The sequence below is a fragment of the Salinivibrio sp. IB282 genome (genome assembly GCF_001995685.1).
GTDB classification, from domain to species: Bacteria; Pseudomonadota; Gammaproteobacteria; order Enterobacterales; family Vibrionaceae; genus Salinivibrio; species Salinivibrio kushneri.
Genome location: NZ_MUET01000004.1, coordinates 57672 through 111558 on the forward strand (window position 1 = coordinate 57672; position 53887 = coordinate 111558).

The 53887-nt window shown below is 51.0% G+C and carries 43 protein-coding genes, 1 pseudogene, 2 CRISPR repeat arrays and 2 riboswitches (1 of these 48 running past the window's edge); of the genes and pseudogenes, 28 read left to right on the forward strand and 16 right to left on the reverse strand.

From position 1 onward, the window contains the following. From lpxK to kdsB, 3 genes and pseudogenes are all read left to right on the forward strand, one after another. Positions 1-362: pseudogene (gene lpxK, locus BZG14_RS01830) on the forward strand (tetraacyldisaccharide 4'-kinase) (it extends 663 nt beyond the left edge of the window). Further along, positions 343-525: a Trm112 family protein gene (locus BZG14_RS01835; RefSeq protein WP_046073143.1), complete on the forward strand. Its 183-nt coding sequence runs from the start codon at positions 343-345 to the stop codon at positions 523-525. The pseudogene lpxK and the gene BZG14_RS01835 overlap by 20 nt, the downstream one beginning before the upstream one ends. Then, positions 522-1289, forward strand: coding sequence for a 3-deoxy-manno-octulosonate cytidylyltransferase (kdsB, locus tag BZG14_RS01840; protein WP_077607819.1), 768 nt, complete (start codon positions 522-524; stop codon positions 1287-1289). The genes BZG14_RS01835 and kdsB overlap by 4 nt, the downstream gene beginning before the upstream one ends. A gap of 86 nt (positions 1290-1375) precedes the next feature. Here the strand turns inward: kdsB and elyC are convergent, their stop codons facing one another. Continuing rightward, positions 1376-2149: an envelope biogenesis factor ElyC gene (elyC, locus tag BZG14_RS01845; protein WP_077486085.1), complete on the reverse strand. Its 774-nt coding sequence runs from the start codon at positions 2147-2149 to the stop codon at positions 1376-1378. A 115-nt stretch (positions 2150-2264) separates the two neighbouring features. Here elyC and cmoM point away from each other — a divergent pair, with 115 nt between their 5' ends. From cmoM to mukB, 4 genes are read left to right on the forward strand one after another with little or no spacing between them, the layout of a single operon-like run. Further along, positions 2265-3074: a tRNA uridine 5-oxyacetic acid(34) methyltransferase CmoM gene (gene cmoM / locus BZG14_RS01850; protein WP_077607847.1), complete on the forward strand. Its 810-nt coding sequence runs from the start codon at positions 2265-2267 to the stop codon at positions 3072-3074. Further along, on the forward strand, positions 3071-4435 hold the full coding sequence (gene mukF / locus BZG14_RS01855) for a chromosome partition protein MukF (RefSeq protein WP_077458239.1): 1365 nt from the start codon (positions 3071-3073) through the stop codon (positions 4433-4435). Before cmoM ends, mukF begins: the two co-directional genes overlap by 4 nt. Then, the gene (gene mukE / locus BZG14_RS01860) at positions 4416-5147 is read left to right on the forward strand and encodes a chromosome partition protein MukE (RefSeq protein ID WP_077458237.1); all 732 of its coding nucleotides are present in this window, start codon (positions 4416-4418) and stop codon (positions 5145-5147) included. Before mukF ends, mukE begins: the two co-directional genes overlap by 20 nt. After that, a complete protein-coding gene (gene mukB, locus BZG14_RS01865; RefSeq protein ID WP_077607820.1) occupies positions 5144-9595 on the forward strand; it encodes a chromosome partition protein MukB in 4452 nt (1483 codons plus the stop codon). Before mukE ends, mukB begins: the two co-directional genes overlap by 4 nt. Before the next feature lie 54 nt (positions 9596-9649). Here the strand turns inward: mukB and BZG14_RS01870 are convergent, their stop codons facing one another. Next, entirely contained in the window at positions 9650-11965 is a 2316-nt protein-coding gene (locus BZG14_RS01870) for a methyl-accepting chemotaxis protein (protein ID WP_077607821.1), read from the reverse strand. A 100-nt stretch (positions 11966-12065) separates the two neighbouring features. Next, positions 12066-12563 (reverse strand): GNAT family N-acetyltransferase, encoded by a 498-nt coding sequence (locus tag BZG14_RS01875; RefSeq protein ID WP_077458229.1) that lies wholly within the window; start codon positions 12561-12563, stop codon positions 12066-12068. Between the two features lie 289 nt (positions 12564-12852). Here BZG14_RS01875 and BZG14_RS01880 point away from each other — a divergent pair, with 289 nt between their 5' ends. Beyond that, positions 12853-13671: an aldo/keto reductase gene (locus BZG14_RS01880; RefSeq protein WP_077607848.1), complete on the forward strand. Its 819-nt coding sequence runs from the start codon at positions 12853-12855 to the stop codon at positions 13669-13671. 109 nt (positions 13672-13780) lie between these two features. Here the strand turns inward: BZG14_RS01880 and BZG14_RS01885 are convergent, their stop codons facing one another. Further along, a complete protein-coding gene (locus BZG14_RS01885) occupies positions 13781-14278 on the reverse strand; it encodes a MarR family winged helix-turn-helix transcriptional regulator (protein ID WP_069362512.1) in 498 nt (165 codons plus the stop codon). A gap of 418 nt (positions 14279-14696) precedes the next feature. Here BZG14_RS01885 and BZG14_RS01890 point away from each other — a divergent pair, with 418 nt between their 5' ends. The 5 genes from BZG14_RS01890 to BZG14_RS01910 all read left to right on the forward strand — a co-directional run bounded on the left by BZG14_RS01890 (position 14697) and on the right by BZG14_RS01910 (position 21457). After that, the gene (locus BZG14_RS01890; protein WP_108743502.1) at positions 14697-15947 is read left to right on the forward strand and encodes an imelysin family protein; all 1251 of its coding nucleotides are present in this window, start codon (positions 14697-14699) and stop codon (positions 15945-15947) included. Between the two features lie 60 nt (positions 15948-16007). Continuing rightward, positions 16008-17405: a di-heme oxidoreductase family protein gene (locus tag BZG14_RS01895; RefSeq protein WP_077607823.1), complete on the forward strand. Its 1398-nt coding sequence runs from the start codon at positions 16008-16010 to the stop codon at positions 17403-17405. 25 nt (positions 17406-17430) lie between these two features. After that, positions 17431-18444: an imelysin family protein gene (locus BZG14_RS01900; protein ID WP_158011718.1), complete on the forward strand. Its 1014-nt coding sequence runs from the start codon at positions 17431-17433 to the stop codon at positions 18442-18444. After that, positions 18434-19531, forward strand: a complete 1098-nt coding sequence (locus BZG14_RS01905; protein ID WP_077607825.1) for a DUF1513 domain-containing protein — start codon at positions 18434-18436, stop codon at positions 19529-19531. The genes BZG14_RS01900 and BZG14_RS01905 overlap by 11 nt, the downstream gene beginning before the upstream one ends. A 150-nt stretch (positions 19532-19681) precedes the next feature. Beyond that, on the forward strand, positions 19682-21457 hold the full coding sequence (locus BZG14_RS01910) for a L,D-transpeptidase family protein (RefSeq protein WP_198531998.1): 1776 nt from the start codon (positions 19682-19684) through the stop codon (positions 21455-21457). A gap of 73 nt (positions 21458-21530) precedes the next feature. Here the strand turns inward: BZG14_RS01910 and BZG14_RS01915 are convergent, their stop codons facing one another. After that, positions 21531-23279, reverse strand: coding sequence for a GNAT family N-acyltransferase (locus BZG14_RS01915; protein ID WP_077607827.1), 1749 nt, complete (start codon positions 23277-23279; stop codon positions 21531-21533). A 210-nt stretch (positions 23280-23489) separates the two neighbouring features. Between BZG14_RS01915 and BZG14_RS01920 the strand changes: the two genes are divergently transcribed. Then, the gene (locus BZG14_RS01920) at positions 23490-24134 is read left to right on the forward strand and encodes an MBL fold metallo-hydrolase (RefSeq protein ID WP_077486063.1); all 645 of its coding nucleotides are present in this window, start codon (positions 23490-23492) and stop codon (positions 24132-24134) included. A gap of 55 nt (positions 24135-24189) precedes the next feature. Here BZG14_RS01920 and BZG14_RS01925 read toward each other — a convergent pair whose 3' ends face one another. Then, positions 24190-24876, reverse strand: a complete 687-nt coding sequence (locus tag BZG14_RS01925) for a DUF2982 domain-containing protein (protein ID WP_077607828.1) — start codon at positions 24874-24876, stop codon at positions 24190-24192. A 261-nt stretch (positions 24877-25137) separates the two neighbouring features. Here BZG14_RS01925 and BZG14_RS01930 point away from each other — a divergent pair, with 261 nt between their 5' ends. Both BZG14_RS01930 and BZG14_RS01935 read left to right on the forward strand, forming a co-directional pair. Then, positions 25138-25503, forward strand: coding sequence for a MarR family transcriptional regulator (locus BZG14_RS01930; protein WP_069362503.1), 366 nt, complete (start codon positions 25138-25140; stop codon positions 25501-25503). A gap of 302 nt (positions 25504-25805) precedes the next feature. Further along, entirely contained in the window at positions 25806-26237 is a 432-nt protein-coding gene (locus BZG14_RS01935; protein ID WP_077607829.1) for a hypothetical protein, read from the forward strand. Positions 26238-26272: 35 nt separating this feature from the next. On the opposite strand, the gene BZG14_RS01940 is transcribed toward BZG14_RS01935, so the two are convergent. Further along, positions 26273-26671: a hypothetical protein gene (locus BZG14_RS01940; RefSeq protein ID WP_198531999.1), complete on the reverse strand. Its 399-nt coding sequence runs from the start codon at positions 26669-26671 to the stop codon at positions 26273-26275. Between the two features lie 207 nt (positions 26672-26878). On the opposite strand from BZG14_RS01940, the gene BZG14_RS01945 reads away from it, so the two are divergent. Continuing rightward, on the forward strand, positions 26879-27499 hold the full coding sequence (locus tag BZG14_RS01945) for a thiopurine S-methyltransferase (protein WP_077458207.1): 621 nt from the start codon (positions 26879-26881) through the stop codon (positions 27497-27499). A 100-nt stretch (positions 27500-27599) separates the two neighbouring features. Here BZG14_RS01945 and BZG14_RS01950 read toward each other — a convergent pair whose 3' ends face one another. From BZG14_RS01950 to BZG14_RS01970, 5 genes are all read right to left on the reverse strand, one after another. After that, positions 27600-28499, reverse strand: a complete 900-nt coding sequence (locus BZG14_RS01950; protein WP_198532000.1) for a DMT family transporter — start codon at positions 28497-28499, stop codon at positions 27600-27602. Between the two features lie 98 nt (positions 28500-28597). After that, entirely contained in the window at positions 28598-29488 is an 891-nt protein-coding gene (cdd, locus tag BZG14_RS01955) for a cytidine deaminase (RefSeq protein ID WP_077458203.1), read from the reverse strand. Between the two features lie 386 nt (positions 29489-29874). Then, a complete protein-coding gene (locus tag BZG14_RS01960) occupies positions 29875-30378 on the reverse strand; it encodes a hypothetical protein (protein ID WP_077458199.1) in 504 nt (167 codons plus the stop codon). Positions 30379-30646: 268 nt separating this feature from the next. Further along, on the reverse strand, positions 30647-32068 hold the full coding sequence (gene sbcB, locus BZG14_RS01965) for an exodeoxyribonuclease I (RefSeq protein WP_077607831.1): 1422 nt from the start codon (positions 32066-32068) through the stop codon (positions 30647-30649). A gap of 221 nt (positions 32069-32289) precedes the next feature. Beyond that, positions 32290-32874 carry an FMN-dependent NADH-azoreductase gene (locus tag BZG14_RS01970; protein WP_077607832.1) on the reverse strand — a complete coding sequence of 195 codons (585 nt, stop codon included), beginning with the start codon at positions 32872-32874 and terminating at the stop codon, positions 32290-32292. Positions 32875-33198: 324 nt separating this feature from the next. Between BZG14_RS01970 and BZG14_RS01975 the strand changes: the two genes are divergently transcribed. Next, positions 33199-33873, forward strand: a complete 675-nt coding sequence (locus BZG14_RS01975; RefSeq protein WP_235607524.1) for an HAD family hydrolase — start codon at positions 33199-33201, stop codon at positions 33871-33873. A gap of 117 nt (positions 33874-33990) precedes the next feature. Here the strand turns inward: BZG14_RS01975 and BZG14_RS01980 are convergent, their stop codons facing one another. Next, positions 33991-35409, reverse strand: a complete 1419-nt coding sequence (locus BZG14_RS01980) for an alanine/glycine:cation symporter family protein (protein WP_077458193.1) — start codon at positions 35407-35409, stop codon at positions 33991-33993. A gap of 81 nt (positions 35410-35490) precedes the next feature. Further along, positions 35491-35568, reverse strand: a riboswitch (glycine riboswitch). 3 nt (positions 35569-35571) lie between these two features. After that, positions 35572-35659: riboswitch (glycine riboswitch) on the reverse strand. 259 nt (positions 35660-35918) lie between these two features. Here BZG14_RS01980 and BZG14_RS01985 point away from each other — a divergent pair. Then, a complete protein-coding gene (locus BZG14_RS01985) occupies positions 35919-37085 on the forward strand; it encodes a J domain-containing protein (protein WP_077607833.1) in 1167 nt (388 codons plus the stop codon). Between the two features lie 200 nt (positions 37086-37285). Continuing rightward, entirely contained in the window at positions 37286-38464 is a 1179-nt protein-coding gene (locus BZG14_RS01990) for an amidase family protein (protein WP_077607834.1), read from the forward strand. Between the two features lie 325 nt (positions 38465-38789). On the opposite strand, the gene BZG14_RS01995 is transcribed toward BZG14_RS01990, so the two are convergent. After that, positions 38790-39059 carry a TIGR03643 family protein gene (locus tag BZG14_RS01995; protein ID WP_077458187.1) on the reverse strand — a complete coding sequence of 90 codons (270 nt, stop codon included), beginning with the start codon at positions 39057-39059 and terminating at the stop codon, positions 38790-38792. Between the two features lie 217 nt (positions 39060-39276). Beyond that, a CRISPR array of direct repeats spans positions 39277-39904; the repeat unit is 28 nt; unit sequence GTTCACTGCCGCACAGGCAGCTTAGAAA. 562 nt (positions 39905-40466) lie between these two features. Between BZG14_RS01995 and BZG14_RS02000 the strand changes: the two genes are divergently transcribed. Both BZG14_RS02000 and BZG14_RS02005 read left to right on the forward strand, forming a co-directional pair. Then, a complete protein-coding gene (locus BZG14_RS02000) occupies positions 40467-40715 on the forward strand; it encodes a type II toxin-antitoxin system ParD family antitoxin (protein WP_077607835.1) in 249 nt (82 codons plus the stop codon). Further along, positions 40712-41029 (forward strand): type II toxin-antitoxin system RelE/ParE family toxin, encoded by a 318-nt coding sequence (locus tag BZG14_RS02005; protein ID WP_077487139.1) that lies wholly within the window; start codon positions 40712-40714, stop codon positions 41027-41029. Before BZG14_RS02000 ends, BZG14_RS02005 begins: the two co-directional genes overlap by 4 nt. 216 nt (positions 41030-41245) lie before the next feature. Here the strand turns inward: BZG14_RS02005 and BZG14_RS02010 are convergent, their stop codons facing one another. Both BZG14_RS02010 and BZG14_RS02015 read right to left on the reverse strand, forming a co-directional pair. Further along, positions 41246-41530, reverse strand: coding sequence for a helix-turn-helix domain-containing protein (locus BZG14_RS02010; RefSeq protein ID WP_077487138.1), 285 nt, complete (start codon positions 41528-41530; stop codon positions 41246-41248). Further along, on the reverse strand, positions 41523-41846 hold the full coding sequence (locus tag BZG14_RS02015) for a type II toxin-antitoxin system RelE/ParE family toxin (protein ID WP_077607836.1): 324 nt from the start codon (positions 41844-41846) through the stop codon (positions 41523-41525). The genes BZG14_RS02010 and BZG14_RS02015 overlap by 8 nt, the downstream gene beginning before the upstream one ends. A gap of 255 nt (positions 41847-42101) precedes the next feature. On the opposite strand from BZG14_RS02015, the gene cas1f reads away from it, so the two are divergent. Genes cas1f through cas6f form a run of 6 tightly spaced genes read left to right on the forward strand, consistent with a single transcriptional unit; the run spans position 42102 to position 50556 of the window. Further along, positions 42102-43073, forward strand: a complete 972-nt coding sequence (cas1f, locus tag BZG14_RS02020; protein ID WP_077607837.1) for a type I-F CRISPR-associated endonuclease Cas1f — start codon at positions 42102-42104, stop codon at positions 43071-43073. Continuing rightward, the gene (gene cas3f / locus BZG14_RS15815; protein ID WP_077607838.1) at positions 43070-46516 is read left to right on the forward strand and encodes a type I-F CRISPR-associated helicase Cas3f; all 3447 of its coding nucleotides are present in this window, start codon (positions 43070-43072) and stop codon (positions 46514-46516) included. The genes cas1f and cas3f overlap by 4 nt, the downstream gene beginning before the upstream one ends. Before the next feature lie 38 nt (positions 46517-46554). After that, positions 46555-47904 (forward strand): type I-F CRISPR-associated protein Csy1, encoded by a 1350-nt coding sequence (gene csy1 / locus BZG14_RS02030; protein WP_077607839.1) that lies wholly within the window; start codon positions 46555-46557, stop codon positions 47902-47904. Beyond that, positions 47904-48896: a type I-F CRISPR-associated protein Csy2 gene (gene csy2, locus BZG14_RS02035; protein ID WP_077607840.1), complete on the forward strand. Its 993-nt coding sequence runs from the start codon at positions 47904-47906 to the stop codon at positions 48894-48896. The genes csy1 and csy2 overlap by 1 nt, the downstream gene beginning before the upstream one ends. Positions 48897-48912: 16 nt before the next feature. Then, positions 48913-49896 carry a type I-F CRISPR-associated protein Csy3 gene (csy3, locus tag BZG14_RS02040; RefSeq protein WP_077607841.1) on the forward strand — a complete coding sequence of 328 codons (984 nt, stop codon included), beginning with the start codon at positions 48913-48915 and terminating at the stop codon, positions 49894-49896. A gap of 9 nt (positions 49897-49905) precedes the next feature. After that, positions 49906-50556, forward strand: a complete 651-nt coding sequence (gene cas6f, locus BZG14_RS02045) for a type I-F CRISPR-associated endoribonuclease Cas6/Csy4 (RefSeq protein WP_077607842.1) — start codon at positions 49906-49908, stop codon at positions 50554-50556. 150 nt (positions 50557-50706) lie between these two features. Next, a CRISPR array of direct repeats spans positions 50707-53435; the repeat unit is 28 nt; unit sequence GTTCACTGCCGCACAGGCAGCTTAGAAA. Positions 53436-53887 lie beyond the last annotated feature (452 nt).

Genomic DNA, 53887 nt, shown 5'->3' on the forward strand with positions numbered 1-53887 from the left:
CAACGCTGCCAAGCCTCAATGCTACCGCAAGTGGTGGCAGTTGCTGGGATTGGCCATCCACCCCGCTTTTTTAACACCTTGCAGCAAATGGGCGTGACACCTGTTTATAGCCAAGGGATTAACGATCATCAAACCCTCAACGCCGACGAGCTGGACAGGTTGAGCAAGAAGGGGCAACATTTACTGATGACAGAAAAAGATGCGGTAAAATACCAAGGGATCGCCCAAGATAACTGGTGGTATTTACCGGTAGAGGCGCGGCTGCCTGACGAGGCAGCTCAGGCCGTACTCGCCAAGATAGAACGTTTGCAAACAAACGCGAATAAAAAATAAAGGAACGCTATGGATCACCGTCTGCTTGAAATTGTGGCCTGCCCATCATGCCAGGGCAAACTCTATTATCAGCGCGATAACAATGAGTTAGTTTGTAAGTTTGATCGTGTCGCTTATCCCATTATTGATGGTATCCCTGTGCTGCTTGAATCAGAAGCTCGTGATATGTCATTGGAAGAGGTCCAGGGATGAGCGCGTTTTATGTGGTGATCCCGGCGCGGTTTGGCTCAAGCCGCTTGCCGGGTAAACCGTTGGCTGATATCGCCGGTAAGCCAATGATCCAACACGTTTATGAGCGCGCCCAAGCGGCGGGTGCCACTCAGGTAATTGTTGCCACCGACGACCAGCGTATTGAGGCGGCGGTCAGAGCCTTTGGTGGAGAAGTGTGTTTAACACGTGCCGACCATGAGTCTGGCACTGAGCGCTTGGCCGAGGTTGTTGAACGCTATGGCTTTGCTGATGATGATATTATCGTTAATGTGCAAGGCGATGAACCCTTGATCCCCGCTGCGGTAATCGGTCAAGTGGCGGAGAACCTCAGTCAGAATGATCAGGCACCGATGGCCACCTTGGCGGTTGCGATTGATGACCAAGAGCAAGTGTTCAATCCCAATGTGGTCAAAGTCGTGACGGATCAAAAAGGGTTTGCCTTGTATTTTAGCCGCGCCACGATTCCGTGGGATCGCACCCACTTCGAGGCTGAATCACCTGAGATCCCGCAAGCATTGCTGCGGCACATTGGTATTTATGGCTATCGTGCAGGATTTATCAGCCGTTACATCCACTGGACACCGAGCCCGTTGGAGAAGATTGAATCGCTAGAGCAGTTGCGCGTATTGTGGCATGGCGAGAAGATCCATGTAGCCGTTGCCACACAGACGCCGCCGCATGGCGTTGATACCCAAGCAGACTTAGAGGCAGTGCGCGCCTATTTAGCCGTCGATAGCAACGCATAGGCGCAATTTTACGCCTGCTGCGAATGAAAATAACAAAGCCGCGAATCAATCGCGGCTTTTTTGGTGGGTGATGCGCGTTGATGAGCTTAATTGGTCGGCTGAGCGATAAAGTCACGGAGCCGTTGCCATGCTTGTCCCAATCGCTCGTGCCAATAGCGTTCGAACTGCTCGAGGTATTGCGCACGTGGACCGTATTTTATCCATGGCTGCTTAATTTGCTTTTGCGCCATGAAGTTAGTCGGTGCGGGGATGGGATCGAGGCCAGCGCTTTGAAACTCATAGACGGCACGATCCATGTGTGCCGCGGATGTGACGAGCACTAGGTTACTACTCCCAACCACCGATGCGGCTTGGTAGGCTTCCTCCCACGTATCCTTGGCGGTTTCAAGCAACAGGATACTGTTTTTATTGACCCCCAATGCCATTGCGACTCGTGCCAACATACGCGCATGGCTGACTTCATAACCATGGTCATAGCCTGACAAAATCAGCTTGGAAGTGGGGTACATTCGGTGAATACGGATGCCTTCTGCCAGGCGCATTAACGCCGCACGAGAAAGCTCAGAGGTTGGGGGGATAGCGTCATCGACCACATGACTGTTGCCCAGTACCATTACAAAGTCTACCGGTTTTTCCGTAGGGAGAAACGCGGTGTATTGACGCTCAAGTGGACGAAGGAGCCCCGAGGCGACTGGTTGAAACGAAGTGAGAAAAATCCCAGCAAACGCAACGAAGATAACAAAAGATGCCAGCCTTTTACGCTGAGAGAACCAAAGCAGGCATAGCCCGAAAAGACCCAACAACAGCAGCGCGGGCAAGGGCATTATCAAGGTTGAGATAAGTTTTTTTAATTCAAACATGCAATGTCGCCCGAAATATAGTCAAACGAGGCACAAATAGTGCCATAAACCTTTATTAACGTAAGGCTTGTGACAGAATATGCCTTTCTACCACTCAATGATAACGAATGCCATTGTGACTGAGGATAAAAATTTCGACGACATTGCCCACAAATTTGTTAAAAACATTTATGGATCGGGCAAAGGCGAAATCCGCCAAGCGGTTGTTTGGCAGGACATAGAGCAGATCCTGCACTGTTTCCCGCCTGAGCAGACCCTGCATATTTTAGATGCGGGTGGTGGGGTTGCCCCTATGTCTCGGCACTTGGCGGCGCGTGGTCACAGGGTCACTTTATGTGATCTTTCTTCGCAAATGCTCGACTTAGCCCGTCAGGAGATTGAACAACAGGGCTTACTTGCGCAGTATCAGCTGGTTCATTCTTCGGCGCAGACGATTGGCGAATATTTGAGCGAGCCACCGGATGTGATTTTATTCCATGCGGTATTGGAGTGGACTGCTGAACCGGAGCAGGTGTTGAAAGACTTGCTCAAGCACTTGCGACCGGGTGGGATGGCGTCAGTGATGTTCTATAACCAAACCGGGTTGCTCTTCAAGAATCTTGTGTGCGGTAACCTCACCCATGTTGAGGAAGGCATGCCGCATCGCAAGCGGTTTAAACTTCAGCCACCCAAAGGTTTGCACCCCGAGAGTGTCTATCAATGGATGCAAGACAGTGACATTACCCTCAAAGGTAAAACAGGCGTACGCACCTTTCACGATTATATGCGTGATACCAACATTGGTGATTTTACCTTTGAGCAAGTTATTGCATTAGAGCAACAGCTTTGCCGCCAAGAGCCGTTTGTGTCTCTTGGGCGATATATTCATGTCTGGGGCCAACATCATGCCCCAAGCAATCAAGATGAAAACAAGGACAACGGATGAGTGATCAGGCTCAGTCTTCCCAGCATTGGGCAGACGACGCTCAGACAGTACCTGAGTTGGTCAGTTGGGTAAAACAAAGTGGCTTGGGGTTAAACCTGCCGCCGGAGCGCTTGGCATTCTTGCTGGCAATGGCGGTGATGAGCCAGGAACGACTAGAAGATGAGTTGAGTGAACACGAACTCGTGGACGTCTTTCGGTTGGTGAGCGAGCAGTTTACCAACGATGAAGGAGGCAGTCTTGGTAATGTTGCCTTCCGCGCCAACAATGCCATCAACGAAATGGTACAAGCGAGACTGCTAAGTCGGTTTACCAGTGAAATGACTGATGGCGACAGCATTTACCGCCTCACGCCATTGGCGCTCGGTATTGCCGATTATTACGCCCGTCATCGTGAGTACTCGACCTTAAAGCTTTCAGTACAGCTATCCATGGTGGCCGATGAAATTGCCAAGGCGCGCCGAGCGGCGGAAGAAGATGGGGATGCCACTTTTTGGCGCCATAACGTTTATGGCGTGCTGAAGTACTCGGTCGCCGAGATTTTTGACCGCATCGATCTTAACCAGCGGGTAATGGATGAGCAGCAGCAACAGGTCAAAGAAGACATTGCCGCGCTCCTCACCCAGGACTGGCAAGCCGCAATCGCTAACTGCGAATACTTGCTCAACGAAACCTCGAGCACCTTGCAAGAGTTGCAAGAAACACTGCAGGCGGCGGGGGATGAGCTTCAAAGCCAGCTGCTGGAGATCCAAGAAGTGGTTCGCGGCCGTGATGACCTCGATTTCGTCGATAGCATGGTATACAGCTTGCAGATGAAACTGGACCGTATCGTGAACTGGGGGCAGCAAGCCATCGATTTATGGATAGGTTACGACCGCCATGTGCATAAATTTATTCGTACCGCGATTGATATGGATAAAAACCGTGCATTCAGTCAGCGTTTGCGCCAGTCGGTCTCCGACTATTTTGATATCCCTTGGTTTTTGACTTACGCCGATGCGGAGCGACTGCGTGATACGCGCGATGAAGCGCTGGTGTTACGTGACGATGAAGTCACGGGCGAGATGCCAGAAGAGGTGGCGTTTGAACAATTAAGTGTGGTTGACGATGGCCTTTCACAGGCAGTGTCACAGATGCTCAACCGCCATCGAGAAACCGGACAAGCGATCGACTTGGGTCGTGTTCTGAAAGATTACTTAGCCGAGCATCCACAAGCTCGCCATTTTGATCTCGCGCGCTTAGTGATCAACCAAGCGGTCCGCATGGGCTACTCCCAATCTGATCTTAACGCGATTCAGCCTGATTGGCAGGCGATTAACGACTTCGGAGCTAAGGTACAAGCGAATGTCATCGATAAATACTGAACAGCCAATGCCAGAAGGGCTGGCCAAAGCCATTGCTAACCCTTTGTTCCCGGCGTTGGACAGTGCATTGCGTGCTGGCCGCCATATTGCCAGCGACGATCTGGATAACCACGCCTTGCTGATGGAATACGAGCAAGCGCTGAATATTTTCTACCAGCGTTATAACGCTGAATTGGTGCGGGCGCCAGAGGGCTTTTTCTATCTTCGCCCGCGTTCAACCAGTTTAATTAGGCGCAGCGTGTTGTCTGAACTGGATATGCTGGTTGGCAAAGTCCTGTGTTTTCTGTATTTAAGCCCAGAGCGCTTGGCACAAGAGGGGATCTTTACCACCCAAGAGCTGTTTGATGAGCTGCTGGCGTTGGCGGATGAGAAAAAACTGATGAAGTTGGTCACGCATCGTGCCACCGGCTCAGATCTTGACCGTGAAAAGCTTTTCGACAAAGTGAAAACCTCGCTGCGACGTTTGCGTCGTCTTGGGATGATTTTACCTATCGGTGAAGGCAGTAAATTCCGCGTCAGTGAAGCGACGTTCCGCTTTGGTGCCGATGTACGAGCCGGGGACGCTCCACAAGAAGCCCAGTTGCGTCTGATTCGTGACGGGGAAGCTGTGGTGCACAGCCAAGCGCATATTCAATCAAGCCTGCTCGATGATCACTCGGATGAAGACGCAGACAATGCCGATACAGAGACAACGGAGGAGCCGACAGTATGAGTCAGCGCGGTAAGTATCACTCACTCACCATGGTGAACTGGARCGGCTTTTTTGCCCGAACCTTTGATATTGACTCCCTTGTCACCACCTTATCAGGCGGGAATGGCGCGGGTAAGTCGACCACTATGGCAGCGTTTATCACCTCATTGATCCCTGACCAAACCCTGTTGCACTTCCGTAACACCACAGAGGCAGGCAGCTCGAGCGCGTCTCGTGATAAGGGCTTGCACGGTAAATTGCAGCCAGGTGCCTGTTATGCCGCCTTGGATGTGGTGAATTCACGCCAACAGCGGGTGTTGTTTGGGGTGCGTCTTCAACAAGTGGCGGGGCGTGATAAGAAGGTGGATATCAAGCCGTTCGTTTTACAAGGCTTGCCTTCTTCTGTGGCGCCGACCGATGTGTTGGTCGAGACCTTAAATAACGGTCAAGCGCGAGTCCGTCAGCTTAACGAGGTAAAAGAGGCGGCGGGTGAGTATGAAACCGCGCACTTTAAAGCCTTTAACTCGGTCACCGACTATCACGCGCAAATGTTTGAGTTTGGCGTGCTACCGAAAAAGCTGCGCACCCAGCAAGACAGAGGCAAGTTTTATCGATTAATTGAGGCGTCACTCTACGGCGGTATTTCCAGCGCGATCACCAAGTCGTTGCGCGAGTATTTGTTGCCACAAAATGGCGGCGTGAAAAAAGCCTTCCAAGATATGGAAGTGGCGCTGAAAGAAAACCGTATGACGCTAGAGGCGATCAAGCTGACGCAGCGCGACCGTGACTTGTTTAAGCATTTGATCACCGAAGCGACCCATTATGTGGCCTCGGACTATATGCGCCATGCCAATGAGCGTCGTAGTAAGCTTGAGCAAGCGCTGTCGTTGCGGGCGGAGCTGAACGCTGCCCAGCAGACGTTGCAGCAAAAGCAGCAGCATGCGGAAACCATGCGCGCAGAATTAGCCGAGTTAGAGGCGGGACAAGATCACCTCGAACAAGATCACCAAGCGGCGGCTGATCATCTGCAGTTGGTGCAATCGGCGATGCGCCAACAAGAAAAGATTCAGCGTTACGAGGAAGACTTACTCGATCTTTCTGAAAAGCTGGAAGAGCAAATCATGGTGGTGGAAGAGGCCACAGAGCAGCTTGCTGAAGCTGAATTGCGTGCGGCACAAAGTGAAGAGGAAGTGGATAGTCTCAAGACTCAGCTTGCTGACTACCAACAAGCACTCAACACGCAACAAACGCGTTCCCTGCAGTACCAACAAGCCCTCAATGCCTTGGAAACCGCGCGTCGCCTCACTGGCGATGAGACCCTCAGTGCAGACGAGGCCACGACACGATTACACGCGTTAAAAGCACAAGAGTCTGAACAAACCGATTGCGTACTGTCACTCAAGCATAAACGCGATTTGGCGTCAGCGACGGCCAATCAGTTTGAACAGGGCTTGCATCTTTTGCACCGTCTTGATCCCTCTGTGCCCCGTGCTGAGGCTGGCAAGGCGGCCAAGCGCTGGGTTGAGCTGGGCAGAGAGCGTCGCTATCTAGCCGACAGTCTAACGCAGCGCCAGTATGAGCAGCGTGAACTGAGCCAACGGGCTGAGCAATATCAGCAAGCGAGCCAGTTCGTGTCGGAATATCAGGACCTAACAGGCGAATCGCTGGCTGACAGTGACGCGGTCGAGCAAGCCGCCGCGCTGCAGCAAGCACGACGCGACGCGCGACAAGAGGAAAAAGACACCCAAGCTGAGCAACTGCGTGAGCTCGCGCGGACACAGGATGCGGTTGACGCGCAAATCCAAGATCTTGAGCTAAAAGCACCGACTTGGTTTGCGGCCAATGACGCCTTGACCAAACTGGAAAGCCAAACTGAAAAAAACTTGGTGGACAGTCAAGCGGTGATGGAGGCGATGCATGCCACGCATGAGGCGGTACGCACGCGCACGCAGCACCAAGATCAGCTGAGTAAACAAAAAGCAGAGATTGAGCAAGCGATTGAGCAATTAGCGCAGCCAGGTGGCAGCGACGATGCGCAATTGCAAGGCCTCGCCGACACCCTGGGTGGTACTTTACTCTCTGAAATTTATGATGATATCACGCTCGATGATGCTCCTTATTTCAGCGCACTCTATGGCCCGGCGCGGCATGCCATCGTGGTGCCTGATCTTAAAGGCGTAAAGGATAAGCTGACGGATTTGGACGCTTGCCCCGATGATCTATACATCATTGAGGGGGATGCCGACGCGTTTGATGATAGCGTGTTTGATGCCCAAGAGCTGTCGGGTGCCGTGTGTGTACACCTAAACGATCGGCAAATGCGCTATTCGCGCTTCCCGACTACGCCTTTGTTTGGTCGTGCTGCCCGTGAGCACCGCCTTGAGCAGCTACGTGAACAACGAGAGGCATTGGTGGAAGAGCATGCCAAAGCCTCTTTTGATGTACAAAAGTGGCAACGCTTGTCACACGCATTTAGCCAATTTATTGCTGAGCATCTCACGGTGGCGTTTGAGCCCGATCCTGAACAGGCGATCGCCGCTTGCCGCGAGAAACGTGCGCAGACTCAGCGGGCAATAACCGAAGCCAAGCATGTACTGGCACAACACGAGGCGGCGGTGGCGCGTTGTCAGCAAGTGCTACAAATTCTCGATAAGCTTCGCTACTGTGCCGACGCGCTCACAGAGGAGAATCTCGACGCGCGCGTGCAAGCAGCGGTTGAGCGCGTAGAGGCCGCCAAAGAAGCACAAGGCTTTATCCAACAACATGGTGAAACCTTGGCCGCATTGGAAAGTAGCTTGGCAACACTCGATAGTGACCCTGAGCAATTTGATAAACTAGAACAGGCCTACCAAGAGGCGGATGACACCTTACAGGTGATTAAGCAGCAAGTGTTTGCTGTTGCCGATTTAGCGGAGCGTCGTCCGCATTTTGCCTATCAAGATGCGTCAGACATGCTGACGCAAAGCAGTGAGCTTAACGAACAGCTTAAAGCCAAACTCAAAGACGCCGAGCAGGTGCGCCAACGTGAGCGTGAATCGCTCAAGCAAATTCAGTCGCAGAATAGCCAATATCATCAGGTGCTCGCGTCGCTCAAAAGCGCCCATCAATCTAAGCAAGAGACATTGAACGAGTTTAAGCGTGAGCTTAGTGAGTTAGGTGTGCAAGCGGATGAAGACGCCCTAATGCGTGCGCAAAGTCGTCGTGATGCTTTGTACGAGCAAATGCATCAGGCGCGGCAGCGCCATAGCGAGCTTTCCCGCGGTATCACATCGCTGGAGATGGAGACCAAATCCCTGACCAAAGAGCTGCGTAAACTGCTTAAGCAGTACAAAGAGCTGCGTCAGTTTGTGGTCAACGCCAAAGCGGGCTGGTGCAGCGTTCTGCGCATCGCGCGCGACAATGGAGTAGAAAAACAGCTGCATCGTCGAGAAATGGCGTATATGTCTGCTGACGAGTTGCGTTCGTTATCAGATAAATCCTTGGGGGCATTGCGCCTGGCGGTTGCTGACAACGAAACCTTGCGCGATGCCTTGCGGGCGTCTGAAGATGTTGGACGACCAGAGCGTAAAGTCTTGTTCTACGTGGCTGTGTATCAGCATCTGCGTGAACGTATCCGTCACGATATCATTCGCACCGATGATCCGGTCGAAGCGATTGAGGAAATGGAAGTCGAACTGGCCCGTCTTACTGAAGAGCTTACGCAGCGTGAACAACGCTTGGCGATCAGCTCCGAGTCGGTAGCTAATATTATTCGCAAGACGATTCAGCGCGAACAAAACCGGATCCGCATGCTTAACCAAGGGCTTCAGAACGTAGGCTTTGGTCAAGTGCAAGGCGTGCGCCTGAATGTGTCTATCCGTGAAACCCATGCTCAGTTGCTGATGGGCTTGGCTGAACATGCTGACCAGCACCAAGATTTATTTGGTAATCCAAACCTGACGTTTTCGGAAGCGATGGCTAAACTGTTCCAGCGCTTAAACCCGCATATTGAAATGGGGCAACGTGCGCCACAGACCTTAGGGGAAGAGTTGTTAGATTATCGCAACTTCCTCGAATTAGACATTGAGGTGAATCGTGGCACTAACGGCTGGTTGAAGGCGGAATCCGGCGCGTTGTCGACCGGCGAAGCGATTGGTACTGGGCAGGCAATCTTGCTGATGGTGATCCAAAGCTGGGAAGAAGAATCACGCCGACTGCGAGGCAAAGATGTGATCCCTTGTCGCTTACTCTTCCTGGATGAGGCCGCGCGTTTGGATGCTAAATCGATCTCGACCTTGTTTGAGTTGTGTCATCGCTTGGATATGCAGCTGTTGATTGCGGCACCGGAAAACATCAGCCCAGAGCAAGGGACGACGTATAAACTGGTGCGTAAAATCTTCAACGATCGCGAACACGTCCATGTCGTGGGCTTACGCGGCTTTGGTGAAGAGAAGCGTCGGGAGCTCGATCGCGAGCCGGTGATGGAGTAATCGTCAGTCAAGGTGAAAAGAAGGGGTCGGCCTTAAGGCTGACCCCTTTGCGTTTTAGTCGGTTTTAAAATGACCGATAGTGTCAGCCAGGCGTGCTGATCGTTGGCTTAAGCCAGTGACGGTTTCGGCGGTGTCATGTGTACGCTGCGAGACAGTTTCAGCGGATTGTGCAATGTCTGTGATGCTTTCGCTGATTTCTGTCGTCACTTGTGTTTGCTGCTGGGTAGCATTGGCAATGTGTGAGGTCATCTGATTGATTTCGGTGACCATGTTGGCAATATCAACCAGCGCAGCGTTATTTTGCTGACAATAGTCCACACAGGTCTCAACGGTTTGGCTGGTGGTATCCATATCTGCCACCGCTGACTGCGTCTCTTGACGTAATGCGGCAATTTTATCGCGGATACTTTCGGTCGAGTCTTGGGTACGTGAGGCGAGGGTGCGTACCTCTTCGGCGACCACGCTGAACCCACGGCCTTGCTCGCCCGCGCGCGCCGCTTCAATCGCCGCATTCAGTGCCAACAAGTTGGTTTGCTCGGCAATGGCTTGAATTACATCCAGTACGGTGCCGATTTCTTCGCTTTGTTGCGATAAACGCCCCATGGTGGCGGTGGCTGCGTCCATACTCGATGACAAGGTACGGATTTGCGCAACCAGGTCGTCACCAATTCGTGAGCCTTTGTTGACGGCTTGGGTGATGTCATCAGACGCGGTGGAGGCTTGATCTGCATACTGGGCAACATCTGTGACGGAGGTAGCCATTTCTGTCGCTGCTGAGGCAACTTGATGGGTATGCTTGACCTGATCGGTCACGCGATCGCGCATGGTTACCACATCTTGATTGATGTCGTTAGAGGCTTGGCCGAGTAACCCAGAAGCTTGGTGCGCCTCTTGAATCACCTGTTGGAAGCTCGCGAACATGTCATTGAGCGAGCGGCCGAGCAGTGCCATTTCGTCTTTACCGCTATCGGGTAAACGTTGGGTTAAGTCTTTATTTTCTGCAATGGATTTAATACGTGTAGTGACCGCAATCATGGGTTTGGCAATATTGCCACCGAGAATATAGGCAATCACGATCGCGACAACCACTAACACCAATGAGGTAATCACCGTCGCTTTGAGAATGGTACCCTGCATGGTCGCCACTTGTGATAGCGCTTCCTGTTGACTGATTTGATTGACCAGCGCCCAGCGCTTGCCGAAGACATCAATCGGTGAGTAAGCGGTATAGACGGTTTGGTTGCGATAACTCTGCTCTTTGCCAGTGCCCGTTTCGCCTGCCAGCGCTTGGGTAATGCTTTGCGACGCCATGGGCATTTGGCCCGCGGCGGTATCGGTGAAATCAATGCGGCGAATCAAATCGGGTTTGACGCCATTGGTGCGCAACAAGTGTAAATACTCAGATTTGTCCTCTTGTAAAGCGCGCGCTTCGGTGCGAAGGACGTTATCAGGCCCGACCATAAACATTTCGCCGCTTTGTCCAAAGCCTGCTGACTGCCATTGGCCTTGACTGCTGATCACGCCACTTAAACGCTGAATCGGCAATTTAAAGATGAGTACGCCCTGCGTTTCGCCGTTCTCGACGATAGGGGTGGCGATAAATGAGGCCGGTTCATCGTAGCTGGGAAAGTAAGGGCGATAATCCACAAAACTGATGGCGCCGGCTTTTGCATCAATCGCCTCTAAAAAGGCATCACCCATGCCGCTAGTAGCGTAGGGACCCGCAAATAAGCTGGTTCCAAAGTCAATCTCTTTGGCCACCGAGTAGACAATACGGCCATTGGCATCGGCTAACACGATATCTTGGTAGCCAAACGTTTCGGCAAAGCGGTGATAGTTAGGGTGATATTGAGTGTGCACCTTGTCATACGTGGAGCCATCATTGGTGGTCACCAACTTGTCTTTCTCGCCCAAAGGATGGGGGCTGCCGCTGATATAAAATTGCTGCAGTGTCCGCGTGGCAGGGGCGAGCGCTGCGAGGTTGGAGCGTGCATTGGCGTTGGTATCGTTGCGCGCTTGGTAAACATCGCCGAAGGTGTCRGTGTAGTAGTCTTGCAGCGCGCGCCGGGCCGCTCTATCAGTGCGGACTTCACGGCTGTAGCGTCGATAAGCTTGGCTAAAAGACGTTACCGCGTTTTCGGTCATGGTGGAGTCGGCCATTGAGGTTAATTGTTGGCCGATAAATGAAAAATAACTGGTTAATTCAGAGTGCTTGGCTTCGCGTACGGCTTTGAGCTGGCTAATGGCCTGCTCTCGCATTTCATCGCCAAACAGTGTGGTGGTTCGGTTTGCCAACACCGCGGCGGTGGCGACAATACAAATAACACAGGCGGAGATGATCGCCGCAGAAACCTTGGTGCGAACTTTCATACTACTAAACTCCTGAAACGTCGTTATGACGGCATCAAATCAAGGCACCTTACTGGCGTAAAGTGGAGGTGGGGGCTTATTCGATAGGGAAATAACATGCTCAAACCGTCAGGTCGCACTCTAGCATGGCCACACTGTGGTATTGGCCAAACTTTTCACCGACATCATTTAGCTGTCCAACTTGTTGGAAGCCAAAGCGACGATGCAATGCTAATGACGCTGGGTTAGGTAGCGTGACGAGAGAATAGGCGCGGCGCAGGGCCTTATCGCGCATTCCGTCGAGCAAGGTTTGCATTAATGCCGAACCAACCCCACGGCCACCGGCATCGGGGGCCGCATAAATGGTGATTTCTGAGGCGATGTGGAAAGCCTGCTTGGGATTGAAAGGCGTATTGTAAGCAAAGCCAAGGATTTGTTGGTCTTGCTCTGCCACCCAGGCTTGATAGCAGGAGGACGGATCAAACTGAGCAAACCATTGTTCACGTTCAGCTAATGGCCATGGGCACAAGTCAAACGTAATGGCAGTGTGTGTAATGTAATAATTATAAATCGTATTGATCGCGTCACAATCACGCAATTCCATGCGTCGAATAAGCATTTTCGCTTCCTTTTCGCTTTTTTTGCGCGATATAAGATAACGAAGTTCAACGCATTCGCCAAGTGTTGGTGATAAATGAGACACTTGTCGTGCATTTAATACCCAAATGTTGCTGTCTTTTGCGCGAAAACAAACGCACGCACTGTTAGGCTAACAAAATGCTCGATAAGGCATTGAGGGTGGCGGAAGATCGGATTAGCATGAGGTTTCTAGTTCTCGGCATAAAGGATCCGTTTTGTCAGAGTTTAAAGCGACATCTATTTCTCCAGTCGGTCCGTTTTTCTCGCCCATGGTGCAAGGTTACTGGCGGCTGGATGATTGGCAAATGACGCCGCAGCAGCGCTTAAGCTTTCTTAAGGCGCACATCGACTTAGGTATTACCACGGTCGACCATGCGGATATTTACGGCGATTATCGCTGTGAGACACTGTTTGGCCAAGCGCTGAAGCTTGACCCCAGCGTCAGAGATGATATCCAAGTGGTGTCGAAATGCGATATCAATTTGGTCAGTGAGGCGGCCCCAAACCGTAAAATCAACCATTACGATACCAGTTACCGGCATATTTTGGCGTCGGTGGATAACTCCTTGTCACGCTTGGGCGTAGAAAAACTGGATGTGTTACTGCTCCACCGTCCTGATGCGTTAATGGATGCAGATGAAGTGGCTGAAGCCTTCACGACGCTGCGCCACCACGGCAAGGTGGCGCACTTTGGTGTCTCTAACTTTACGCCTTCACAGTTCGACCTGCTTCAGTCTCGTTGGGATGAATCCTTGGTGACCAACCAAGTGGAAATCAACCCGCTACGGTTTGATGTGGTGCATGACGGTACGCTGGATCAGTTACAGCGGTTGCGTATTAAACCGATGGCGTGGTCTTGCCTTGCAGGCGGCGAGATGTTTAACGGTGAGTCTGAGCAGGCTGTACGGGTACGTGATACCTTGCATGCTATTGGCGAAGAGCTAGGTGGTGCGACGATCGATCAGGTGATTTATGCCTGGGTGATGCGTCATCCGTCTCAACCTTTGCCGATTATTGGCTCGGGGAATATTGAACGCGTTAAAGCTGCCAAAGCGGCTTATGACCTCAACCTCACGCGTGAGCACTGATGGCGACAAAAAGCGAATGTCCCTTGCTTTTAATACGCCACTTTCTTTTACTACGCCGTAGTAGGCAGGTGAGACCGGTGGAGACATCCTGTTTACCCGCCGGAGACCATTATTTTTTTGCTTGGAGTTGCGAATTATGTGAGGTGAGGGCAGACACTTCTAACATCGGTGCCGCATCAATATCATCGGCGTTCATCATCGAAGAGATACGCTGTACCGAAGACAGTAATAACGATTGCTCCCACTCATCTAAACTTTGAAAGCGTGAAATAAAGTTTTCTTGTAGGGGTTTGGGTGCCTGTTCTAACGCGGCTTCCCCTTGCTCGGTCAAGTGGGCGTGCACTTTACGTTTATCAAGCTCACTACGAACACGCAAAATTAATCCGCGCTTCTCAAGACGATCAAGAATCGTCGTTGCCGTTGCCTGGCTCATGTTGGTGTGAGTAGAGAGCTTACGAATAGTCACTTGACCCAACTCTTTGATCGCACGCATCAACACCAGCTGTGGGCCCGTGATCCCAGAGACTTTGTTAAGTTTTCGTGAATGCAAGTCTATTGCGCGGATGATTTGCCGCAGCGCAACCAGTACTTCTTCGTGTTTTTCCATTTATTCACCTCCACCAGAAAAAATCGCCAACGAAACTTACAATACCCGCGGTTGGAGTGCAAAGGCATCGAGAGAAAAATCGATTTTTTATGGTTTTTTCACTATCAAATAATCAATGTGCTTTCAGTCTATTATAACCCTTAGCGTGTAAATTAAATCTAATTTATTGTTATTTTTAGCTGTTTCAGTGAGCGGACGCAAAAAGTGCTACATAGTCATTAGTTTAAGTAGTCAAGAGGTCGGATCAGCGTTGCAACACGTTGCACCAATCCCTGCTTGTAGTGTGGAGATCACAGCTTTGATAATAGCCTCAATTCCTTGTTGCATTTAGTAACATAATGCTTAGAATCTCTCGCATACAAACGATAATAGTTCTCATAACTGTTCATACTAAAGCGAAGGACAAAGCACTATGGAAATGACCCCTTTTAAGCGTAACCTTATTGCGCTTTCCTTATTTGCCGCGCCTCTGGGCGTTAATGCGGCGACGCAAGAAGACGTTGTTGAACATTACGCCGATATCGCGCATGCGGTATTCGCAGACTCCCACACGACGGCGGTCGCGCTTGATGAAGCCATTGAGGCTTTTACTGCCAGCCCCTCTCAAAAAACCTTTCAGGCAGCAAAAAAAGCATGGTTAGACGCACGAGTGCCTTATCAGCAGTCAGAAGTGTTCCGTTTTGGCAATGCGATTGTTGATGACTGGGAAGGGCAGCTGAACGCATGGCCACTGGATGAAGGTTTGATTGATTATGTGGCGGACGGTTACCAAGCCGAGCTGGGTAACGCCGGTGCGACAGCAAACATTATTGCTAACCAAAGCATTCAAATTGGTGCGACGGATCTCGATGTCGCTGACATTACGCCAAAACTGTTGGCCAGTCTCAATGAGGTAGGCGGGTCAGAAGCGAACGTGGCTTCCGGTTATCATGCGATTGAGTTTTTGCTGTGGGGGCAAGATTTAAATGGCACTCATCCAGGGGCTGGCGAGCGCCCATACTCAGACTTTGCTTACGGGGAAGATTGCACGAACGGCCACTGCGACCGTCGCCGCGAGTACTTGAAAGCGGCCGCCGATCTCTTGGTGGATGATTTAGCCTGGATGCGCGACCAGTGGGCGGACGGTAATAAAGACAACTACCGCGCGAGTCTGTTAGCGGATTCTAGCGAGAACGGCTTACGTAAGATGCTGTTTGGTATGGGGTCTCTCTCGTTGGGTGAATTGGCGGGTGAGCGCATGAAAGTCGCATTGGAAGCCAACTCGACCGAAGACGAACACGATTGTTTCTCTGATAATACCCACAACTCGCACTTTTACAATGAGCAGGGTATTTACAACGTCATGATGGGCGCTTATCAGCGTGTTGACGGTAGCAAACTGACAGGGCCATCCGTGCTTGACTTAGTCAAAGWCAAAGATACTGACGCGGCCAACGCGATCAAGACAAGCTTTGAGCAAGCGCGTGAGCAAGTAAAAACACTTGTTGTGTCAGCGGAAAAAGACAATGTGCATTTTGATCAATTAATCGCGGCGGGCAACAATGAGGGTAACCAACTCGTCAATGCATCCATCACCGCACTGGTTGACCAAACCAAACACATTGAGAAAGCCGCTCAGATCATCGGCATTGATAATCTCAACCCAGATACCGCGGATCATCAATTCTAATTGTCCGCTAATGATGTCAAGCCCCGTGCCGCGGGGCTTTTTGCTTTGTCAGGATACAACATGAAGTCCAAAGTCATTGTTTACCTTGGTGCAATCGGCGTCAGTGCCTTGGTGAGCGCGTCAGCGGTTGCTTTCGAACGCACCTCGGGTGGCAGTACCACGGTGATTAAAGAAGGGGCCAACGCTTTTTCCCAGCCTGCCGCTAACTTACCCATGAGCGAGCGCATCGACTTCAGTGTCGGGAACAGTTTTTTTCGTAATCCTTGGGTCAGCTCGCCGGCTTCAACCGATGCGCGTGATGGGCTTGGCCCTTTGTTCAATACCAATGGCTGTCAGAATTGTCATATAAAAGATGGCCGTGGGCATCCGCCTTCTCCTGGTGATACCAATGCCGTGTCGATGTTGGTGCGATTGAGTGTGCCGGCAATGACCGAAGCAGAACGGCAGAAATTGATCCAATATGGCAATATTCCCGAGCCAAATTACGGGGGACAGTTACAAGATTTTGCCCTGCCAGGTGCGAAGCCAGAAGGAAAGGTTGCCTTAACCTATTCAGACGTTCCTGTGACTTTTGCCGATGGTGAGACAGTCACTCTGCGTCAGCCACATTTAACCGTCACCGAGCTTAACTATGGGCCGATGGCAGAGAATGTTCAGATGTCGGCGCGGATTGCGCCTCCGATGATTGGATTGGGGTTGTTGGAGTCCATTGCTGCGGAAGACATTTACGCCTTGGCTGATCCTGATGATGCCAATGGCGATGGGATTTCAGGACGACCAAATCAAGTGTGGGATATCGAAAAACAACGCACTGCGCTTGGCCGGTTTGGTTGGAAGGCGGGACTACCCACGGTTAACCAACAAAACGCCGCGGCCTTCAATGGCGATGTAGGATTAACCACTTCCATGTTTCCGCACCACAATTGTATGCCGTCACAGTCTGTGTGCGACGAGATGCCTAATGGTGGCGATCCAGAAGTCAGCGACAATATCCTCGGGTTTGTCGAATTTTACGCCCGTCATTTGGCGGTGCCAGCGCGTCGCAACGTGCAGGATCCTGCCGTGAAACAGGGGCAAGATATCTTCGTGCAAACGGGCTGCAATGCCTGCCATGTGGCGTCATTTACTACCGCAAAACGCCCCGAACTTAGCGCACTGAGCGAGCAGCGTATTCACCCCTATACGGATTTGTTGTTGCATGACATGGGAGCGGGGCTAGCGGATCATCGAGGAGAGTTTATCGCCAACGGTAGAGAGTGGCGCACACCACCTTTGTGGGGGATTGGGTACACCAAAGAAGTGAATGCGGATGCCACCTATCTGCACGATGGTCGCGCGCGTACCCTTATGGAAGCCATTTTATGGCATGATGGCGAAGCCGCCAGTGCGAAACAGCGGGTGCTGGCGATGCCGAAAGCGGAGCGTGACACCTTAATCGCGTTTTTACGTTCCTTATAACAACAATATGCTGGAGTCTTGTCGCATGCGTTTTCGACTCAATCCTATCGCCGCGCTCTCTCTGAGCGCCATGGTATTACTCGGTGGGTGTTTATCTCAAACCGAGACCGGGCCGAATCACGGCCTTTGGCAACTACAAAAGCAGCGAAGTGAGCAGCTTCTTTCTGCGACCACGGATCTGGCTAAGACCACGCAATCGGTCTGTACTCAGGGCACGCCCATTGATGATGCGCGCCAAGCGTGGAAAACAGTGATGGCCAATTGGATGCCATTACAAGGGGTAGAAAAAGGGTCTGAGGACGCCTTGGCGCAAAGTTGGCGTATTCAGTTTTATCCGGACAAAAAGAATACCACAGGGCGAAAAATTAACGCCTTGCTGGCCAGTGATACACAGTGGACCGCGGAGGCATTGGCCGAGCAAAGTGTGGCCGTGCAAGGCGTCGGCGCGATGGAGTGGTTGCTCTATGACCAGCAAGCTGATTTGAGCCAACCGAAACACTGTGAAGTGGCGATGGCGGTCAGTGCTCGCTTGCAACAAACGGCATCTGCGCTCAATGCGGCTTGGCAGCACAACCCTTGGCGTGGCATGCCGCCTTCGATGGCGGTGTCAGAAAAGCTCGGTGCGCTGACCCATCAGCTGGATTATGTGCTGAAAAAACTCTCCGGCCCTCTGGGTAAACCGGGCTTTCCTAATCCTTACCAAGGGGAAGCGTGGCGCTCACGACACTCTCTCACACTGTTACGCCAAAGCATCAAAGCGATGCAGACTCAATATCATGCTGAGGGTGGCATTGAGCAAGCGCTCCGTGAGCGAGGCTATGAGGAGGTTGCGGATCGTGTCAGCGAGCATTGGCAATTAGCGTATAACAGCGTGCCGCAAGATGGTGAGCCCTTATTTGACAGGCTAAATAGTGTGGCGGGATATCGAGACATGCTGACAGTTTACAATAATCTTGAATATCTCAAATTGGTACTTGGCGGTCAGGTCGCGCAAGATTTAGGGATTATCGTCGGGTTTAATGCATCAGATGGAGACTAGTTTAAAGCGACGCCGCTTATTAAAAGCGGCACTGATGGGGGCGGCGTTGCCTACAGTGGTCAATGCGTTGAGTGGTTGTCGCGGCAATCCTACTGCCGACCGTTGCGAGTTACTCGGCTGCGCGCTAAGCAGTGATGGAACGTTCGCGGTTGTCGGCGCGGATCGTACCGGACAGCCCGTATTCCGTCTTCCGTTGCCCGCGCGCGGTCATGGTGTCGCCGCTCAACGTCGAGCGGTCGGGACACTGGGTGTGGCATTTGCGCGTCGACCCGGTGATTTTATGCAGGTGTTTGACTATCAACGTGGCGTGACGCTGTCACAGGTAACAGCCAGTTCAGACCGCTACTTTTATGGGCATGGCGCGATTTCTGATGAGGGTCAATGGTTATATACCACTGAAGGCAAACGTCAAACCAGTGAGGGCGTGGTTGGTGTTTATCGGCTAAGCGCCCGTGGCCAGGTGGAAAAAGTGCGTGAGATCAGTGGCTTTGGGATTGGTCCTCATGAGATTGCACTGGCGGATGCTAATACGCTCGTGGTCGGGGTCGGTGGCATGCATACCGATGGCCGCACCGTGCTAAATATCGATTCAATGTCACCGGCGTTGGTGTACATCGACATCGAGTCGGGTGAGGTGGTTGAGCGTGCTGAATTAGCCAATAAAAAGCTGAGTATTCGTCATTTGATGGTGTCTGAGGATGGCTATGTGGTGACGGGGCAGCAATATCACGGCTCGGATAATGCCCCCTTGGTTGCGATCCATCGACGAGGGGAGCCGATGAAAATGCTTAATGCCACCTCTGAACAATGGGCTCGATTTAACAACTATGTAGCGAGTATCGCGACACTCAATGGCTGGGTGGTGGCGACCTCACCCAGAGGCAATTGCTATGGTATCTGGTCTTTAGACAGCCAAGATATGATAGGTTTGCATCCGTTGGTGGATGCCTCTGGTGCCAGTCGTGACGGTGATGTGATCAACTTGAGTTCGGGGGGCGGCAAAATGGTGACACTTGATAGCGCACACCATCCCGATTATCAGATGACGCCAGTGCGATGGGATAATCATTGGATAACGCTGGTGTAATGAACGCGTGGTAGCGTGAAAAGCGGTAGTCTGAAAAGGCTGCCGCTTTTTGTTTTATTGCGGGTTGGGGGAGAGAAAAAAATCAGACAATGATTTTGTCGAGACGGGGGCAAAATTTGCCATAATTAAAGCATGGATGAGGAGGGGCGTATGGTGAGAAGGCACGATGCCTGGTTGGCTAACCTTCTGATAGGATGTTGTTTTTGGGTAAACCCCGGTATGGCAAATGAGGCGATCGAGGCCGGTGGCATGCGACTGCTGGCGGCACCATCCACCTCGGCGCACTCGGCCTCCGATCAAGCGACGTCGGTTGAGCAAACTCTGTCGGCTGACGATCATCGTCAACGCGCCTATCAGTATGCGCGCGACTGGTTGGAGTCGGCCGCCCCCGATGCCACTGTCTTAGCCTATCCCTCAGCGCTGACGCAAGACTATCTCGATAATGGGTTTTCTCTGCTTTGGACCCAGGATGCGGCGCGGGACGAGCTGGCAACGCAAGTTAATGTGATTTCATTGGCCAGCTTCAGTCCTGAATTTGAGTGGCGTGCCTGGCAACTTCGCCAACTCCGCCAACAGGGTAGCGATACCGCGTATGATATTTTTGCTACTGACACGGCGTATGCCTTGATGAGTTACCTGAACGCGGTGCCCGATAAAGGTATGCGCTGGTTTTTTGGTTCGCTGCATCACTCGCCATTGCCTGCGCCCTCCGTGTCTCAGCGAAAGGCGGTTTTTAAAGYCGGTTTGGGGCCGTCTTTGCCTGCTTTTCTGCGTAAGCTTCGACCTCAGCATCCACAATATACCGCGCTTATTAAGCAGATTGTTCGTTTACAACGGCAAGCCCGCTCAATGTGGCCCAGCGTGAACAGCGATGGATTAATTTACCCTGACCAAGCAGTCACGATATCTCTGGCGCTCAATCTCGTCGATAACCTAAGTATGCAGGGTTATTGGGGGGACAGTCAGCGGTTAGAGGCACTGGATGGTAAAACGGTGCGATATGGCGGCGATTTACTCGATGCTGTCAAACGATTTCAGTCACAACATGGGCTGAGTGTGGATGGCATCATTGGCCCATCAACCTTGAAATGGCTTAATTTAGATGCGTCGGCGCGGATCCGGCTGCTTGCTCTCAACGCAGAGCGGTTACGCTTGTGGTCAGCGCAACAACCGGATCGCATTGTGGTTAATATCCCTGATTATCGTATGCGTCTGTGGGCTAACGATCAGAATGTGTTCGAAAGCAAGGTGGTGGTCGGTCGCCAATCGAGACGTACGCCCCTGTTCTCGTCACGACTCGACTCTGTGGTACTCAATCCGAGCTGGAATGTGCCCCGGAGCATCGTGCAAAAAGATATCCTACCCAAGCTGGTTGATGGGCACGACTATCTTTCTCAGCATCAGTACCGCATTCTTCCCAACTGGCAAAGTGATACCCAGATAGATCCTAGCTCGATTGATTGGCAAAGAGTGTCAGTCGACGGATTTCCCTACCGACTTCAGCAGGCACCAGGTCGTGGCAACGCCCTCGGAAAATACAAGTTTAACACGCCCAATCGTRACGCGATTTACCTGCATGATACGCCAGCGCAAAGTTTATTCAGCCGATCACGGCGTGCATTTAGTTCCGGCTGTATCCGTGTCGAGCAAGCGGAGCAACTGGCGGACTTATTACTGGATTTATCGGGTAAGCAGCTGACTGATTATCAGCACTATATTGATAAAACCCAGACCAAGTGGGTACCACTCAAAAGACGTTTGGCGGTGCAGACCATTTATCAGACGGCTTGGGTCACGGATGACGGGGAGGTGACCTTTCGCGATGACGTGTACGCCTACGATGTCCCCGCAAAACGGACGATCACCACACAAAAGCCCAGTTATTTAACCCAGCAGCGTCATTCCGTGGAGATGCAAGCGCAATAGTCATCAGGAAGCCGCGTACAACCGTGGCTCCCTCTTCATGTCGGTGTCAGCGAGCCACGCCATTGTCGTTATCTCAATGAGAAGTATCAGCGTTAGGCTGGTGGCTGAAGTGAGGGGCAATGTAGCGTTGATAGCGTTTGGGTTTTAAGCGTTTAAGGTCGACCAACACAAGGCCATCAATACAATCGGCAAAGTCAGGATCCACACCAAAGTCCAAGAATTGGACCCCTCCGGGCTCGCATAACTCACTGTATTGTTTATACAAGGTGGGGATCCCGACGCCCAGGTGATCGAGTAGCATTTTAAGTTGTTTAAGGTCTTTGGCGTAATCGTTCCCGCAGAAGTGACCCAGAAGCTCACTTTCTTTACTGTCTGCCAGTTCAAAGGGGCGTTTAGAGCGTGCGTACTCGCTCTCGCCTGTAAAGTAGGTACGGTAAAAGAAAATCAGTAACTCTTTAGCTGCCTGTGGCATGGCGTTGCTGATGGTGACTGGACCAAATAAATAACGATACTGAGGTTTCTGGGCGAGCAGCGCACCAATACCAAGCCATAAATAGTCCAAACTCCGTTTTCCCCAATATTTGGGTTGCACAAAACTACGTCCCAGCTCCAACCCCTGCGCAAGAAACGGCTGCATGCCTTGCTCAAAGTCGAATAAGCTTGCGCTATAGATTCCATCCAGCCCTTGGGTGTTAAGCGTCGCTTGGGTGTCACACAAGCGGTAGGCACCCACAATATCGAGCTCGGCAGGATCCCAAAGGACCAAATGCCAGTAATGCTGATCATATTTATCAAGATCACGTCGCTGACCTGTGCCTTCTCCCACCGCACGAAACGCGACTTCACGCAATCGTCCAATCTCGCGCATGACTGGGGAGTCGGCGTGATAGTCGAGTAAATAAATCAGTTTGCCATCAGGTGTTTGTCCGAGTTGCTGGCCGGTATTGAGTGCTTGTTTAAGCGCTAAACGAGGCTCGGGAGCGGCGATTGCTGTCTCTGTGGGAAACAAGCCAGGTTTGCGTTTGGCAATACGATACAAGTGCTTATGGAATAGCTTAACCCGTGTTTTGACGGGGAGGGAGGCGGTGGCACTGTAACTGTGGTGGGGGATCAATTCGCCGACGGTAAAAGCAATGGTATTGTTCTCTTGGCGAAACATCTCTTCAACCAATAGCAGGGTCGAGAGCGGCTTGTATACCATGGATGCGCCATAAAAACGGGCGGAATTGCGGCCATGGACATGAATCGGGAGAATCGGTGCCTTTGATTTGGTCGCCATGCGTAAAAAGCCAGGATGCCAGGCACCATCACGGATCCCGGTTGGTGCCACCCGGGACACTTCACCGGCCGGAAAAATGATGACTGCCCCGTCATTTTCCAGCCACTGAGTGATATTTTGTAGGTTTTGTTTCGGGGTATACCCTCCCATATTGTTGACGGGCAATAAGCAACCGTGGAGTGGTTTAACTTGCATCAATAAATCGTTGGCAATCACTTTGACGTCCGGTCGGACAGAACGCACCAGTTTTAACAGCGCTAATCCATCCAACGAGCCGATAGGGTGGTTGGCGATAATCACTACTCGCCCTGATTCGGGGATTCGCTCTTTCTCACGATCGCTCACTCGATAGCTAAAGTTAAAGTAGTCGAGCACTTGCTCAACAAACTCAAACCCTTGCAGATGAGGATACCGCTCGGCAAAGGATTGAAACTCTTGTTCATGAAGTAACCGTTTAAGGGTTCTACTAACGGGACGTTTCAGCCAGTCTCGCTGTTCTAGTTGGGGATAATGAGACGATAGAACTTTATCAACATCTAACATAAGCAACCCTGCATGCAAAAATGCGTATCTGATTTATCCAGATATCCTGGCGTTAGCCTAGATAGTAAAAGTGACATCTCCTTGGCAGCATAGTTGCAAACTGATGACAGCGTGGCATAGTGAGGCGCGTATTGACGATTCAAAACCTGAGGGCGTGTCACGGATTGCGTGTTATTACGCCACTGAACAGACAAAGAGAAGGTTACCCCCATGGCGTTGCATTATGACATTGTGCCGGTCACGGCATTTCAGCAAAATTGCTCCATTATTTGGTGCGATCAAACGCAACAGGCGGCTGTCGTGGATCCCGGTGGGGATATTGCTAAAATTCGCCAGGTCATTCATTCACTAGACGTGACAGTGACGAAAATCCTTTTAACCCATGGCCATTTAGATCATGTTGGTGGCACTGTCGAGCTTGCTAGCGCGTTGAATGTCCCCGTGGTGGGACCGCACAAAGAAGACGCTTTCTGGCTACAAGCGTTGCCGGCACAAGCCCAAATGTTTGGTTTCGCGCACGCTGAGCCGTTTGACCCTGATCAGTGGCTACAACAAGGTGACACCGTGTCCGTGGGCAATAGTACGCTCTCGGTGTTGTTTGCCCCAGGACATACCCCAGGCCACATTGTGTTTGTCGATTTAGAAGGGCGCACCGCTTGGGTCGGGGATGTGCTGTTTAACGGGGGGATCGGGCGGACTGATTTTCCTAAAGGGGATCACGCGACCTTGATCAACGCCATTAAAAACACCTTGTTGCCGGTTGGGGATGATGTGACCTTTATCCCTGGCCATGGCCCGACATCGACTTTGGGACATGAGCGGAAAACGAATCCCTTTTTGACCGGGGCGTTCTAGCATATCGTCGAAAGCAGCTGGCCTCGCGGGTGCCCCAGGCTGAGAACTGGGGCTGTTAGTGATCACCGCTGGCAGCGGCCAGGTAACGCCGAGTGACGCCAACAAAGTCTTCGAGCGGCCTGTCAAGCAAGTCTTCACTGACAAACAAATCGTACCCCAGCAATTCTCTGGTATAGCGCATACGGTTTGCCAGCATGGCCATCAAGCCTTTGTAGAGCACGCCGTTACTTCCCCGATAGGGCGTGTCATCAAACATCATGTCTTCCAGCGGTTTGCTGGGTTTATGGTCTCCACGTCGATACGCCGTGATCAGCAACGCGCGTTGCGTCATAATAATATGGGTCACCATGCGCAAGCTGATGCTGTCTAAAAGCGCATCGTAATGCTTAATCTTAATCCCAACCCATGGAAGCGGCTCACCTAACCCTTGCTGATGGAGATGCGGAATGCCAATGGCTTCAATGTTTCGCCACTTAAGCACCCAGCCACCGCGAAAACTGTGGTGCTGTAAATGCATAAATGATAAGGAAAAAGAGAGCTGAGCACGTTGAAGCAACTGGTTGACGGCATAAAAAATAGCCATCATCGCCGCCAAGCCCAATAAGCCCTGGCCAAGAGAGAGCGTGGGCTGGACGAGGAAAAAGCAGATCAAAAGAAACGCCACCGCCATGGCGGCCAACATGCTCCAGCGCGCCGCTTCAAATTGAGGGGGATAGATTTTGATCGTTTTTAAAGCATCCATGATCATCCATTCTACGCAGGGGGACGGAACCGCTCCGCATTTTTCATAAACTATCGGTTGATAATACGCCCATAGTGTCTGATTAGTTTGCCTAAGAATCACTGGATTGGTAAACATTTATCGCTGAATATCACGATCTTTGCGCCTATTAGGGGGCGGTTACCTACAAAAGTGGCGGGAAATTTGGTATAACACGCGCTTTGTTTTTCACCCGCTGCATTCAGCAAGCCTGAACGCAGTGCGTCGGAGTAGGATGATTGAATGAAAATCTCTCACAAGCGTAAGGTACAACTTAAACTCAACAAACGTGTTAAGGCATCATCGCCAGCACGTCAGCGTCCGGTTAAATCAAAACCGGTTGCCGCTGCGAAACCCGCCGCAAAACCATCTACCAAGGCACCGGTGGCGAGCGCAGCCTCTTCATTGACGCCGAAGCAACAGCAAGTGCTCGAGATTGTTCAAGCAAACCCTGAAGGAATTAATCCAAAAGGGATTGGCCTTGCGGCAGGTCAAGAAGACACCAAAGCGGCATCGTGGGCGACAGGTGCATTGAAAAAGCTGACCGAAGAAGGCGCCGTTGAGCGTGTTCAAGTTGCCGCTAACAAGGTGATTTACAAAGCTTGCTGATCCCTTTGCGCACCCGCTTACGTGTTTGATGACGGTATTTAATGCGTAAGCGGATGTTCACCCGACTCGCCAATATGCTTGTCTGATTTTTTTCCTGCATTGTGATGTAAGGGTAAATAAAAATTTCTATTATCAACCAGTTGTTTTTATGGTGTTAATGAAGTATGTCTTTATTGCGTATTCCCTTATCTAAAGCATGATCAAGCGCAAAATACTGTACGATCTTCCAGACNCTTCCAGACATACGTTTAAAACTGCCTATAGTGGGAGTGTCTATTTCATTTTCTGTCTGGAGGTAAGCCATGGATGTGCTGTCAACCCAGCTGAAAGCGCCCACAGAAGTCGTTTTCGACTACACCCACTTTTYGTGTGACAGTCAGCAACCCAATTGGACGTTTACCGATATTTTTCGCAGTTTATTGCCCATCTTTACGACTGTGCTTGAACACCAAACCAGTGATGGCAACCCACCGCTTTCTGCACAAGAGCAGCTTTACCAGCAAGCCACTCGCGTAATGTCGGTGCGTAACACTGATACAGCCAACTTGGTACAGCTCGCACGCATTGCACGTCAACAAGGCATTGAAGAGCTAACCATTTTAATGCCTTATGCCCTTGAATATCGGCAAATGGAAACGATTAGCCAGCAAACCGATGCGCAAATAGAGTACAGCAACGAGAACCGTGAATGGGTTCGCCTAACGCTATCCTCAAATCTTAACCCTCAATCCTAACCACCCGTAAGCCCAGTTTATTGATACTGCGTGAATTAGTGACGCTGGATGAAGGCGGGATCGACGCGCGCGATCCCTTGTTTGTTTTGCTCACAATAATTGAACGSCTTGTCTGTTGCGGTAAAGGCAATAATGGCACATGAGGTGTCAGCGGCTAACGCTGCGTCAATAAGCGCTTCATCATCGTACCCCGCTTGGCGATGGACCACTCGCACCTGATTGGTATTGATACCCCAGAGGCTAAGCTGTGCCGCATTTAAAGCGCGAGGTGGATTAATGATCGTGACCCACTTGGGCTGGCGTGCTTGTAGTGCAATCGCGCGTAAGATCGCCTGCCAGTGTGCGTTTACCTGTGTGGTGACGGTAAAAGCAGCATGATAGCAAGACGATGGCGTGACACGCGCAGAAGACTGAGCTTTCGCTTGATTTGACACATTGGACGTCACGTACATAAAACACCTGTATATATCATCATTACTGTATATTTAAACAGTAATGTTTTGTGGCGTCACTCGCAAGTCACTCAGTGGTTAGTTTGTGATCAGGATCGGAATTAGATCGCGAGGCATCGGGTTAATACGATGAATGAGTTTGGGGAAATAACTTGCTAAAATCACGGTTTTCATCACGTTGGAGAGCGCATGGAACAAGAGTTCTGGCATCAGCGCTGGGCTGAAAATCAAATAGGCTTTCACCGAGATACGGTACACCCGATGCTTATCCGCCATTGGCCGTCACTGGCACCACAAAGTGACGAAACGGTTTTGGTGCCCCTTTGCGGAAAGTCGATCGATCTCAACTGGCTTGCGGAAAAACACCAGCATGTTATTGGCGTCGAGCTTAGTGAGATCGCCGTTCGTGCCTTTTTCTCGGAAAACTTATATACCCCGCAGGTTTATCGCGCACCGTCAGGGCATACCCATTATTGTTTTGATGAACTGGAGCTGATCAATGGCGATTTCTTTACCGCGCGCCTGAGTCCTATGCCATTGATTTATGATCGCGCGGCCTTGGTGGCCATGCCGCCTGCGATGCGCGCGCAGTATGTCAGCCATATTCGAACCTTGCTGGCACCTGGGGGGCGTTTGCTGCTGATTACCTTATTTTATCCGCAAGCGGATGACACGCCGCCATTTTCCATTGATGCGTCAGTGGTCGAAGAGGCGTTCCAAGGGTTAGACATTCGGTTGCTTGAAACCCATACGGAACCAGACGGCGAGCGTGGTGAACAAGCGTGGTTAATCAAAGCGGCGGCTTCGTAGTGGCTGATTTGAATGAGAGCGTGTCAAGGGGCCATAACGGCCCCTTTTCTTTGACAGCGCTTTCTTAGTGGGCAAGTGAACGTAGAAGCGGGAAAACCGGCTACGCGAGCTTGTTTTTGGCCTGTGTGTATTGGCGTGATTCCCAGTGAGTAATAAAAAAGACCGCTGCAATAATAATACCCGCCCCTAACCATAGTCGGCCGGGAGGGACCCAACTAAACACCAGCCAACCAAAGAGGACGTTAAGAGGGAGTTTAGCGTGATCAAAAGGCTGGACAAAAGAGGCATCGGAAACGGCATATGCCTTAGCAATGGCCCACTGGGCGAGGGCAGTCAGTATGCCAGCGCCAAATAACATCCACCAAGCAGTGGATGTTTGGGGGAGCGTCCAATCAGGTACGGCGAGTAGCAAATTAAAGGGCGTAATCAACAAGAGTAGGTATACCACCATGGTGGTGGGTGGGTCGTAAGCGGATAAACGTTTCACCATCAGCGAGTAAGTTGCCCAGAAAAACGCCGCTCCCACGGGCAACAAGGTTGCCCAAGTGAACGCACTTGACCAAGGCTCGAGGATAATCATGGCACCACAAAATCCAGCGAGCGTCGCAAGGCCGCGTGCGATCCCCACTCGCTCACGCAAAAACAGCCCCGAGCCGACCGTGGCGAATAGCGGTGAGGTCATTAATAGCGCAATCCCTTGCCAAATGGGCACTGGGTAGGCCAGCGCCCACAGCCACAGTTGAATGCCAATCACAGAGATAAACACTCGCAGACAATGCTGACCAAGGTGTTGGGTTTTGAGTGCTTGACGGATCCCGAGTTGCTTCAACCAGGGGATCATCGCAACCAAGGCGATGGCGTATTGAATGAAGGCAACCGTGGTAGAGGGTAAGCCCATTTTAAAACTAACGTACTGAGACAGGCTGTTAACGAGGGCAAAACACAGGCCTGCGGTCAGCATCCAGGCCGCACCTTGGAGTGGATTATGAATCTGTTTCATTGCCGTGACTATCCGAAAAAAGACGCACGGATAGTAGCRCAAATCCGGCCTCAGGGCGACCTGAAATCCCCTGAGGACCGGACAAATAAGGAGGGCGCTTAGCGGGTTGAATAGACTAAGGGAATATCCGGGTCAATGGCATCCAGTGTTGCCTGGGTATCGGCAAGGTGACTGACTGTACTACTTGCCATCTCGGCCAGCGCAACAGAGCGAATGTCTGTCCAATGATAGCCCGCCATATTAACCGCGATTAATGCGACCTGAAGAGGCGGAAGGCTTGGGTTAAACGCCGCGTTTTCGGCATACATGCCAGAGAAAAACTCGCCATCACTGGTTTCAACCGCTGCCCCGCTATAGTTACCTGAGTAGGGCGCGTGACTGCGGTTAGCGGCGTCAGCGGCCGCTTTTAGCAAAGGAATATCAATATCATCCGTTGATAATTGATTGGACTCGTCGGTCAATAAGCGAGATTCAATGCCCAAATCGGCAGGACCAAACGGCTCAGGTAGATAAGTGTGCAGATCTTTCGGGTCGGATTGTGGCAGCTGGATGCTTAAGGACTCAGCGCCATTGAGTTCATTCATGAACTGTCGACAGTGGCCGCATGGGCTGTAATTGATCGTAATATCGGTGAGGCGTTTTGCCCCTTTTGTCCAAGCATGGCTGATAGCGCATTGCTCGGCATGCACTGTTTGCCCTAGCTGCACCCCGGTGAATTCAATGTTTGCGCCTAAATACAGGGTGCCGCTTTCATCACGGACAATCGCACCCACATTAAACTGCGAAATGGGGGTAACAGCGTAGGCCGCCGCCAAAGGCAATAAAGCAAGACGCAGTGCGGCGCCGCTAAGGCCACTGGCGGATTCCATCTGCGCCACCTGCTCTGGTGTGAAGCTAGCACCAAAGTTTGCGTCATTTATCCAATCAGAGACGACGCTTTGTAGGGCGTCGGGTAATTGTGTCAGTGCGTCAGTAAGTGCGGTTCGCATAGCATCTCTTCTTTATTATTAACGGGCGAATAGTGTAGAGAAGCCTTTCTGATAGTTGTGTGATTAATGTCACGTATGGTTTGCAAAGAGATATTTGTTGCTGAAAGTTAGAGTGACATCAATGTTTCTATGACGATGAAAGTGGCCATTATGACGGCGTGAGTAGGCAGAAACGTTTGCGAGCCGAAAGGCGGTTAATGCATTTATGGCTGCCAATCGACATAGGGGCGATGCACCTTACGATACTCGCGCGCGAGATCCCCCTCCTCGCGTAAGCGGTAAGTAGTGGCGTGGCATCATCTCTCTCCCGGGGTATCAAGACTAATGGCCAAAGCAACCATGACGCTCTGACACAACATGCCCGCGGCATAGCGCGGGTATCAACGCTAAGCTTGGGTCAGTAACGCTGTCATGCCAATAATGACTGCCGCCGCCGTGACTAGGATCGTGAGTGGTTTAGCAATACTAAACGATGACGCCTCAATGGTGGCTGAATGCGTTAAAGACGCTGGGGGCGTCTGCGATGCAGTGTTTGCAGCGCGTCCTGGACGCTTAGACAGTGTTTGCTGTGGCAGTGACACACGAAAACCAAACTCACCGACCACCTCAAACGGAAGGCATTTTTTGCCGTTGCGGTAGGATTTGGCCATTAATGATGTCACCACACTTTGGTGCTGAGCAAATGAGCTATCAGGTAAGGCCACTTGTTTGAACAATGTGCGGCTAGAGAGTACCTCTCCGGCATAGTAGCAGAGCATCTCGAGCAAACGAGATTCTTCGTAAGAGAGGACCGTCATCGTGTCATCGATCCAATATAACGTACGGCTTTCTGGCTCGAAATCAACCTCAGGAAAGCGGTAACAGCGCGTATCTACTTTTGTTGTCATCATTGCCACACTCCAAACAACATCCTTTTTAAAAGTGTGGACTCAAATCACAGAACTGCAACTGGTCAAGCTATCTTTTTTTTGGTAGGGCAAAGCAGGCAGCGTGTCAGCATTGTTAGTTAATCACTTAAAAAACATAAAGTTATTAAAAGAAGGCGACCCAAGGTGTCTGCGCTCGCCACCTGATGGGTAGACGAACGTCGAGTGAGGGTGGGTCGCCGTATTGACCAGTCGGTGTATCGGCGATGCGTCTATCGTAACCGTCCCCGTGTTAGCCAACCAGTGATTCCACATAGTGGTAAACCGCTTTTAAAATGCGCACCTTTTCCTCCTCCGCTTGGTGCTGTTCAGCGAGGTGCTGCAGATTATCCATATAGGCAGGAAGGTGTGTTTCAAAGTAATCACGTCGATGCATAAACCACTTTTTCTGCTCGGCTTCGGTCAGCGTCCACGGGTAATTGCGCGCGCGATACCGGAATAACAGTGGCTTGATACGCCAGTCGTCAACGCTGAGATCCAGGGCGGCAAGGTTCTCTGGATCGCGTGCACGGATGATATCCATTGCACTGCGATCGCTTTTCGAGAAAAAGCCCGCATACAGGGCCGTATCCACGTCCTGATCGTCGAAAGGCTTGGCATCGGCAAACACATTAACCAGTTTTTCACGCAATTCTGGTGCGGCTTTCAATGTTTTTAGGTGGTGTAAGCAGGCTTCGCGATCCACACCGAGCCGGGTGGCATCGTCGGGGCGTAAGGTTTTCGCATCGGCGAGAACGGGACATTTATTGATATGCACCAGCTTGAGTGGTGCGGGTAACTCATTGTCAGCGAGTGCGTGATGGGGCGTATACAAACGTTCGCGAAGCGCATCGGCATCCAATTCAAACAAAGGGGCTGGATCACGGGCCAGATCGACAGTAATCACAGCGTTGGGGTTATCAGGATGCCAGGCGACGGGCACGATCCAGCTGGTATTGCCGCGCTCTGTGCCGAACATACCGGAAACATGAACCAGTGGTGTCATATTGACCACATCAATCAGATGCTTGATTTTGTTTTTATTCCGATGTTTTAACAAATAATCAAATAGCCGTGGCTGTGCCGCCTTGATCTTTTTCGCCAGCTCTATGGTCGCGTGTACATCGGCCATGGCATCGTGCGCGTCGCTATGTTCAATACCGTTGGCAACGGATAAGTTTTCGAGTTTAAAGCTGGGCTTGCCGTTGTCATCGTAGGGCCATTCAATRCCGTCGGGGCGCAGTGCGTAGCAGGCGCGCATCACATCAAGCAAATCCCAGCGAGAATTACCGTTTTGCCAACTCCATCCGTATGGGTCAAAAAAGTTGCGGTACAGCGTGTAGCGCGTGACTTCATCATCAAAGCGCACGTTGTTATATCCAACAATACAGGTATTGGGTTGCGAGAAGGCTGCATGGATCTGTGCGATGAATTCCGGTTCGGATAAGCCTTTTTTCAGTGCTAACTGCGGTGTAATCCCGGTGACCAAACAGGCTTCCGGTGCCGGTAAGTAGTCATTCGGCGGTTGGCAGTACAGGACTAAGGGTTCACCGATGACATTAAAGTCACTGTCGGTACGAACGCCAGCAAATTGGCAAGGCCTGTCTTTACCTGGATGGGTGCCGAATGTTTCAAAGTCGTAGAAAAAAAAGCTTGGCTGGTCGGCGTCTTTCACAATCGAATCCAACTTGATCAATCAAAAGGGGGCAGGTCAGGTTGAGACCCTGCGATAAAGGCTCATGGTAACATTGGCACCGTTTAACACCAATCTTGGCTTGGTTGGGGTGATTGGAGGCGTGACGCATCCAGAAACAAAGAAAGCCTGCCAGTCGGCAGACTCTCATAGGCGAGCAGAGTGTTGCTCGTTGCGAAATCGGTTTACCGCACCGCTTTCCGTTATGAGGCAAGGCGCTTAAGCGTTTGCTTGGCCTCATCAATGGCTTGGCTTGCGGTGTCTTCGCCCATCGCCAGTCCCTCGGCGTAAACAAACTCGACGTCGGTGATCCCAATAAAGCCAAGTACGGTTTGCATATAGCCAGTGACATGATCCGTTGCGCCGCCCTTATGCATGCCACCACGGGTTGTTACAACAATCGCGCGCTTGCCTTGCAATAAACCTTCGGGGCCATTTTCGGTGTAACGGAAGGTCACGCCGGCACGGGCAACGAGATCGATCCAGGCTTTGAGTTGCACGGGGATAGTGAAGTTGTACATAGGCGCAGCAATCACTAGGGYATCGCTTTGCTGAATTTCTTCAATCAACTGATCTGAGGCTTGCTGAACTTGCTGCTGGGCATCAGTGAGTTCACCTGTACCGCGTAGGCCGCCCACATTGTCCCCAGTGAGAACCGGCAATGGGGTAGAAGCAAGATCGCGCTCAATCAGCGTGTCAGGAGATAGCTCATCCACCACACTATTAATCACCGCGTTTGAGCTTGAGTAGGGGCCAAGAATACTTGATTTCAATACCAGCGCTTTCATGCGTCTCTCCTTAAAGTTAATAGGCGTATTGCACATGATGTTGTTTTGTTGACTCGATGTAGTCTAGAGATTTTCACAACGAACTCCAGCGTACAGATTCGTTAAACTTGTTCAAAATTTTTGTTGATGTCSATACGCGTGGCGTGGTGAGTTGCGCGACGTGAGTATGAGCGTATGATGGCGGCCGATAGTCGTTCAAAATGTAAGAATAATGTTATAATTCCCGTTGTGTTGGCTAGGTACCCAGAACAAAGAACGGCAAAGCGCCAGATCAAATCACAAGTCGGTCGCTTGTGGGACGCAACGGGGTTTGAGGAAATGCGCGTGAAAAATTTATTTATGTTAGACGTGGATGGCACGCTGGTCGACAGCTGCCAAATGGACCACGAGTGTTTTAGCGAAGCGGTTTATGACGTCACCGGCTTAACGGTGCCGGATGATTGGGGAGGCTACACCAATGTCACCGATGCGGGGATCATTGAAGAGCTGATTGATAGCCATGAGCTTCAGCGCGAAAAAATCATGTTGTTTCGAGAAATAAAGCGCGTATTCACCCATAAACTGGCCGACGCCATTGCTCAGCAAGGATTAAAGCCGTTGCCAGGCGCAGTGGCATTTATTGATGAGATGCGTCATATGCCCACGGTTGCCTTGGCGATAGCAACAGGCGGTTGGGAAGAAACCGCACGGATGAAGCTTAAAGCCGCTGGTTTTAATATTGACGGTATTGTTTTTTCGTCTTGCTCAGATGCGATGAGTCGCAGCGAGGTAATGGCATTGGCAGCGTTCCGTGCCAAACAAGATTACGGTGTCCATTTTGAGCGTCGCATTTATTTTGGTGATGGGGTGTGGGATAAACAAGCCACACAGTCTCTTAACTATGAGTTTGTCGCCGTCGGTGACAAAGTGGAGCATGATGTGAGGGTAAGTAATTTTACTAACCCACGTGCTATTTTGGGTAAGCTTGGCATTGAAGAATCGCAGCGCCAATACGCCTAATCGCTTGTGTGTAAACGCGATACAATGCGTGAACGCGAGCAATGAGCAGACAAGAAAAGCCGAAGCATCGATGCTTCGGCTTTTTATCAGACGAGCATTCGCCAATACATGACTTGCTTACTGTGTATCAACCACCGCATTGTTGCCTTGGTTAGGCACAGCGTTTGAGGCTGCGCGGTTGTCATAGGAAGCAAAGTAGGCTTGAGTTTCCGCTATCACTACCTTGCGCAGCAGCAATAAGCCAATCAAGTTAGGAATAGCCATTAAGCCATTGACGATATCGGCCAGTATCCAAATGGTGTTTAATTGAATAAAGGCACCAGACGCAATTAAGCCAATAAAGAATAGCTTGTAGATATAAATCGCTTTTTTGCCAAACAGGTACGCGACGCAACGCTCGCCGTAATAGTGCCAACCTAAAATGGTGGTAAAGGCAAAAAACAATAGACCAATATTCACCAGCATCGGACCGACAGCGCTTTCCATCCCTACCGCAAAGGCATGTGAAGTCATGGCGGCCCCCGCTAACTCACCCGACCAAGATTGCGTCAGGATCAAGGTGAGCCCGGTCATGGTGCAAATCACCAGTGTATCGATAAAGGTGCCGGTCATAGATACCAAGCCTTGCTCAACACAGGAGTCGGTTTTTGCTGCGGCCGCGGCAATGGGCGCACTCCCGAGGCCAGACTCGTTAGAGAACACGCCACGGGCAATACCCGATTGAATCGCCAGCATCATGCCGGCACCCGCAAAGCCACCGGTCGCGGCCATACCGTTGAAAGCAGACTCAAACACCAAACTGACGGCTTGTGGCAGTTGCGCGGCGTTTGCCACGAGTACCCATAAGCATGCGCTTACATAGAGTACTGCCATTACGGGCACAATCTTGGCGGCGACGGCAGAAATGGATTTAACTCCGCCTAATGTCACTAAGGCGACAAGTACGGTCAAAAGTCCAGCAACGGCGACAGTAGGAATGTTGAATAAATGGGTCGCTGCGCTGCTAATGGCGTTGACTTGTGGGAAGGTGCCAATGCCAAAACATGCCACGCCCAGTCCAAATAAAGCAAAGAGCTTGGCGAGAATAGGTTTACCGGCCCCTTTAGATAGGTACATCATCGGCCCACCGAGCATATTGCCTTTGTGGTCAGTCTCGCGGTATTTGACCGCCAGCAAGCACTCTGCATACTTGGTCGCCATCCCTAAAAAGGCGGCGAGCCACATCCAAAACAGCGCACCAGGGCCGCCAAGAGAGATGGCTGTAGCCACGCCGATAATATTCCCCGTCCCTATGGTCGCGGATAAGGCTGTACACAGTGCCGCAAACCCTGACACATCCCCCTGGGTTTTGGCGTTCGAGGACTTAAAGATTTGCTTGAGCGCAAACGGCAGGCGACGGAGTTGGAGTAACCCCAACCGTACTGTAAAAAAGAGCCCTGTACCGGTGAGTAGCAAAAGAAGCGGTGGCCCCCATATCCAGTCGTCAATGGTGCCTAGAAGTGTTTGTATATCCGGTAGTTGCGAAAAAAATGGCATTAATTCCCCCTTTAAACATCAAAGGAGGAGATAGACCACACTAATATTAACAAAAGTGCTACATATTGGGGTGGGTATCTCCTCTGTCCTTTTGCCTGAGAGTTTCACTTGAGTCCAAGCTTGCTCCTTCGGCGCCCGAACTAACGGGTCTCTCCAGAGTTTCCTCCAACAGCAGTCCATACAATTAAGTGCCTGAAAGATTTACTTCTTCGGCGGATGGCGCTTGCCATCTCTCTCCTGCTGTCTTCATCGGAACGTCGTTATGACGGAAAGTATGATAGATCACAAAAATTTGAATGCAATGCAAAAATGGGTGAACGGGGAATAATTCTTTCTTAAGAGTAAAAAATACCAATTTCTAGTGTTTTTTTCTAACAACCGAGGCGACAACTCTCGCTTTCTCCGAGTTTGTTAACGCTAAATGAGACAAAAGGGGGTTAATTTTTTCCCATATTGGCCGATAGATTGACTAATCTAGGCAGGCGTATACTAGGATAACGAGCAGTCACATGACCACGTGGAACGAACTTTTAGGCGTGAATGCTGGCGATAATGCCGAGCAAATAAAACAACGCTATAAGCGACTTTCTAGCCGCGTACATCCAGACAAAGGAGGGAGTACGGGGCTAATGCAGCTGGTCAGTGAGGCCTATCAAGCGGTGAAGTCAGGCAAGGGCGAGGGGAGTGCGCTCGGTCAATCACAAAGTGACGCCAGCCAAGCGGCATTGCGCAGCCAGATCGCGCAACTGCAAAAAGAAGTGTCGGCGTTGCAACAAGAAAACCGAACACTGAAGTCTCGCCAAGCCAATACCCAAATCCCCGCCCACTTGACGGCCAAAATGGCCAAGCTTGAGTTTGATAACCGCCAATGGCGTGAGCAATATCAAAAACTCGAGCGACAACACCAGTCGTTGGAATCTCAACATCATGCTTTACAGCGCGAGCAGGACCAACGCAAAAAAGATTTGCTGCAGGTGAACCGCGAGTTAAAAGAAGCGCTAACGCGCGCAGAGCAACTGGAAACCGATCTTACCCGCAAAGCCACCCCTGTCACATTAAAGCCAGCGAAACCTGGCTTATCGTGGCGCTGGGTGCTTGCGTCTTGGGCAATGATAGCACTGCTAATTAGCCCTTTGCATCAATGGCAGCAATGGGTTGATCGCGTTTTGGGTCAAGATCAGGATCAGACGGCTCAACGTGTACGTATTATTGATCCAGCGCCCTCAGAGCCTCAGCCCACGCAAGTGAATAATATGCCTCAGCCTCAGGCGGCGCCTGCGCCAGTGAGACCTGTTGCCCCAATGATTCAGCTTAACCCTGACGCGAATCAGTGGCATATCAATCAATATGCAGAGACCGCACGGCCTTACTTGGCCTTACGCAGTGAGCAAGGGTCATATGTGGTCGCGAATTGTATGGGCGAGTTTTATATCTACCTTAATCAGGGCTATCAGCCTCTCCGTGTGCCACCAAACTTGGATTACGTAGCACAGCGTCAGCACTTTCATGTTTATGCTATTCCTTACGGGCAGGGGGCGTCGGTGGATAGTTGGCAGTTGGCACGTAAGGTACAAATACTCGAACACACCTTCGTTAGTGCTGACTTGGCGCCCAAACTCAGCGCATTTGAACAATCGTGCCGACAAGTACCCGGCTTAACCGCGGTAAACTTATAAACAGTACCGTGATTAAGCAGAGGGGCTTACATTGCCTTGCTTATCACATCGCATCGCAAAAAAGTCGATAGCGAGCTAGCAGGCGGCGAGTTCGCACGCGGCGAGTTCACACGCCCAAGGTATCAGTGCGGTAAACCGTGAAAGTGCGCCTGATTTCATGCCCATGTATTACACTGACCAATAAGTAATAAGCGTGACTGATGAGGCCTGTAACTATGCTCGATCAAGCGATGTTTGCGCACCAATTCGATCCTCCACGGCAAGACAGCCTTAGTGGGATGTTTCGGCGTTATAAACTGGCAGTCTCTCACTCGGTGTCTGTTGAGGAACATGTCGCTGGTATCGGGATCCCCTCATGGTCTGAGGGACGCACCGCCGCCAGCCAAGACGCTGCGGTGGTTAAAACCATGATGGCGCAAGGGGCCAGCCTGATAGGGCAACTGCAAATGGACCCCTTAGGCGTTAGTATTACCGGTTTTAATCCCTTTTACGCGGAGCTTCGCAATCCCCACTTTCGTCAGTACCGCGTGGGAGGAGTAAACGCAGGTATTGCGGTGGCGGTGGCAAAAAAATTGGCTGATTTGGGCATTGGTAATGATGCATTTGGCGGCGTGCGGATCCCTGCAGCACACTGCGGCCTGTTTGGTTATCGTCCCACGCCAAGCCTGATCGATACCCAGGGGATCATCTCTGTCGCAGAAACCTTTGATAATGTGGGTGTGTGCAGCGCGGCACTTGGCCCGCTCAGTCAGTTTCAAGAGTTGGTCGCCAAGCCTTCCTCTGCGGTGACGAATATCCAGGGCGTAGTCATCGCCGAAGCGGTGTTTGCCTTGTTTTACAGTGGCGAAGCGATGGCGCAGGTTTATCAGCATCTTGAGCGTTTAAGCTTACCGCAAGAGTCGACCCTAGCCATGAACAAACTGGTGCTGTCGCGGCTTGAAAATGCGCAGGTGTCGATTGCTAGCCAAGAATTTTTGCTGATGTATGGTACGTGGTTGCAACAGGCCAAGCTTGATTTACCCACCTCAACGCAACAGTATTTAGATCGCTTACAAGCGGTCGACTACAAAGCGCATTATCAGGCGAAGAAAACCCGCAAGCAGTTGAGAGATACCGTTTGTGCTATGTGGCCAAGTGATAAGGTGTTGCTGCTTCCATCCACACCGGGCGCCATTATACCTCGTGATGCGGATGCGTCAGACAGTGATGCGTTTAATTTATCGCAGCGCCGACTGATGGCGCTAGCGGAGGTTTGTGGTTTACCCCAGCTCACTATCCCGTTGTTTGAGCATCAAAACACACCTTACGGGGTAACATTACTGGCTCACCCTTACAAAGATAAGTTATTGATGGAAGTAGCACGCCGTTGGCTCGATTAACCGTTTGGATTGCACCTTTATCCGCCCAGCCGTCAAGAATTTTCTATAAAAAACCGTTTATTGCTTTTAAAGTATTGATAATGAACTAAAAAATAAGTTAGGGGTTACGCGTTTACTATCAACAGAAACTGTGGATAACCGCTTGGATTAGTCGGTGTTTAACTTTATAAGTTAATGAAAAATAGGTTTATTTTACAAGTTATCGCTTTCGGTGATAACTCTGGTGAGTGTTACGAGAAAGTGACAATTTAGCTGTCACTTTGGTTTAACACCGCGTAGAGACTGTATTCATCCATATTCTGATCCGGTGATGCTGTCACTGTTGTCACTTTTTGGCTGATTTAAGTTTGTACTGTGTCTTACAATGGCTACGCATCACGTGYCTCGAACGCAGGGCGGTGTGTTTAGTTTTGCGCCCGCGAGTCCGTTCACGCCATACTTTGAAACTTCGCGGTTTTAATTCACGTCGCATTAACGCAATCACATCGTCTTGGCGTAGGCCATAGAGTGCTTCAATCGCCTCAAACGGGGTTCTATCTTCCCACGCCATTTCTATAATTCGGTCAATCTCTCCCGGTTGTTCGTTCAATGCCATGTCGGTATCCTTGTGCTGGTGGCCAATAATACGCGTAGAGTTGGAAAAACCGATCAGCGTGTTCCTTCTAACCCATCAATGCTGTTACCCTTGTTTTTGGGCTCTTTAAAAATAAACAGCAAATACAGATAGTTACGGAAAGCCATTTTTAACAAGGGTAAAAGATGATGTTTATCCTAACGGCCTGTTGTTACTGACGATTATTACGCTATTCTATGTTCACTGCCGCACAGGCAGCTTAGAAAAGATAAAAAGAGCAGATTAATAGTCTCCCTATGTTCACTGCCGCACAGGCAGCTTAGAAATGTCTCGGGGCTTCTGTGCGTGTGGCTTGCGCGTTCACTGCCGCACAGGCAGCTTAGAAAATATGTTGGTGCCGCTACTCGGTGAAAGCTTTGTTCACTGCCGCACRGGCAGCTTAGAAACATACATCGCATCGATATCCCGCTGACGTTCTGTTCACTGCCGCACAGGCAGCTTAGAAAGATCAAAGAGATGATGCAGTGCCCGGAAGTGAGTTCGCTGCCGCACAGGCAGCTTAGAAAACGCCGCAGCAGGTTGAGTCGCTGGCCAACCTGTTCACTGCCGCACAGGCAGCTTAGAAATCCAAGCCGCCGCCGATGACGTAGAGACGGCCGTTCACTGCCGCACAGGCAGCTTAGAAAGCCAATGAGCTGCTCGCATGCTATGGCAAGCGGTTCACTGCCGCACAGGCAGCTTAGAAATAGACGTTGGCGAATAGTTGCGAGAGCAAATCGTTCACTGCCGCACAGGCAGCTTAGAAAACAGCCCCAAACCGCCCGCCGTGGCGGCTACGGTTCACTGCCGCACAGGCAGCGTAGGTGACACAAGCCCCAGCACGGTGTTGGATATGTGGAAATTGCCAACGGGCGCCTGTCACGATCGAGGTTAATCGTTGGCCTCAATGTCGGATGGCGCGCGGCGCAAATCATACCAAGTTTGCACGATCGAGCTGGCGCTTATGCCGACCTACGCGAACTTTAACGTCGGTGGTGCCATTGGCGTAGGTGACACAAGCCCCAGCACGATGTTGGATAAGGGGACATTGCCAACGGGCGCCTGTCACGATCAGGGGTTAATAGTTGGCTCCGATGTCGGATGGCGCCAGTTGCACTGCGCGCGGCGCAAATCACACCAAGCTTGTACGATCGAGTTAGCGCTTGTCCGACCTACGGACAGGCAGCTTAGAAATCGCTGTTTGAACTGGCACGGCGAGCCGTGGAGTTCACTGCCGCACAGGCAGGTTAGAAAGGATTGAATGAGAACTCTTGTGTGCTGCTATATGCTTAACGTTGTTCGGCTGAATCAATATGAGTTAAAAAGTTGGGAGTCACTTACAAAAAGCGCTATATTCATTATTCATATTTATGAATAAGTGCGATAGTTATGGCAACAACAAGTTTAAGCTTAGGGGAGCACTGGGAAGTGTTTATTAAAAACGAGGTAGCAAGTGGCCGGTACGGCTCTGCTAGCGAGGTTGTTCGTGATGCATTACGCACGCTTGAGGAACGCAAAGCCAAACTGGATGTGTTGCGCGCACATCTTGATGAGGGGGCTCAACAGGCAGCCAGTGACACGTTTGTCGATGACTTTTCAATGAATGAACTGATTAACGACTTGGACGCAGAATCTTGACGGCGAGCCAAACAAAAAAGCAGGTTCGTATTACGCCCAGAGCACGTGATGATCTTAAAAATATTGGTCGTTACACTGAGCGTAAATGGGGAAAGGCGCAGCGTAACACTTATCTAAAGCGTCTAGCTACGCGGTTTACCTGGCTAGCAGAGAACCCGCAATTAGGCCAGCATAGAACAGACATTGAAGACGGATACTATTGCTTTCCTGAAGGACAACATCTTGTCTTTTATCTTATCCGACGCCATGCAATTGATATTATTGGTGTTCCTCATAAAGAAATGGACATTATTAACCATTTCACTATTGGTTAGTGCGCACATTGTGATTGATAACTACTGACATACGCACTACTAATGCGATCTTCCTTCAAATTCTTTGCTATGTTCACTGCCGCACAGGCAGCTTAGATACTGAAATAGTTGCTTTTTTTGATGCCAGTTCATTGTTGGTGGGTCGTGGCATGGAGGAAGTAGGGAGGGGATGGTTCAATATCAACAAAACCGCATGACTGGCATTGACCATACACGTCAATTTGACGCATGTTTGTAGCTAAAGTTGAGCTTGCAATTGCATGCTTTTGCATAGCTAAGCAGGGTTTTAAGAGTTGGATTACTTTTCCCTTTTTCAAGTCGAGAAATATTGCCTTCTTTCGTCCCCATACGTTCTGCAACCTCTCGTTGAGTTAGCCCGGCCTGCTTACGCATACTGAGCAACATATCTATCAATTCAAACTCAGGCGTCAATTCATCGTATGCTTGTTTCACGTCTGGGTTTTGTAATGCTCTCGCTTTTAATGCCTGTAAGCTATTCACTTTTCACCWCTTTCATACGCTCTGTTGCCAATGCTAAGTCCCTCTTTGGTGTCTTTTGGCTTTTCTTCACAAATGCGTGAAGGATATAGATGTTGGGGCCGTCTAAATAGCAGAATAGACTTTGTCCGATTCCTTCTTTTGCTTTGGCGCGAATTTCAAACAGGCCGTTACCTATTGATTCTGTATGAGGAGGACCTAAGTTTGCGCCATGTTTTTCAATTAGTTCGAGCAGCTTGAGCATTCGCGCTTGAATCTTAGGAGGCATATTGAGAATGCTCTCCTCCACGCCTGGGTAAAAAACAATGTTCCAGTTCATCTTTTACTTCTTATTATTATATATGATAAGTCTTTGTGGGGCAAAATCCACTCATCATACCGAGTAATCTCGAGCAATCTTGGCCGATTAGTGTTACCTGATTCGCATAACAATCGTACAGACAGCAGAATGCGATCTTCCTTCAAACCCTAAACTGTGCCTTGTTTCACGGGCATGCATTGCTATTTTTGTTACCTTTCTAGCGCTTGTGAGTGATCTGCTTTGTCACTCGGGACAACCACGAAAGGGACACCCATGGACGATCTATCGCCCTCCGATCTTAAAACCATCCTTCATTCCAAACGCGCCAATATGTACTACCTCGAGCATTGCCGTGTGATGCAAAAAGACGGGCGCGTGTTGTACTTGGCGGAGGCCAAACGCGAAAACCTCTACTTTAATATCCCCATTGCCAATACCACGGTGTTGCTGCTCGGGACTGGTACATCAATCACCCAAGCGGCGATGCGTATGCTGTCGCAAGCGGGTGTGCTGGTTGGCTTCTGTGGGGGCGGGGGCACACCACTGCATATGGCAACTGAGGTTGAGTGGTTTACACCGCAAAGCGAGTATCGGCCCACCGAATATCTGCAAGGTTGGTTGTCTTTTTGGTTTGATGATCAAAAGCGACTGGATGCTGCGCGGGCTTTTCAGCTGGCGCGTCTGAGTTACTTAAAGCAGGTTTGGCAAGCGAGCCGTGAACTTAAACTTGAAGGGTTCGATGTGGCCGAATTGGCCGGTGCGCTCGACACCTTTGTGGCACGAACCGACAAGGCCAGCAAGTCAGCTGATTTATTGCTTACCGAAGCGCAGCTGACCAAAGCTCTCTACAAACACGCCGCCAACCGCACGCAAAAAAACGGTTTTAAACGTCAGCATGAGGCCGACGATCTCGCCAACCGCTTTTTAAATCATGGCAACTACTTAGCCTATGGCTTAGCCGCGAGTTGTTTATGGGTGCTTGGGATCCCGCACGGATTTGCGGTGATGCATGGCAAAACCCGTCGCGGCGCGCTGGTGTTTGATGCCGCTGACTTAATCAAAGATGCCATTGTACTGCCTTGGGCGTTTGTATGCGCCAAAGAAAACGCCACCGAACAAGAATTTCGCCAGCAAGTCCTGCAAGCCTTTATTGAGCACAAAGCGATAGACTTTATGTTTAACACCATCAAAGCCATTGCGCTGCAAGATTACTCTGAGGATGAGATAACGGAGCAGCAACTATGATGGTGACTTTTATTTCTCAGTGCGAGAAAAAGGCACTGAAGAAAACCCGCCGCGTGCTCGATGCCTTTGCCAACCGAATTGGTGATAACACCTGGCAAACGCTGATCACCGAAGATGGCCTAAACACGGTGCGAAAAATGCTGAGCAAAACCGCCAGCCGCAGCACCGCGGTCAGTTGTCATTGGATTCGCTCGAGAAACCATAGCCAACTGGTGTGGATTGTGGGTAACCGCCGCAAGTTTAACTTAGAAGGCAATGTGCCGGTCAATCGCACTGAGCTGGACCTTGGCCACAAGGAATGGGAGCAGGGTTGGCAGCTTAATGAAGTGATCGTGCTGGCAACGGCCATGGCGGGGTTGTTTCACGATTTTGGCAAAGCCAATGCGTTGTTTCAGCAAAAGCTTCGCGGCCAAACGGCACACCAAGGCGAACCATACCGTCATGAATGGGTATCCTTGCGTTTATTCGAGGCGTTCGCCAAGGGCAAAAAGGATCAGCAATGGCTTGATGAACTTAGCGAGCTTACGCCTGAAACGGCTACTGAGCATGAAACTGAGCTACTGGCGCAACTGTTTACTGAAACGGACGGCTATCAGCCGGTATTTGATGACTTATCGCCATTTGCACGTATCGTGGCTTGGCTGATTGTGTCGCACCATCGGTTGCCGGTGAACTATGATGATGGCGAAGCACCCGTTGAGCTATCGCAAATTGACCAATGGCTTTTCCGTTGCTTTGGCAGCCACTGGAATGCACCCAACGCGCTTAACCTCGCCAAATATAATCCGCAAGCGCTTGTCGATAACTGGCAGTTTCCCGGTGGCACCCCGTTTTTAAGTCAGCCTTGGCAGCAAAAAGCTTGTCAATTGGCCCAGCGTGCCCGCCAATATCCGTGGAGCGCTCATGGACAAGTTGATTGGTTATCGCAGCGGTTTGTCAGCCATATGGCACGTTTATCATTAATGCTGGCGGATCACTATTACTCGTCGCTGCCGTTGGAAAAGTCCAAACCCAAATGGCGCGATGGCCACTACGCGCCTATTGCTAACACAGACCAGTCTCAAGGCAAGCGCAAAAACGCGCCACCTAAACAACAGTTAGATGAACACAACATCGGCGTGGCCATTAATGCGAAACGCTTTTCGGAGAATTTACCCTCACTTAAATGGACCTTGCCGGCGATTGCTCAGCACCGCCGTTTTAGCCAAGGCGCCGAACAAGAGAAGTATCGCTGGCAAGATATCGCCTATCGTAAAACCAAAACCATAGCCACTGAGTCGGAAACGCAGGGCTTTTTCGGCATTAATATGGCGTCGACAGGCTGTGGGAAAACCATCGCCAACGCGCGCATTATGTATGCGTTATCCGATCCTTGGCAGGGGTGCCGTTTCTCGGTGGCGCTGGGGTTGAGAACACTCACCTTGCAAACCGGCGATGCGTATCGTGAGCTGCTGAAACTCGGCGATGATGAGTTGGCTGTGCTCGTTGGCTCGCAAGCGATCCAACGCTTGCACGAGGCGCAAAATACGTCATATCAGTCTTCCGGCGGCAGTGAGTCTACCGAAGACTTTCTCGAGCAACTGTTTATTAACTACGAAGGGCAAATCTACGATGGACGGTTGAAACACTGGCTAAGTAGTCAGCCTAAGCTGGAGAAATTGGTCAGTGCGCCGGTGTTAGTGAGCACGATTGATCATCTAATGCCCGCCACTGAAAGCCTGCGCGGCGGCCATCAAATTGCGCCCATGTTGCGTTTACTCAGTACTGACTTAGTCCTTGATGAGCCCGACGATTTTGGTCTTGAAGACCTACCGGCGCTGTGCCGCTTGGTGAACTGGGCAGGCATGTTAGGGTCACGGGTGCTGCTCTCATCGGCGACTTTGCCGCCTTCTCTAGTAAAAAGCTTGTTTGATGCCTATCGCGCGGGCAGGGCGCAGTTTAATCATGCCCAGTTTGGTGAGAACGCCTCGACAAACGGCGCTGACAGTACGCCTGTGATTTGCGGCTGGTTTGATGAATTTACCAGCGAGATCCAGACGGTGACGAGCAAAACCGATTACGTGACTTATCACCGTGAATTTGTCGCCAAGCGCGTTAAGCGATTAGAGGGTGAGCAACAGGTGCTACGCAAAGGGAAGACGGTAGACACCTCTGCGATTACCTCTCTGGCTGCTCCCCCAATATCCAGCGAACCTCATCTCGACTTTGAGCCGCTTGCGCAACTTATCCATACCCATATTCATCAGTTGCACCATGCGCATCACCAAACTCATGCATCCGGCAAAACAGTGTCGATAGGCGTGGTGCGCATGGCCAATATCGATCCGATGGTAGCGCTGACCCGCGCGCTGGTGCAAATCTCGCCAGATCCGGATCATGCACTCTTTGTTTGCCCGTACCACTCTCAGTTTCCGCTGGCATTACGTTCTTATCGAGAGAGTCGCCTCGATGCGGCGTTAAATCGCCATGATGAAGCGGCGATTTTCGAGCAGCCGGAGATTCGCCATGCTATTGAACATTGTGATGCCAAACACCTGATGTTTGTGGTGGTGGGAACCGCGGTGGTGGAAGTCGGGCGCGATCACGATTACGACTGGGCCATTGCCGAGCCGAGTTCAATGCGTGCCTTAATTCAGTTGGCGGGGCGGGTACAACGTCACCGCCAGCAAGCGCCGGCGACCGCCAATATTCATGTGCTCGAGCAGAACGTCCGTGCGTTAAAAGGCAAGCATCCCGCTTATTATAAGCCAGGCTTTGAAAGCGCGGCTATCCCGCTCGAAAAAGGTTACAAGGTCACGCTTGATGAGGGGCTAACGGCAATTTCCGCCACGCCGCGCATTCAGGAAGTTCCTAAGCTGGAAAAATGCGCCTTTGAGTTTGCTTTGCCGAAAAAAACAGAGGCCAAGCCGGTGAGCCACTGGGGCGTACAAGAGCACCGAGCATTGCGCTTTACATTGGAGCTGACGGGCGGGGAAAAGTACCAACCTAAGTTTTATCGAACCGGTAAGGAAGCCGAGCTTTGGTGGAACGACACGCTTGTCAGCCAAGCCGCTGGGCTACGTTCCCCCGGTAAACATGCCAGTTGGAGCGGCGAATTGATCCGGCGCACCCCGTTTCGTCACAGCCAGCCCCAAGAAAGCTTTGTGCTGGCCTATAACGACGATGGCACGCTGACTTGGCAACAGTTAGATACTTCACGTTATCCCTACCAATACGCCGATCACTCATATCGCTTTAAACCCGCCGAAATATCGCTAGCAGCCGGTTGCCATTGGTGGTTTGACGTTGATCCGGAAGCTGTTTATCAGCACTTTGCTGACCAACTGGGATGGTCGATTAAAAAAGCGAGCCAGCATTTGGGCGAAATACGCCTCGCGGCTGAGCGAGAAGGTCAAAACATCACTTGGTGTTGGCACCCACAGCTGGGTGCTTTTCGGGAATAAAGAAAATTTAATGGAACAACAGGATAAAGGAAGCGCTTATGGAACACAGCCTATACGATGCGCTGCTGGCATATATTGAACAGCGCAAACAGGCGAAGCTTGAGCCTTTGCAAAAGGCGCGTGATAAGGCCCTAAAAGCCGCCGCCAGCCAAGAGCAAGAGGCGATCGCCAATGCCGATTACGCAGAGAAAGCTACCCCGATCGAAGCGAAGTTTGAACCAATTCACTGGGTAACAGACGCCGCAACGCGGGCCAAGCAAGTTAGCCTCGCCACCCATTGCCCCAAATTTGTTCATAGCGATGCTAGAGCGAGCAGCATGTTGGTGACTGAGATCGATAAGAGCGAGTCTCGCTACCTCACCAGCTATTCGCTGACCGAGAAAGCCATTGATGCGGTCGGCAATGCGGCTGCGTTGGATGTGGCGCGTTTTTTAAAAATCACTGTGGAAGGTGAGTCACTTATTTCTCAGTTACAAGCCGGTCATATCAACGCGCTTAAGTCACTCACGGATGACGCCACTTTGTTAGAAACTTGGCGTGCAGGTTTTTCACTGGCGCTAGGCGATCAGGTGTTGTCGGCTCATAACTTGATTAAGCAAACCTACTTTCCGGTGAATGAGGGCGAGTATCACCTGCTTTGCCCGCTATATTCATCCAGCCTTGCGCACACACTGTACACCAAGGTGCGCGCAACACGGTTTGGAGAGAGAGTCAAAGCGATTCGCGAGGCGAAGAACAAACAGTATTACCATCCAGAGCCGTTACAAGCGTTTCCGCGTACCGTTAAACAAACCTTTGGCGGCTCTAAACCGCAAAACGTGTCACAACTGAATAGTGAGCGTCATGGTGAGGGCTTTTTGCTCAATGCTGCGCCGCCAAGCTATCAGCAGCAGCCGGAGGATCCTAGCAAGCAAACCAGCATCTTCAACCGCCGTTTAGCCTACCAAGCCAGCCATTTGCTTCACGATTTTCGCGTCTTTCTGGCAAGCCTGACCGAACGGGACCGCAACTTTGCCACCCGTTATCGGCGCGATCATGACTTTATTCTGCCACTCACTGACTTGGTGTTTGACTATGCCGCACGGGTTCAGCAGCAAGTCTCAGCCGGTTGGAGCCAAGGTACTGATGATCAAGCGTGCCGACTAAAACGTGAACACGCACTTTGGTTGGATGTGTACAACCCCGACGCGCAATTTCAGCGTGAGCGTGAGGCCCAAGACTGGCTGGGCACTGTGGCCTCTGATTTTGCTGCTTGGTTACTGCGCCAGCTTGAGGACAAAAAACACTATCTGCTTGGTGATACGGAGTTCAATTACATCCGCAAAGTGTTCCTAACCCAGCTAAAAGCGTTTGAGCGCGACACGCCTCAATTTGAGGAGAACCGATAATGGCACAGTATCTATTGCTTAAGCACATTGAGGTGCAAAACGCGAACGCGATCGCAGGGCTGACTTATGGTTTTCCGGCGATCACGCACTTTCTCGGCTTTGCCCATGCGCTATCACGTCAACTTCCCGATACGATGGGATTGCGTTTGGGTGGCGTGACCGTGGTGAGCCATAAAAACAACGTTCATGCACGGCAGCCCACAGGGTGGGGCGACTATGTCTTTGCCTTAACCCGCAACCCGGTGAACGCCAAAGGCGAGACAGCATCGATCAATGAAGAAGGACGCATGAATATGCAAATCTCTTTGCTGATTGAGGTTGAGGGGCTGATTGCCGGTGATAAAGCCGCGGCAGCACAGTTGGTCGCGGCGGTGAAAGATTTAGCGCCTCAGCGGCGGCTTGCAGGTGGGCAAATCTTAGCGATTGGCGAGATTGAACTGCTCGCGGATGCAAGTATGCAGAAAAAAGCGTTGCGCCGTCTCATGCCGGGCTTTGTCCTTTGTGATAGACATGATTATCTCGCCCAGCATCATCAACAGCTATTGCAACACAATACGCAGGCTAGCTTATTTGATGCTTGGTGTGAGTTTGCCATGTTGACGTACCAAGCTGTCGCCGATGATGCACACCTACCTAACGACGACAACCAACCCGTGCCGGCCCAATGGCAGCGCGTGGCCAAACCCAAGCCTGGATATTTAGTGCCGATTATGACGGGCTACCGCGCGGTTTCCCCTTGTTATGCCGCAGGTGAGGTCGCCAATGTCCGCGATCCCGAGGTGCCGGTAAGTTTTGTGGAAGCGGCATACAGCGTGGGTGAGTGGCGCAGCGTCCACCGGATCACCGATATCGACGAGGCATGCTGGCGTTATCACGGTGAGCATCCTTGGTACCTTGCCCGTGTGACGACAGCGACGCATGCCGAACCCATTGAACCTGACGTTGTGCCCACAACCGATGACGACACTGACTTTGACCCCGACTTTTTGTAATTAAGGAGATTTCATCATGGCTGATAAAAAACTGACTACCCCTTCCGTGCTTGCCTTTGAAGCGAAACTGATGCCTTCGGACGCACTAATGTATGCGGGCAACTGGGAGAAAGGCGATTGGCAATCTATTCAAGTAGGCGAGAAATCAGTGCGAGGCACCATCTCTAACCGCTTAAAAGCGGCCACCGCCAATGATCCCGCTAAGCTGGATGCGGAAGTATCTAAACCAAACCTACAAACGGTTGATGTTGCGGCACTACCGCATGATGCCGATACGCTCAAAGTGACCTTCTCACTGCGCGTGCTCAGCGGACTGCATGTCCCATCAACCTGTAATAACCCGGACTACCAGCAAGCGTTGGCCGATAAAGTGCGTGACTATCAATCAGAAACCGGTTTTAAAGAGTTGGCGCAACGTTACGCGCACAACATTGCTAATGGGCGTTTTTTGTGGCGTAACCGTGTCGGTGCCGAGCAGGTTAAGGTTGTAGTTACCGCAGGCGAGAAGCAATTTAGCTTTGATAGTTATGAATTCAGCCTACGTGATTTTGACACGCACCCAGATGTCACCGCGCTAGCAGAGGTGATCCAATATGGCCTGACAGAAGCGCATGCGCTTATCCATGTTGAAGCCTACTGCCAACTGGGCGAAGGGCAAGCGGTCTACCCCTCTCAAGAGCTAGTAATGGGCGGCGGTAAAGGCGACAAAAGTAAATTCTTGTATCAATTAGATGGCCAAGCCGCGATGCACTCACAAAAAATCGGCAACGCGCTGCGCACTATTGATACTTGGCATCCTGCCTATGACGAAGTGGGCGCAATCGCCATTGAACCTTATGGCTCGGTGACTAACCGCGGGGCGGCGTATCGTCAGCCAAAAGAAAAGAACGACTTTTACAACTTGCTCGATGGATGGATGTTAAAAGACAAAACCCCAACGCTCGAACAGCAGCATTACATTATGGCGATGCTGATCCGCGGCGGCGTGTTTGGCGCGTAAGGAGGCACAATGCAGTATTACATTGATATCACCTTATTGCCCGACACCGATATTTCGGCAGATTTTCTCTGGCACAAGGTGTTTCAGCAAGTGCATATTGCCTTAGCGGAAAACAAAATCGGACCGAATCAATCGGCCATTGCGGTCGGATTTCCGGACTATCGCCAAGGAGATTTCCCACTCGGCCATCGGTTGCGTTTTTTTGCGCAAACCAAGGAAGAATTTGAGCAGTTAAATATTCAACGATGGCTATCACGCTTGACCGATTATGTACATATCAAGGCGGTTAAGCCAGTGCCAGACGGAGTGCAAGACTATGCCTACTTCAAACGCTGGAACTACAAATCGCCGCAGCGACTGTATAAAAACCTCGACCGGCGCGCGGCCGCGATTGCCAGCAAAAATGGTTACGATGAGGCGGAAGTAAAGCGTCGTTTGTTGGAAAACATTAAAACGGACGACAAACGCTGGTTGCTGCCTTTTATTCAAGTGACCAGCCTTTCGAGCCAAAAACGAGCAGGGCGGCCCAATACGGAAGAGTTTGCTTTGTATATCGAGCGGGAGACTACCAAACAGCCGCCAAACAAGGACCAACCCTTCACCTGTTATGGGCTCAGCCGACGCGAACCCGATAAGCAATCTGCGGTACCGTGTTTTTGAGGGGGAAACCCCTCTTTACCCCTTCTTTTTGGGCTCTTTAAAAATAAACAGCAAATACAGTTAGTTACAGCAGGCCATTTTTAACAAGGGTAAAAGACGATTTTTATCCTAACGGCCTGTTGTACCTGACGATTATTACGTTATTCTATTGTTCACTGCCGCACAGGCAGCTTAGAAATCAACTTCGGGTCATCAAAGTTTCCTTCTTCCGTTCACTGCCGCACAGGCAGCTTAGAAAAAACGAGCCTGTTCCAATCAGAACACCGGCTCGTTCACTGCCGCACAGGCAGCTTAGAAATTTATAACCCGGCGAATTTCATCCACCGTATTGTTCACTGCCGCACAGGCAGCTTAGAAAGTTACGAAAACGCTTCATACGGTGTTTTTCACGTTCACTGCCGCACAGGCAGCTTAGAAATATCGGGGGCACCCGCCCCCTTTCCCTTAAAAGTTCACTGCCGCACAGGCAGCTTAGAAAAAGCAATGATGTTTCAGTTGAGCAATCAGAAAGTTCACTGCCGCACAGGCAGCTTAGAAACAAGAAAAGACCGCCCAGTTAAATTGGTTTATGTTCACTGCCGCACAGGCAGCTTAGAAATTGGGGCCTGAGTCATACATTGGTCCCTCATCGTTCACTGCCGCACAGGCAGCTTAGAAAACAAAGCCCCGCAGTACACTCACAGACATAATGTTCACTGCCGCACAGGCAGCTTAGAAATAGAAAGTTCACCCCCTCGCTGAGCGAGGTGAGTTCACTGCCGCACAGGCAGCTTAGAAACGCCAGCCGTCGCGCCTGAGCGGTTCCGCGTGGTTCACTGCCGCACAGGCAGCTTAGAAATGGAAAACAAATTCAACGCGCTAACCCAAGAAGTTCACTGCCGCACAGGCAGCTTAGAAAATGATTCGCTCCTTTCTCAGTCTGCTGTCAGTGTTCACTGCCGCACAGGCAGCTTAGAAATGTTGAACCATCGTGGTAGGTGACTTTTGGTTGTTCACTGCCGCACAGGCAGCTTAGAAAATGTATATAGTAGCCACCAAGTAAAACAACGGGTTCACTGCCGCACAGGCAGCTTAGAAAAGAAAGAGCATCAGCCACCTGCGCGACTTTTGGTTCACTGCCGCACAGGCAGCTTAGAAATCCCCGAAAAATCGTTTGATGTCACCGATAAAGTTCACTGCCGCACAGGCAGCTTAGAAATGGCTGATCCAGACGTACAGCCCGCGCTCGACGTTCACTGCCGCACAGGCAGCTTAGAAAAATCGGCGTCACGGCCTGCGCCGTCTACCTTGGTTCACTGCCGCACAGGCAGCTTAGAAACCTTTAACTCGATTAAGCGCATGCACTTTCAAGTTCACTGCCGCACAGGCAGCTTAGAAAAAGACACCAGGGGCCAAAGAGTTTTACGGCAAGTTCACTGCCGCACAGGCAGCTTAGAAATTTACCGACGACTGTGTAGCGCTCACCGTCGCGTTCACTGCCGCACAGGCAGCTTAGAAAGTGCAGTTGCGGCGCGCCTACTCGCACCTTGAGTTCACTGCCGCACAGGCAGCTTAGAAAATAAACCTGTTTCAGCGCGGCCAAGAGGTATCGTTCACTGCCGCACAGGCAGCTTAGAAATTAAAATTTAATTAGACATGGGCTTTCATACTGTTCACTGCCGCACAGGCAGCTTAGAAACAGGTTAAAAGCACGATCAAAGCTCAAAAAGCGTTCACTGCCGCACAGGCAGCTTAGAAAATGCCGATTAATGGCCTGACTGCGTTTCATGCGTTCACTGCCGCACAGGCAGCTTAGAAAAAGACGAAGCGGACGCGCTACGCGCAGCCGTGGTTCACTGCCGCACAGGCAGCTTAGAAATATATTGTCATGGGTGCAGGCGGGAGACTTTTGTTCACTGCCGCACAGGCAGCTTAGAAAGTGTGTTCAAAAGGTAAGAGTTTGAGCAGGGCATTCACTGCCGCACAGGCAGCTTAGAAAATCTGCATTACCTGACACCTAAAAAGCTCACAGTTCACTGCCGCACAGGCAGCTTAGAAACCTGCAAATCTCTCACTGTGGTCTGTACGTCGGTTCACTGCCGCACAGGCAGCTTAGAAATACCAATCACGGCATTCATTATCTTTTTATGCGTTCACTGCCGCACAGGCAGCTTAGAAACATATGCGCTGTTCAGTCTCACTGATTTTGATGTTCACTGCCGCACAGGCAGCTTAGAAATAGCCCCCGAATTTCTTCTTGGCATATTGAACGTTCACTGCCGCACAGGCAGCTTAGAAATTAGAAATACACGCCAAAATCAATTTTTGCGCGTTCACTGCCGCACAGGCAGCTTAGAAAAGACCGCAAAGGCTCTAGGTTGCTCTGTTTCTAGTTCACTGCCGCACAGGCAGCTTAGAAATATCTTTTCTAAGCCATCAACCAAATATTGTAGTTCACTGCCGCACAGGCAGCTTAGAAAATCTCGAACATATGCTCAGTTTATCATTAGCTGTTCACTGCCGCACAGGCAGCTTAGAAAACGAAAGCCTGTGAGAACTTATGAGGGCTTATGTTCACTGCCGCACAGGCAGCTTAGAAAAAGAGCTTGATGTGGTTATGGAATATACATTCGTTCACTGCCGCACAGGCAGCTTAGAAAAATCTTTCAATTCTTGGAATTGTTCGTGATTCGTTCACTGCCGCACAGGCAGCTTAGAAATCGACGCAGAAGTGCCAACACTATCAAGCTGGGTTCACTGCCGCACAGGCAGCTTAGAAAACAGGGTGAGACGGGCCCACAAGGCCCAGCTGGTTCACTGCCGCACAGGCAGCTTAGAAAATAGGAGTAGCTGACGATGGACAAAGATACAGGTTCACTGCCGCACAGGCAGCTTAGAGAAGATTAACGACCTGGCCGTCTGCCACGATCGAGGTTAATCGTTGGCCTCAATGTCGGATGGCGCGCGGTGAAAATCACACCAAGCGTGTACGATCGAGTTGGCGCTTATGCCGACCTACGCGAACTTTAACGTCGGTGATGTTATTGGCTTACATTGGTTATCGGAACAGCCACTTTTGGCCCGATGATACCATTGGCGTAGGTGACACAAGCCCCAGCACGGTGTTGGATAGATGCACATTGCCAACGGGCGCCTGTCACGATCAGGGGTTAATAGTTGGCTCCGATGTCGGATGGCGCGCGGCGCAAATCACACCAAGCTTGTACGATCGAGTTGGCGCTTATGCCGACCTACGCGAACTTTAACGTCGGTGATGTTATTGGCTTACATTGGTTATCGGAACAGCCACTTTTGGCCCGATGATACCATTGGCGTAGGTGACACAAGCCCC

Bases quoted from the DNA above. Each gene is read 5' to 3' on its own strand.
- BZG14_RS01835 (WP_046073143.1), top strand. From the start codon at position 343: ATGGATCACCGTCTGCTTGAAATTGTGGCCTGCCCATCATGCCAGGGC.
- kdsB (WP_077607819.1), top strand. From the start codon at position 522: ATGAGCGCGTTTTATGTGGTGATCCCGGCGCGGTTTGGCTCAAGCCGC.
- elyC (WP_077486085.1), bottom strand. From the start codon at position 2,149: ATGTTTGAATTAAAAAAACTTATCTCAACCTTGATAATGCCCTTGCCC.
- mukF (WP_077458239.1), top strand. From the start codon at position 3,071: ATGAGTGATCAGGCTCAGTCTTCCCAGCATTGGGCAGACGACGCTCAG.
- mukE (WP_077458237.1), top strand. From the start codon at position 4,416: ATGTCATCGATAAATACTGAACAGCCAATGCCAGAAGGGCTGGCCAAA.
- BZG14_RS01875 (WP_077458229.1), bottom strand. From the start codon at position 12,563: ATGCTTATTCGACGCATGGAATTGCGTGATTGTGACGCGATCAATACG.
- BZG14_RS01880 (WP_077607848.1), top strand. From the start codon at position 12,853: ATGGTGCAAGGTTACTGGCGGCTGGATGATTGGCAAATGACGCCGCAG.
- BZG14_RS01885 (WP_069362512.1), bottom strand. From the start codon at position 14,278: ATGGAAAAACACGAAGAAGTACTGGTTGCGCTGCGGCAAATCATCCGC.
- BZG14_RS01895 (WP_077607823.1), top strand. From the start codon at position 16,008: ATGAAGTCCAAAGTCATTGTTTACCTTGGTGCAATCGGCGTCAGTGCC.
- BZG14_RS01900 (WP_158011718.1), top strand. From the start codon at position 17,431: ATGCGTTTTCGACTCAATCCTATCGCCGCGCTCTCTCTGAGCGCCATG.
- BZG14_RS01905 (WP_077607825.1), top strand. From the start codon at position 18,434: ATGGAGACTAGTTTAAAGCGACGCCGCTTATTAAAAGCGGCACTGATG.
- BZG14_RS01915 (WP_077607827.1), bottom strand. From the start codon at position 23,279: ATGTTAGATGTTGATAAAGTTCTATCGTCTCATTATCCCCAACTAGAA.
- BZG14_RS01920 (WP_077486063.1), top strand. From the start codon at position 23,490: ATGGCGTTGCATTATGACATTGTGCCGGTCACGGCATTTCAGCAAAAT.
- BZG14_RS01925 (WP_077607828.1), bottom strand. From the start codon at position 24,876: ATGGATGCTTTAAAAACGATCAAAATCTATCCCCCTCAATTTGAAGCG.
- BZG14_RS01930 (WP_069362503.1), top strand. From the start codon at position 25,138: ATGAAAATCTCTCACAAGCGTAAGGTACAACTTAAACTCAACAAACGT.
- BZG14_RS01945 (WP_077458207.1), top strand. From the start codon at position 26,879: ATGGAACAAGAGTTCTGGCATCAGCGCTGGGCTGAAAATCAAATAGGC.
- BZG14_RS01950 (WP_198532000.1), bottom strand. From the start codon at position 28,499: ATGAAACAGATTCATAATCCACTCCAAGGTGCGGCCTGGATGCTGACC.
- cdd (WP_077458203.1), bottom strand. From the start codon at position 29,488: ATGCGAACCGCACTTACTGACGCACTGACACAATTACCCGACGCCCTA.
- BZG14_RS01960 (WP_077458199.1), bottom strand. From the start codon at position 30,378: ATGATGACAACAAAAGTAGATACGCGCTGTTACCGCTTTCCTGAGGTT.
- BZG14_RS01980 (WP_077458193.1), bottom strand. From the start codon at position 35,409: ATGCCATTTTTTTCGCAACTACCGGATATACAAACACTTCTAGGCACC.
- BZG14_RS01985 (WP_077607833.1), top strand. From the start codon at position 35,919: ATGACCACGTGGAACGAACTTTTAGGCGTGAATGCTGGCGATAATGCC.
- BZG14_RS01990 (WP_077607834.1), top strand. From the start codon at position 37,286: ATGAGGCCTGTAACTATGCTCGATCAAGCGATGTTTGCGCACCAATTC.
- BZG14_RS02000 (WP_077607835.1), top strand. From the start codon at position 40,467: ATGGCAACAACAAGTTTAAGCTTAGGGGAGCACTGGGAAGTGTTTATT.
- cas1f (WP_077607837.1), top strand. From the start codon at position 42,102: ATGGACGATCTATCGCCCTCCGATCTTAAAACCATCCTTCATTCCAAA.
- cas3f (WP_077607838.1), top strand. From the start codon at position 43,070: ATGATGGTGACTTTTATTTCTCAGTGCGAGAAAAAGGCACTGAAGAAA.
- csy1 (WP_077607839.1), top strand. From the start codon at position 46,555: ATGGAACACAGCCTATACGATGCGCTGCTGGCATATATTGAACAGCGC.
- csy2 (WP_077607840.1), top strand. From the start codon at position 47,904: ATGGCACAGTATCTATTGCTTAAGCACATTGAGGTGCAAAACGCGAAC.
- csy3 (WP_077607841.1), top strand. From the start codon at position 48,913: ATGGCTGATAAAAAACTGACTACCCCTTCCGTGCTTGCCTTTGAAGCG.
- cas6f (WP_077607842.1), top strand. From the start codon at position 49,906: ATGCAGTATTACATTGATATCACCTTATTGCCCGACACCGATATTTCG.